Genomic DNA, 57,671 nt, shown 5'->3' with positions numbered 1-57,671 from the left:
TGCCGGCCGGACTCGCCCGGCCGCCGCGCCGGGCCGGCCGGTGCGTGCCGTTCTGGTGGCGGGGTTACGGGCTCGCCGTGACCGACACCGTCTTCGTGGCCCGGTACGGACTGCTGCGGCGCAGCATCGCGCTCGTGCCGCACGCCAAGGTGCAGAGCGTGCGCCTGGAGCAAGGGCCCTGGCAGCACCACCAGGGGCTCGCCGACGTCCACGTGGACACCGGGGCCAACAAGACCGTGACAGCCCGTCTGCGGGACGCCTCGGAGGCCGCCGAGCTGCTGTACGCGCAGGCCGACCGGTCGCTCACCGGCCGGCAGGAGGCCCTGCCGGACCGCTGGATGGCGTGAGGGCGGTGGCCGACCGCCACCGCCCTCGTCCCCGGCCCGTCCTTCGACTCTCCGGCTCTTCGACTCTCCGGCTCTTCGGTTCTCCGGCCGCGGGCTAGGAGACCACGCTGCGCAGACCCGTCAGGTCGATCTGTTCCGTCTCGTCGTGCGCGGTCAGGTCGATGACCTGACCGACCCCACGGGACTCCTCGCCCGCGGGCCTGAACCCGGACTCCGCCTCGGCCTTGTGGAGCGCGAGCGCCTCCGGGCCCACCACGTCGGCGAGGTCCTCGTTCTGCACGGCTTCCAGCGCCTCGGCGCCCTTCTCGGTACCGAAGAAGTCGAAGCCGCCCTCGCCCGCGGGACGCCGCACGGGTGCGGCCGGCGCGACCGCCACGGCCGTGGGCACGGTGAAGTGCCCGGCGGGGCGCGGGGGCCGCGCGGCGGGCGTCAGCGCCGCCGCGCCGGTCGGGGAGTGGCTCTCTTCGGCGGCGGGCCGCCGCTGTACGCGCGCCACCTCCGACGGGGTCGGCCGCGCGAGGGCCGAGCCGGGCGCCGGCGCGTGCGCGGGATCCGGCTCGGGCGCCGTACGCGTCGCGGTGGACTGCAGGGACGTCACGCCGGCACCGGCGGGCCGCGCCCGGGTGGGTGCGGTCCCGGCGGACTGCGTGCGTGCCGGTGCGGTCGCGGCGGCCGTGCGGTCGTGTCCGCCGACCGCCTCGGGCTTCCCCGGCGTCTCACCCTCCTGCCGGGTCCCGTCCTCGGCCGGAGCGGCCGTCATCGTGCCACCGGTCGCGGTCGCGCCCTTCGGCGAACCGCCGGGCCGCGGCGCCCCCTTGCCGGGGCCGCCCGGCATGGGGGCACCCTTCCGGGTGGCGCCCTTCGCGGAAGTCCGCTCGACCGGGCTCCCCTGGGGAGGCGTGGTCGGCGCGGGATCGTCCGGAGTCGGGTTGTCCGCCGGCGCGGCACCGGCCTGCGCCGGAACGCTCGTCGCAGCACCGGTCCGCGTCGGACCGGGCGCGGCGGGGGCGGAGTCGGCGGTGGGCGCCGAGCCGGCCGGCTTCACCGGAGCGGTTCCGGTGCCGGCGGCCGCCACCGCGGGAGCCTCGGTCGCGCCCTCCGCTTCGACGGCGTCGGCCTGGGCGTCAGCGCCGGCGTCGGCAGTGGTGCCGACGGTGGCGTCGTCATCGGACTCGGAGTCAGGCTCGGAGCCGGTCTCGGGGTCCGTATCGCTCCTGGGCCCGGCCTCGGCCGGGCCGTCCGCCGGAACCGCGTCGGCGTCGGCGTCCGCGATCGCCTCCGTGACCGGGCCGGTGACGGCCGCTCCCGCGAGCCGGTCCAGCGCCGAGTTGGCCTTCACGTAGAGGACCGAGGCCGCCGAGGACGCCGCGAGGGCGGCCTGGACCGTCGCCGTCGTCGCCTCGGGCACCGCCGTGCCGGCGGCCCCCTCGGGACCCGCCGTCCCGGCCGCCGCCGCTTCCGCTTCCGCCGCGGTCAGTTCCGCGACCGGGGCGGCCGTCTCTATCTCGAGGAGCCGGCGGCCCTCCAGCGCGGTGGCCCGCTCGGTCTCCGCCGTGGCGTACCGCCGCAGCAGCGCGGCGTGTTCGTTGCGCAGCCCGGCCAGTTCGGTCCGCTTGGCCCGGAGCCGTTGTTCCAGTTTGGTGCGGAGCTCCCGTGACTCCTCCAGGTCGCTCTCGAGCTCGGCGACCCGTTCCTCGTGACGCCACTCGTCGCTCGCGCGCCCGCGTGCGAGGTCGGCGACGCGCCTGCCCGCCGACTCGTCCCAGCGGCGCATGACGACCGCGCCGACGACGGCCGTCAGCGCGGCACCCGCGGCCAGCCCGCGAAGCACCCATGGTTCGGAGAACAGCCATGGCCCCACGGCGCAGACGGCGGCGACGCCCGCGATCGCCGAGGGGGGCAACAGCCGGTGCAGAGGTGGGGAATGGCGGTGACGTCCTCGTGGCATGGCCAGAAACTTACCGCGCGTAGGCGAATGATGGTGCCCCGCGAGACAAAAACGCAGCCACACCGAAACCTTCCCACCGTCCCTTCACCCGAAAATCTCCGCACGGGCCACTTCCGGCCCAGCGCCTCGGTCCGGTACCGGCACGCGCACCCGTGTCACCACCGTCGTGCCGTTTCACCGGAGCCGGGGTTTCGCATTCGGAGATCGAAAAGGGGACGCGGGCCCGAGGGGAATTCCGCGGCCCCGCCCCGTATTCGCGAACGACGTCGGCGGCGCCCTTGTCCGCCGCCGGTTCAACGATCACTCAGCCGCCCGCCGAGCCACTCCAGGGTCGCCGGGATCTCCCGCCGCCAGGTGTTGAAGTTGTGCCCGCCGCTGTCGAGGATGATCGACGAGATCCGGGTCGGCTCCTTCGCCGCGACCAGGTCGACGAACCGCAGCGTCTCCCGGTAGTTGTGCTCGCCGTGCCGGCTGCTGCTGACGAGCAGTGAGGTGTCGGGCGCGGGCCGGTGCCCGAGGTACCGGAACAGGTCGGCGTCGTCGCGCAGTTCCTCGTCCCCGTGGAAGAGATCGCCCGTCGTGGCGTCGTCCGGCGGCCGGTAGTACGGGGAGAGGCCCGCCCCGGCGGCGTACGTCCTCGGGTGGTGGATCGCGAGCTTCAGCGCGCAGTAACCCCCCGTCGAGTCGCCGACGACGCCCCAGCTCCTGGCTCCCTCGGCCACCCTGTAGTACTGCGACACGGCCTCGGGGAGGTCCTCGGCGAAGAAGGACTCGGTCCGCGGGCCGCCGGGCACGTCCACGCACTCGGTGTCGCGCGGCGGCGCCACGGTCGGCCGCATCATGACCAGGATCATCGGCCGCATCCTGCCGTCCTTGACCAGCGCGTGGGCGGTCTGCGGATAGTGCAGGCCCTTGACGAGCGCCTCCGCCGTCCCCGGATAGCCGGTGAGCACGACGGCGGCCGGGAACGTACGGGTGCGGTACCGCGGCTGGAAGTACTCCGGCGGCAGATAGACGTACGCGGGGCTCGCGATGTGCGTCCGGCGGCCCACCACCCGGACCTTCTGGAGCCGGCCGCCGATCTGCGGCCGCGCCCCGCCCGACACGTTGACCCGCCGGGTGCCGACCACCTCGAGCGACCCGGCCGCGCCCGCGGCACCGGTGTCGTGGTCGACGACGACACCCTGTCCGGACTCCTGGCCAAACAGGTCGGCCCAGCTCGCGTAGAACCCGAAGGCCTGGTTGGCGCCCAGGCCGACCGAGGCCAGGACGGCGGCCTGAGTGGCCGTCAGCAGGACGATCCGTCCCACCACGATCCACCGGCCGCGGCGCGCGAGACGCGGCCAGAACCACACCGTGCCGACGAACAGCAGCACGGCGGAGAGGACCACCAGTGCCAGCACCTTGTCACTCGTGAGACCCATGGGCTGTTCCCGCCTGCGCTTTCCGACCGGTGGCGCCGGCACCGCCGCCTTCACGGTGCCTTGCACAGGTCTTTCCTCGTCCTTTGGAGTGGCTTTCCCGAAGGGAGTGAACCTGGCCCCCCAGGACACCGTCCTAGAGGGCGCAATGTCGCCGGATGCCGGATTGGCACCGGATTCAAGGTCTCTCGCAGAACCATGGGATGCGATGTCTGTCAGGATAGATGGGGAAAAGTCCGGTGGGGTTCCGGAGCGCACGCGCCGGACGCGAGCCGTACTCCACGGTCCGCGGGCTGCATCCCACGGTCCGTCGTCCGTGCTCCACGACTCGCGCTCCGTACGGCACGGCCCGCGCTCCGTACTCCGCGGCCCGCGGCCCGTACTGCACGGCCCGCGTCCCGAGGCCGTGCCCGCCTGGGTCGCCAGGGCCTGCACGCTCGTGGGGGTCCTGGACGTCGCCGCGGGCGTCTTCCCGCGCTTCCGGCACAGCCGGATGCACACGCTCGCGGAGGTGCTGCCGGGCGCGCTCGGCCCGTTCGCCGCCGCCCTGTCGCTCAGCGCGGGTGTCCTGCTGCTGCTCCTGGCCCACGGACTGCGCCGGCGCAAGCGCCGGGCGTGGCGGGCCGCCGTGGTACTGCTCCCGGCGGGCGCGCTCGCCCAGTTCACGTACCGGCACTCGCTCGTCGGCGTCCTCGTCTCGCTCGCGCTGCTGGCCCCGCTGCTGCGCCACCGGGACGAGTTCACGGCGCTGCCCGACCCGCGCAGCCGCTGGCGTGCGCTCGCCAACTTCGTGCTGATGGGCGCCGGTTCACTCGCCCTCGGTCTGGTCGTCGTCAGCGCGCATCCGCACCGCATGGTCGGCGACCCGAGCCTCGCGGACCGCATCGAGCACGTGCTGTACGGGCTGTTCGGCCTCGAAGGCCCCCTCCACTACACCGGCACCACGTCCTGGACGGTGGCCTTCTCGCTCGGCGCGCTCGGCCTGCTGACCGCCGTGACCACGATCTACCTGGCCTTCCGCCCCGAGCACCCGGCGGCGCGCCTCACCGAGGACGACGAGACCCGGCTGCGCGCCCTCCTGGACAAGCACGGCGGCCGCGACTCGCTCGGCCACTTCGCACTCCGCCGCGACAAGGCCGTCGTCTTCTCACCGAGCGGCAAGGCGGCCGTGACCTACCGCGTCGTCTCCGGCGTGATGCTCGCCAGCGGCGACCCGATCGGCGACGTCGAGGCCTGGCCGGGCGCGATCGAGCGCTTCATGGACGAGGCCGTCGCACACTCCTGGACGCCCGCCGTCATGGGCTGCTCCGAGACGGGCGGCGAGGTGTGGACCCGCGAGACCGGCCTCGACGCCCTCGAACTCGGCGACGAGGCGGTGGTGGAGGTCGCGGATTTCTCCCTGGCCGGGCGCACGATGCGCAACGTGCGCCAGATGGTGAAGCGCATCGAGCGGGCCGGTTACGAGACCCGGGTACGGCGCATCCGTGATCTCGGCGAGGGCGAGCTCGACCGGATCCGCAGGGCGGCCGAGGACTGGCGCGGCACGGACACCGAGCGCGGCTTCTCCATGGCACTCGGCCGCATCGGCGACCCGGCGGACGGCGACTGCCTCCTCGCGACGGCCCATGGGACGGACGGCGTGCCGGGCCCGTACGGCGATCTGAAGGCCGTACTCCACTTCGTGCCCTGGGGCACGGACGGGGTCTCCCTGGACCTCATGCGCCGCGACCGCTCGGCGGACCCCGGCATGAACGAACTCCTCATCGTGGCCGCCCTCCAGGCCGCTCCCCGCCTGGGCATCACGCGTGTGTCGCTGAACTTCGCGATGTTCCGCGCGGCGCTGGCACGCGGCGAGAAGATCGGCGCGGGCCCGGTCCTGCGGGTCTGGCGCGGTCTGCTGGTGTTCCTCTCGCGCTGGTTCCAGATCGAGTCGCTCTACCGGTTCAACGCGAAGTTCCGTCCCGGCTGGGAGCCCCGTTTCGTCGTCTACCGCACCTCCCGGGACCTCCCGCGCATCGGGCTCGCCGCCCTGCAGGCCGAGGGCTTCCTGAGGCTCGCCCTGCCCCGCGTCCTCCCGCATGCCCTGCGCCGCCCGGGGCCGGCCCGCCCCTGCGCCCACGCGGTACCGGAACGCGACGTACGAGCGGCCTGAGCGGTACGGCGTACGCGCACGGGTCCGCCCGGCACCTCACCCCCTTGGGCCTAGGCTGGACGGTATGAGCAAGAAGAGCGGGCGAGGCCAAGTGTCAGGACTCCCGGCCTGGGACCGCTGCGCGGTCATGGGCGTCGTGAACGTGACCCCCGATTCCTTCTCGGACGGCGGCCACTTCTTCGACACGACCGCCGCCGTCAAGCACGGTCTCGACCTGGTCGCGCAGGGTGCGGACCTGGTCGACGTGGGAGGCGAGTCCACCCGCCCCGGCGCCGCCCGCGTCGACGAGGCGGAGGAGCTCAAGCGCGTCATACCCGTCGTCCGGGGCCTCGTCTCCGAGGGTGTCGTGGTCTCCGTGGACACGATGCGCGCATCCGTCGCCGAGCGCTCGCTCGCCGGGGGCGCCGTCCTCGTGAACGATGTCAGCGGCGGCCTCGCCGACCCGGCGATGATCCCGGCCGTCGCCGCCGCGGGCGCCCCCTTCGTGGTCATGCACTGGCGCGGCTTCCTGCAGGGCAGCACCGTGCGGGGCTCGTACGAGGACGTCGTCTCCGAAGTCGTCGACGAGCTCCACGCGCGCGTGGAGGCCGTTCTGGCGGGTGGCGTCGCCCCCGACCGGATCGTCGTCGACCCGGGCCTCGGCTTCTCCAAGGAGGCCGCGCACGACCTCGTCCTGCTCGCCCACCTCGACCGGCTGCGGGAGATCGGCCACCCGCTGCTGGTGGCCGCGTCCCGCAAGCGGTTCCTCGGCCGGGTGCTGGCCGGCCCGGAAGGCGCCCCGCCGCCCGCCCGGGAACGGGACGCCGCCACCGCCGCGGTCTCCGCGCTCGCCGCCCACCAGGGCGCGTGGGCCGTCCGCGTCCACGAGGTACGGGCCACCGCCGACGCCGTCCGGGTCGCCCGGGCCGTGGAGGGCGCCCGCGTCCCGCAGGGGCCGGGGATCTCAGAGGGAGCCCGGTGAGCGCCCCGCACACGGACGTCGAGCAGGTCGAGCTCGCCAACACCGCCTTCTACGAGGCGCTGGAGCAGGGCGGCTTCGAGGAGCTGTCCGCGCTCTGGCTGACCCCCTCCGACCTCGGCCGGGACGAGGAGTACCACGACCCGGCGCAGGCGGGCGAGATCTCCTGCGTCCACCCCGGCTGGCCGGTCCTCAACGGCCGCGGCGAGGTCCTGCGCTCGTACGCGCTGATCATGGCCAACACCGAGTACATCCAGTTCTTCCTGACCGACGTGCACGTGTCGGTCACCGGCGACACCGCCCTGGTGACCTGCACGGAGAACATCCTCAGCGGCGGCCCCCCGCCCGAGGACAGCGACGAACTCGGGCCGCTGGTGGGCCAGCTCGTCGTCGCCACGAACGTGTTCCGCCGCACCCCGGCCGGCTGGAAACTCTGGTCGCACCACGCCTCCCCCGTCCTGGCCGAGACGGACGACGACGAGCCGGACGACCCGTCCTCCTGAGGCACCGCCGCCCCCGGGAGGATGATCCCCGCCGTAGTACGTTGGTGATCGTGGCGCCGGTCACGAAGTCCGGCCCGACCGACGCCCGATGACCGACGACCGACGACCGACGACCGACAACTGCAGGAGTGATTCGCGTGGATCGTGTCGCGCTGCGCGGCCTCAAGGCCCGTGGTCATCACGGTGTCTTCCCCAAGGAACGCGAGGAGGGCCAGACCTTCATCGTGGACCTCACGCTCGGCCTGGACACGCGACCCGCGGCGGCCGACGACGACCTCACGAAGACCGTGCACTACGGCGTCCTGGCGGAGGAGGTCGTGGCCGACGTCGAGGGCGGACCGGTGAACCTCATCGAGACCCTCGCCGAGCGCATCGCCCGGACGTGCCTGAAGCACGAGGCGGTCCAGGAGGTCGAGGTGTGCGTCCACAAACCGGACGCCCCGATCACGGTCCCCTTCGACGACGTGACCGTCACCATCGTCCGGAGCCGGGCGTGAACGCGTTCGGCGGGAGCGGGAACGACCCGACCGTGCAGCCGGTCCCCACCTCCGTGGTCGAACAGGTGGACGCCGCCGACACAACCCTCCAGAACCCCGAGCGCGCCGTGCTCTCCCTGGGCTCGAACCTCGGCAACCGCCTGGAGACCCTCCAGGGTGCCGTCGACGCCCTGGAGGACACCCCCGGCGTCCGCGTCAAGGCGGTCTCCCCGGTGTACGAGACGGAGCCGTGGGGCGTCGAACCCGGCAGCCAGCCGTCCTACTTCAACGCGGTGATCGTCCTGAGGACCACCCTGCCGCCCGCCTCGCTCCTGGAGCGGGCCCACGCGGTCGAGGAGGCCTTCCACCGGGTACGGGACGAACGCTGGGGCGCCCGCACCCTCGACGTCGACATCGTGGCGTACGGGGACGTGCTCCGCAACGACCCGGAGCTGGTCCTGCCCCACCCGCGCGCCCACGAACGTGCCTTCGTCCTGGCGCCCTGGAACGACGTGGACCCCGGGGCCGAGCTGCCCGGCCACGGCCCTGTGGCACGGCTGCTCGCCGGGGTCCCCCGTGACGGTGTGGCGCCCCGGACCGACCTGGAACTCCAGCTGCCCGAGTAGTCGTTAAGGTCAGGACGCACGGAGGGCGGCCGCCCGACGGCACGCAAGCGCGAGAGGACTTGAGTGAAAGAGCTGCGCATCAGGACGCTGGTCACGGTGTTCCTCGTGGCCGGGGTGCTGTCCTGGGCAGGTGCCCGACTGTGGAACTCGCTGGGCACGCTCCCGCGGGTCCCGCTGGCGGCCCCGGTCGTCCTGGCTCTGATCGCGGCGGTCCTGCTGGCCACCGCGCTCTCCCTGCGGTCCCGGCTGAAGGCCCAGCGCGAGCGCCGCCCCGACGCCAAGGCGGTCGATCCGCTGATGGCGGCCCGCGCGGTCGTCTTCGGCCAGGCCAGCGCCCTGGTGGCCGCGCTCGTCGCCGGGATGTACGGCGGCGCGGGCGCCTTCCTCCTGGAGTTCCTCGACATCCCCGCCCGCCGCGACCAGGCCGTCTACGCGGGCTTCTCGGTCCTGGCGGGCATCGCCGTCATAGCGGCCGCCTTCTTCCTGGAACGGGTCTGCAAACTCCCGGAGGACGACGACACCCCGGGCACAGCGGCCCCGGCGGCCTAGCCGCTCCTCAGGGGCGCGGGGAACTGCGCGACAAGCCACGACGGCGCCGCACGCACCCACGAACGCACCGTCCCCGCCCCCGGCACCGCGCAGCGGACCCGCAGCGGATCCGCGGTGGACCCGTCAGCGGGCCATGATCAGACTCATGGCCTCGTTACGGGTCGCCGCGTCCCGCAACTGCCCCCGCACCGCGGACGTGATCGTCTTGGCCCCCGGCTTACGGATCCCCCGCATCGACATGCACATGTGCTCGCACTCCACCACCACGATCACCCCCCGCGGCTCCAGGATCTCCATCAGCGAGTCGGCCACCTGCGTGGTCATCCGTTCCTGCACCTGCGGCCGGCGCGCGTAGACGTCCACCAGCCGCGCCAGCTTGGACAGGCCCGTGATCTTCCCGGACGTGCTGGGGATGTAGCCGACGTGCGCAACCCCCCGGAACGGCACCAGATGGTGCTCGCACGTCGAGAACACCTCGATGTCCTTCACCAGCACCATCTCGTCGTGCCCCAGGTCGAACGTCGTCGTCAGCACGTCCTGGGCCGTCTGCCGCAGCCCCGCGAATATCTCCTGGTACGCCCGGGCCACCCGTCCCGGCGTCTCCCGCAGCCCTTCCCGGTCCGGGTCCTCACCGACCGCGATCAGCAGTTCCCGTACGGCGTTCTCGGCACGCTTCTCGTCGAACTCGCCGATCCGGCCCTCGCCGTCCAGCTTCACGGGGTCGATCATCTGGTGCCTCGTTTCTGTGCCTCGCACGCGTGTGGACCACGCGTCTCACGACCGGGCATACGAAGATGCCGCGCCCCCCAGGCTAGAACCTGGGGGGCGCGGCATCCATTCCGGGCCTGGTGAGGCCGCCGACGGCCGGGCCGTCAGCTCTCGGGACGGTCCTCGGGGGCCGTCTCGGTCACCGGCGGCGCCTCCGTGGAGGCACCGGCCTTGGCCGTGATCGCGGGGCTCGTCCCGTTCGTCCGCGACAGCTCCCTGGGGGAGAGCACCGGCGGGCGGGTGGACGGCGTGCGGCGGGAGGAGCCGGTCCACGCGGGGCGGGCCGGACGCTTGACGAGGGGAGCGAAGACCTCGGCGATCTGCTCCTTGTTCAGCGTCTCCTTCTCCAGCAGCTGCAGCACCAGCGCGTCGAGCACGTCGCGGTTCTCGACCAGGATCTCCCAGGCCTCGTTGTGCGCGTTCTCGATGAGCTTCTTGACCTCTTCGTCGACGAGCGCGGCGACCTCTTCCGAGTAGTCGCGCGGGTGCGACATCTCCCGGCCCAGGAAGGGCTCGGTGTTGTCGCCGCCGAACTTGATGGCGCCGAGACGCTCGGTCATGCCGTACTGCGTGACCATCGCGCGGGCCGTGGCGGTGGCCTTCTCGATGTCGTTCGCCGCGCCCGTGGTCGGGTCGTGGAAGACGAGCTCCTCGGCCGCGCGCCCGCCCAGCATGTACGCCAGCTGGTCGAGCATCTCATTGCGGGTCGTGGAGTACTTGTCCTCGTCCGGCAGGACCATCGTGTAGCCGAGAGCACGGCCCCTGGAGAGGATCGTGATCTTGTGGACCGGGTCGGAGTTCGGTGAGGCCGCCGCGACCAGGGCGTGTCCGCCCTCGTGGTACGCGGTGATCTTCTTCTCCTTGTCCGACATGATCCGGGTCCGCTTCTGCGGGCCCGCCACCACACGGTCGATCGCCTCGTCGAGCATGTTGTTGTCGATCAGCTTGAGGTTGCTGCGCGCGGTGAGCAGCGCGGCCTCGTTCAGCACGTTCGACAGGTCCGCGCCCGTGAAGCCGGGCGTGCGGCGGGCGACGGCCGACAGGTCGACGTCCGGCGCGACCGGCTTGCCCTTCTGGTGGACCTTGAGGATCTCCAGACGGCCCTGCATGTCCGGGCGGTCGACCGCGATCTGGCGGTCGAAGCGGCCGGGCCGCAGGAGGGCCGGGTCGAGGATGTCCGGGCGGTTCGTCGCGGCGATGAGGATCACGCCGCCCTTGACGTCGAAGCCGTCCATCTCCACGAGCAGCTGGTTCAGCGTCTGCTCGCGCTCGTCGTGACCGCCGCCGAGGCCGGCGCCGCGGTGGCGGCCGACCGCGTCGATCTCGTCGACGAAGACGATCGCCGGGGCGTTCGCCTTGGCCTGCTCGAACAGGTCACGGACCCGGGAGGCACCGACACCGACGAACATCTCGACGAAGTCGGAACCGGAGATCGAGTAGAAGGGGACGCCCGCCTCGCCCGCGACAGCTCGCGCGAGCAGCGTCTTGCCCGTACCGGGGGGCCCGTACAGGAGCACGCCCTTGGGGATCTTGGCGCCGACGGCCTGGAACTTCGCCGGCTCCTGGAGGAACTCCTTGATCTCGTGGAGCTCCTCGACCGCCTCGTCCGAGCCCGCCACGTCGGCGAACGTCGTCTTCGGGGTGTCCTTGGTGATGAGCTTCGCCTTGGACTTCCCGAACTGCATGACCCGGGAGCCGCCGCCCTGCATCTGATTCATCAGGAACAGGAAGACGACGACGATGAGGACGAAGGGGAGCAGGGACAGCAGGATGCCGACAAAGGCGTTCTGCTTGGTCGGCGAGACCGTGTACCCGTCCGGGATCTGCTTGTTCTGGAACTTGTCCTGGAGGGTGGTGGCCAGGTTCACACCCTGGTCGCCGATGTAGCTCGCCTGGATCTTCGAGCTGCCCTCGATCTTTTCGCCGTCTTTGAGCTCGGCCTTGATGATCTGCTCGTCGCCAGTGGTGATCTTGGCCTGCTGGACCTTGTTGTCACTGATCGCCTGGACGACCTGGCCTGTGTCCACCGTCTTGTAGCCGCCGGACGAGCCGACGACCTGCATCAACACGACCACGGCAAGGACGGCCAGCACGATCCACATGACCGGCCCACGGAAGTATCGCTTCACGTCCATCCATACGGAGCGGTGCCGCCCCGTCCCTCCTGCCATAGTGAGTTTGATAAGACTGTTATTCGGACGGTACCCCAGCATTGTCGCCCGAGGCTGCACGGTCCGGCTGACAGACCCCGTCCACATGTGCTCCAACGGCGCTGGAGCCGCTGGGGTTCCCGGTCGTCCCGCGGAGGTCGCACCCCCGCGGGCGGGACGTCACCCGTTCGGAGTGCCTCAGCCGCCGTAGACGTGGGGCGCGAGCGTACCGACGAACGGAAGGTTCCGGTACTTCTCGGCGTAGTCGAGGCCGTACCCGATGACGAACTCGTTCGGGATGTCGAAGCCGACCCACTCCACGTCGATCGACACCTTCGCGGCCTCGGGCTTGCGCAGCAGCGTGCACACCTTGAGGGACGCGGGCTCGCGGGAACCCAGGTTGGAGATCAGCCAGGACAGCGTCAGGCCGGAGTCGATGATGTCCTCGACGATGAGGACGTGCTTGCCCTTGATGTCGGTGTCGAGGTCCTTGAGGATCCGCACCACTCCGGAGGACTGGGTGCCCGCGCCGTACGAGGACACGGCCATCCAGTCCATGGTGACGGGGGTGGACAGGGCCCGCGCCAGGTCCGCCATGACCATCACCGCGCCCTTGAGGACACCGACGATCAGCAGGTCCTTGCCCGCGTACTCCGCGTCGATCTTCGCGGCCAGCTCGGCCAGCTTCGCGTCGATCTCTTCCTTGGTGATGAGCACCGACTTGAGGTCGGTGCCCAGGTCTTTCGCGTCCACCCGCATCACTTTCGGTCGTCCCACCGGCTGCTTCCCGGCCCTCCTCACGGAGGCGCCGCCTCCCGGAGGGGTTGCCCGCCGGGAGAGTCGCCGCCCGTGGGGCGACTCCTCTTCAGCCTTGCCGAATCACCAGTCTGCCACCCTGCCGCCGGGCGACCACTCTGCCCGGGAGGTTGATGGCCCCCTGGCCGCGCCAGCCGGTGATCAGCCGGTCGATCTCCTCGACGTGCCGGGCGAACAGCGATCCGGCGGGCGCCCCGGCCTCGATGGCGGCACGGCGCAGGACGCGGCGGCGTACGGCGGGCGGCAGGGCGTACAGCTTGGCGCACTCCAGGAGGCCCGCCGCGTCGCGTACGGAGGCCTCGGCCCGGCCGGCCCAGGCGTCGAGCGCGTCGGCGTCGTCGCGGGACAGCTGGGCCGTCCGCGCGAGGGCCTCCACGACACCCTTGCCGAGCGCCTTCTCCAGGGCGGGCAGCCCTTCGTGGCGCAGCCGGGAGCGGGTGTACGCCGGGTCGGCGTTGTGCGGGTCGTCCCAGACGGGCAGCGACTGGACCATGCAGGCCTTGCGGGCGGTCTGCCGGTCCAGGTGCAGGAACGGGCGGCGGTAGCGGCGGGCGGCGCCCGGCCCCCCGGAGACGGCGGCCATACCGGACAGCGAGCGCGTCCCTGAGCCCCGGGCGAGGCCCAGCAGGACGGTCTCGGCCTGGTCGTCGCGGGTGTGGCCGAGCAGGACCGCGGCGGCGCCGTGCCGCTCGGCGGTGGCGTCCAGCGCGGCGTACCGGGCGTCCCGGGCGGCCGCTTCGGGGCCGCCCTCCCGGCCGACGGTGACCGCGACCGCCTCGGCGGGCCCGAGGCCCAGCTCGGTGAGCCGCAGGACGACCTCGTCGGCGCGCAGGTCGGAGCCGCTCTGCAGCCCGTGGTCCACGGTGACGCCGCCGGCGCGGATGCCGAGTTTCGGCGCTTCGAAGGCGAGGGCGGAGGCGAGCGCCATGGAGTCGGCGCCGCCGGAGCACGCGACGAGGACGAGCGGCGCGCGCGAGGGCGCGTCGGAGGCGCGGTCCGGGGTGTACGCCGGGGCGTGGTCGGTCAGGACGTCGTGGAGTACGCGGCGGACCGCCAGGCGTATCGCCGCGACCGCAGGATGGGGACCCATGTCCGGTTCCCTTCATGAAATTGTCGGGGGGTGAGCCCGGGTTCGGTCACTCAGAGTGTGTCGATGGTGACAGAGCCGGGCGGTTCCCCGAGCATTGCACGCCTACCCGTGCCCCACGGTCCCTCGGACGGGTGATTGAAGAGGCGTTCACCTGCCGTCGGCCGGATTCAGCTCACGACTCCGCCCTACGGTGCACCCGCGCGACCCAGTCCGCCGGTTTGGCGATCTCCGACTTGGTGGGGAGGGTGTTCGGCGAGGTCCACACGCGGTTGAAGCCGTCCATGCCGACCTCGTCCACGACCGCGCGGACGAAGCGCTCGCCGTCCCGGTACTGGCGCAGCTTGGCGTCGAGGCCGAGCAGCTTGCGCAGGGCGAGGTCGAGGCGGGAGGCGCCGCGGGCGCGCCGCTGCTGGAACTTCTCGCGGATCTCGGCGACGGACGGGACCACCGCCGGGCCGACGCCGTCCATCACGAAGTCGGCGTGTCCCTCCAGGAGGGACATCACCGCGGTGAGCCGGGCGAGGATCTCGCGCTGGGCGGGGGTCTGCACGATCTCGACGAGGGAGCGCCCCTCGTCGCCGTCCTCGCCCTCGGGGCGGTTGCCGGCCAGGGACTGGGCGGCCTCGCGGACGCGTTCCAGGACGGTCATGGGGTCGACCTCGGTCTCCCCCAGGAACGACTGGATCTCGCCCTCCAGGTGGTCGCGCAGCCAGGGCACGGCCGTGAACTGCGTGCGGTGGGTCTCCTCGTGGAGGCAGACCCAGAGCCTGAAGTCGTGCGGCTGGACGTCGAGTTCGCGCTCCACGTGCACGATGTTCGGCGCCACCAGGAGGAGCCTGCCGCCGCCGTTCGGCGCGCCGGGCGGGCCGCCGGCCGGGAGCTCGGCGCTGGCCGGGGCGAACGTCTCGTACTGGCCGAGGACCCGGGAGGACAGGAAGGACAGCAGCATGCCCAGCTCGACGCCGGTGACCTTGCCGCCGACGGCTCCGAGGACGGCTCCGCCGGGGGAACTGCCGCGACGTTCCTGCATCTTGTCGAGCAGCGGTTTGAGCACCTCCCGGAACCCGGCGACGTTCGCCCGCACCCAGCCCGGGCGGTCCACGACGAGGACGGGGGTGTCGTGCAGGTCGCCCCCGCCCATCCGCGTGAACGCGCGGACGTGTTCCTCCGACGCCTTGGCATGCCTGCGCAGCTCGGCGACGACGGCCCGGGCCTCGTCGCGGCTCACCTCCGGGCCCGGTCGTACGAGCCGGGTCGCGGTCGCCACCGCGAGATTCCAGTCGACCATCTCCGCACCACGGATGCTCATGCCGTCAACCGTACGTGAGCGCTGCCGCTGTTGGCAGGGGTGGACCGTGGGGGTGCCCGGTTGTGGGTCGCGTGCGGGTGCGTCGTGGCCGGGCGCGCAGTTCCCCGCGCCCCCGAAAGCCCGGAGGCTGGGGTGCAGCACCGCTTCGGGGGCGCGGGGAACTGCGCGATCAGCCTCCGCCGGCCCGCAGGCGGCTTTCTCCGGCGGACGCCCTAGTCGCAGCCGCAGGTCGCCAGGGTGGAGGCCAGCTCGTCCAGCCCCTGCTGGGCGGTCGCCGGGTTCGCGGGCGGGTCGGACTCGGTCAGGAAGGCGAAGGCCAGCAGGCGGCCCTCGGTGTCCACGACCGTGCCCGCGAGGGTGTGCACGCCGGTCAGGGTGCCCGTCTTGGCGCGTACGACGCCGGTGCCGGGCCGGTCCGCGTACCGCTTGCTGAGGGTGCCGGTGAAGCCGGCGACGGGCAGGCCGGTGAGGACCGGGCGCAGTTCCGGGCGGTCCGGGTCGGCGGCCTCGGCCAGCAGGGCGGTGAGCAGGTCCGCGGTGAGCTTGTCCGCCCGGTCCAGCCCGCTGCCGTCCGCGAACCTGACGCCCTTGAGCGGCAGGTCCAGCTTCTTCAGCTGCTCGCGGACGGCGGTACCGCCGCCCTTGAAGCTCACCGGTTCGCCCGCGGCGAGGGCGGTCTGCCGGGCGAGGGCCTCGGCGATGTCGTTGTCGCTGCTGGTCAGCATGCGCTCGACCAGCGCGGACAGGGGCGGGGACTGGACGGTGGCGAGGGTCTTCGCGCGGTCGGACGCCTTCGACCTGCCCGGGACCGTGGTCTCGACGCCCCGCTCGTGCAGGAGGTCGGCGAACTTCCGGGCCGCGTCGCCCGCCGGGTCCTCACTGCGGTTCGCGGGACCGCTGGAAGAATCGTTCAGGCGGCCCTCGTCGGCCATCAGGGCGGTGACCGGGGCCAGATTGGTGTTGGGGCCGATGGGGTGCGTGGTGGAGCCCGCGTACAGCGACGTGTCGTACGAGAGGGTCACCCGGCCGCCCTTGCGGGACGCGAGGGCGCGGGCCGTGTCGTCGGCGAGGGCGCGCAGGCTCGCGTTGCCGTCGGCGTCCTTGCGGGCGGTCAGGGTGGGATCGCCGCCGCCGACGAGGACGACCTCCTCGGTGCCCGGTTCCAGGACCGCCCTGGTCGCGATGCGGTGGTCCGCGCCGGCCGCGGTGAGCGCCGCGACGGCCGTGGCGATCTTCGTGGTGGAGGCCGGGGTCAGCGCGTCGTCCGCGCCCTTGCCGTAGAGGCGCTTGCCGGTGGCCAGGTCGACGACGGCGCCGGCGCGGTCGGTGCCCAGCGCGGGGTCGTCGAGCAGCGGCCCCAGGACGTTCGCCAGGGCCTTCTCACTGGGCGACGGCACGGAGCCCACGGCCGCGCCGACACTGACGAGCACGGACGCGGCGCTGGGTGCGGGCGCCGGCTCCTTTCCGGACGTGCCGGGCACCCGGCCGTGATCTGTGCCACCTGTGCGCTCCCGCGATGCGGCCCAGTCCCGCTCCGCCGTACGCTGGCCGGTGGAGTCCCAGGGTCCGGCCACGGTCACCACGGTGGCCGCCACGACGAGTCCGAGGGTGGCGGCGCCCGTCGTGAACTGCACGGTCGACGGCCGCTTGACCAGCGGTTTCACGGCTCCTGCCGCCCGGGCCAGCGGCGGCTTCACCGCTTCCGAGGCCCGGACGAGCGGCGGCTTCACGGCCTCCGCGACCCGTACGAGTCGTGGTCCCACGGATCGCGCGACCCGCGCCACATGCGGTCTCGCGGCCCGCCAGGCCCTCAGCTCCGGCACGACCACCAGCCCCTTTCGCGATCACACACCTGCGTGAGGGACACTTAACCACCAGAACTATGTGCTGATCATGGAGGAGCCACCGGTGGAGTTCGACGTCACGATCGAGATTCCGAAGGGTTCACGGAACAAGTACGAGGTGGACCACGAGACCGGTCGGATCCGTCTGGACCGTCGCCTCTTCACCTCGACCAGTTATCCGGCCGACTACGGCTTCGTCGAGAACACCCTCGGCGAGGACGGCGACCCGCTGGACGCGCTGGTCATCCTGGACGAGCCGACCTTCCCGGGCTGCCTCATCCAGTGCCGCACGATCGGCATGTTCCGTATGACGGACGAGGCCGGCGGCGACGACAAGCTGCTGTGCGTCCCCGCGCACGACCCGCGTGTGGAGCACCTGCGGGACATCCACCACGTGTCGGAGTTCGACCGGCTGGAGATCCAGCACTTCTTCGAGGTCTACAAGGACCTGGAGCCCGGCAAGTCCGTCGAGGGTGCCAACTGGGTCGGCCGTACGGACGCCGAGGCCGAGATCGAGCGGTCGTACAAGCGTCTGAAGGAGAAGGGCGGACACTGATCCCCCCTTGTGTCCTGCGGGCCGCGTGACCTCCATGGGGTCGCGCGGCCCGTTTTGTGTGCCGGTGCGCATACTGGGGCGTACCGGAAGTGCGAGTTCGGGAGCAGTGGGTGTCGGAGCCGGAGGTCGAGGACCGCAAGCCGCAGTCGGACGAGGCGCGCAGCGCCTTCATCCCGCCGAGCGGTGTGAGGGCGCAGGCCCCGCCGGTCGAGGAGGAGGCGTCGACGACGTCGGAGTTCGCCCTCCCGAAGGGGTTCGGCGTCCTTGCGCAGACACCCGCCGCCGAGTCCGGGGGTTCGGCGTTCAGCACACCGCGGACGTACAGCGCCAAGCACGCCCCGCCCGCCTTCACGCCGCCCGGCGGTGTCCCGCGCGTCGACCTCGTCAAGGACGCCCCCTGGCAGGACCGGATGCGCACGATGCTGCGGATGCCGGTCGCCGAGCGGCCCGTGCCCGAGACCGTGCAGAAGGCGGAGGACGAGGGTCCGGCCGTGCCGCGCGTCCTCGACCTGACCCTGCGTATCGGCGAGTTGCTGCTCGCGGGCGGTGAGGGCGCCGAGGACGTGGAGGCGGCGATGTTCGCCGTCTGCCGCTCCTACGGCCTGGACCGCTGCGAGCCGAACGTCACCTTCACCCTGCTGACCGTCTCGTACCAGCCGTCGCTGGTCGAGGACCCGATCTCGGCTTCGCGGACCGTCCGGCGCCGGGGCACCGACTACACGCGCCTCGCGGCCGTGTACCAGCTCGTCGACGACATCAGCGACGACGGGACCGAGGTGTCCCTGGAGGAGTCCTACCGGCGGCTCGCCGAGATCCGCCGCAACCGGCACCCGTACAGCGGCTGGGTGCTCACCGCGGCCACCGGGCTGCTGGCGGGCGCGGCCTCCGTGCTCGTCGGCGGCGATCTGATCGTGTTCGTCGCCGCGGCCGTCGGCGCGATGCTGGGCGACCGGCTGGCGTGGCTGTGCGCCGGGCGCGGACTGCCGGAGTTCTACCAGTTCACGGTGGCGGCGATGCCGGCCGCCGCGATGGGGGCCGCGCTCACACTCGCGCACGTCGACGTGCGGGCGTCCGCGGTGATCACCGGCGGACTGTTCGCGCTGCTGCCCGGGCGGGCGCTGGTGGCGGGGGTGCAGGACGGGCTGACCGGTTACTACATCACCGCGGCCGCCCGGCTCCTGGAGGTCATGTACTTCTACGTCGGCATCGTCATCGGCGTGCTCGTGATCCTGTACTTCGGCGTGACGCTGGGCGCCGAACTCAATCCGGACGCGGCCCTGCTGTCCGCCGAGCGGCCGCTGTGGCAGATCGCCGCCTCGATGCTCCTGACGCTCACCTTCGCGGTGCTGCTCCAGCAGGAACGGTCGACCGTGCTGGTCGTGACCCTCAACGGCGGGGTCGCGTGGAGCGTGTACGGCGCGATGCACTACGCGGGCGAGATCTCAGCGGTCGCCTCGACGGCGGTGGCGGCCGGGCTCGTGGGGCTGTTCGGGCAACTCATGTCGCGCTACCGGTTCGCCTCCGCGCTGCCGTACACGACCGCCGCGATCGGGCCGCTGCTGCCCGGTTCCGCCACGTACTTCGGGCTGCTCGCCATCGCACAGAACGACGTCGACAAGGGGCTGGTGTCGCTCACCAAGGCGGCCGCGCTCGCGATGGCCATCGCGATCGGGATGAACCTGGGGTCGGAGATCTCGCGGCTGTTCATGCGGCTGCCGGGAGTCGCGGACGGTGCGCGGCGCGCCGCGAAGCGCACCCGCGGGTTCTGACACGGGCCGAGCGCGCCCACGCGGCGGAGCCGCACATCGGCACGGCCCCGCGCCCCCGAGGGGCGCGGGCCGGCGCAATCAGTTGCGGGGGCGGTCCTGGCCGTACGGGTACTGCTGCCCGCCCTGCTGGTACTGCTGCTGGTCCTCGGGGTACTGCCACTGCTGGTCGCCGTAGCCCTGGCTCTGGCTCTGGCCCTGGCCGTACGGCTGCTGCTGGTAGTAGTCCTGGTTCTGATTCTGGTTCTGGTTCTGGTTCTGGTTCTGGTCGCCGTACTGGTTCTGGTCGCCGTACTGGTCGTACTGGCTGTACTGCTGCTGGTCCTGGTTGCCGTAGCCCTGGTTGCCGTAGCCCTGATCGCCGTAGCCCTGGTCCTGGCCGTAGCCGTTCTGCTGGGCGGCCGGGGGGATGCGGCGGAGCTGGGTCGTGCGGTCGTCCATGGCGGGGCCCGCCTGCGGAGCCTGGGCCTGGGACGGCTGCGACGGCTGTGACGCGTTCTTCTTGGACTTGCCGCGGGCCCGCAGGAACTCGATGAGGATCGGGACCACCGAGATGAAGACGATCAGGAGCAGGATCGGCTCGATGTTCTTGTGGACGAACTCGATGCTGCCGAGCCAGGAGCCGAGCAGCGTGACGCCCGCGCCCCACAGGACGCCACCGATGACGTTGAAGATCAGGAACGAGCGGTACTTCATACCGCTGACGCCGGCGACGATCGGCGTGAACGTGCGCACGATGGGCACGAAACGGGCCAGCACCAGCGACTTCGGGCCGTACTTCTCGAAGAACTCGTGCGCCTTGGCGACGTTCTCCTGCTTGAAGAGGCGGGAGTCCGGCCGGGTGAACAGCGACGGGCCGACCTTCTTGCCGAACATGTAGCCCGCCTGGTCACCGAGGATCGCGGCGAGGCAGATCAGGGCGATGGCGCCCCACAACGGGAAGTCCAGGGTGTTGGCGGTGATCAGCATGCCCGCCGTGAACAGCAGCGAGTCGCCCGGCAGGAAGAAGCCGATGAGCAGGCCCGACTCGGCGAAGACGATCAGGAGCAGGCCCCAGATGCCGAACGAGTCGAGCAGGTAGTCCGGATCCAACCAGCTCGGGCCAAGGGCAAGCGTCGTCACGATTCCGGGCTCCTGAGGGGTGGTGGATACGGCGGCGGGCGCAGGTGTGGCCGACCAAAGTTATCAACGCGCCATGATGTGACCAGGTTCCACCGGCCTCTACAGGATGCACTGTGCCCCGACTGGGACAAAGCTGTGAGCCATGAGCACCGAGGAATCCATGGGACTCGAGGAGTACGGCGGCGGTCAGGGCCCCCGGCCGGACGTGCTGGTGGTGACGACGAACGACGTACCCGGCCACCGGGTCGAGCAGGTCGTCGGCGAGGTCTTCGGACTGACCGTCCGCTCCAGGCATCTGGGCAGCCAGATCGGGGCGGGTCTGAAGTCGATGATCGGCGGCGAGCTGAAGGGCCTCACCAGGACCCTGGTGGAGACCCGCAACCAGGCGATGGAGCGGCTCGTCGCACAGGCCCGGGCGCGGGGCGCCAACGGTGTGCTGATGTTCCGCTTCGACGTGACGGAGGCGGCCGACATGGGCACCGAGGTGTGCGCGTACGGCACGGCCGTGGTCCTGGTCAAGGAGTGACGGACGAGGAGCGGCGCGGCCGTCCGGTAAGGGGCGCCCGTCATTGCGGGCGCCCCTTACCGGCCCTCGACTTACCGGCCCTCGACTTACCGGCCTTCGGCTTACCGGCCCTCGACCGCTACCCCGCTACCCCTCCCGACGCGCCGCGTTCGCCGTGATCGCGTCCCTCAGGTGCTCGGCGAGACCCGGCCGCATGGAGTCGTAGAACGCCTTGAACCGCTCGTCGCTCACGTACATGTCGCCCAGGCACCGGTGCATCTCGTACGCGCACGCGTAGAACCACACGTCGATGTGCAGCCGGTGTTCCTCGGCCATGTCCATGGCGCGCTCCCCCGTGGCGGGCTCGCCGGACTCCATGAGGGCCGCGTAGCGCTCGCCCCAGGAGGCGACCTCCGCCTGCATGCGCCGCCAGTCGTCCTTGGTGTAGCGGGCGGCCCGCCGCTGCGACTCGGCGTACATCTCCGTGCCGCCCCATCGGCGCTCGGCCTCCTCGGCGTGCTCCTCGGGGTCCTTGTCGCCGAAGACCTCGAACTTCTCCTCGGGCGTGAGATCGATACCCATCGTGCGTGCCTCCATGGCGTGTTCCACGGCCGCCGCCATCTTCCGCAGTTTCTCGATCCGGTCGGACAGCAGCTCGTGCTGCCGGCGCAGGTGTGCGCGCGGGTCCGCCTCCGGGTCGTCGAGCAGGGCGGCGACCTCGTCGAGCGGGAAGCCGAGCTCCCGGTAGAACAGGATCTGCTGCAGCCGGTCGAGGTCGGCGTCGCTGTAGCGCCGGTGACCCGCGTGGCTGCGCCCGCTCGGTACGAGCAGGCCGATCTCGTCGTAGTGGTGCAGCGTGCGCACCGTCACCGCGGCGAAACCGGCGACCTGTCCCACGGAGTGACCCATGGCCTCCGCTCCCTCCTTCTTCGGTACGCCCCAGGCTGGGCCCTCACGTGACGTGAGGTGCAAGCCGGAAATCCACCCCGCGCCGTGTCGATTCTCCCGGCCGCCGACGAAGGGGGGCCACCATGGAGGTCCTGAGCCCGAGCCCCACGACCGGAGGCGTCATGGCGCTGCACAAAGGCCCCGCGAAGTCCGATGAGCGTCCCTCGAGCGTCAATCCCTTCTACGGGGAGGCGAACCCGGTCGACGGCATGACCGAGGCCCCGCCCCGGCACCGGCTGCCCGACCGGCCGCTGGCGCCCTCCACCGCCTACCAGCTGGTGCACGACGAGCTGATGCTGGACGGCAACTCCCGGCTCAACCTCGCGACCTTCGTCACCACCTGGATGGAGCCGCAGGCCGACATACTGCTCGGCGAGTGCCGGGACAAGAACATGATCGACAAGGACGAGTACCCGCGCACGGCCGAGCTGGAGCGCAGGTGCGTGGTGATGCTCGCCGACCTGTGGAACGCGCCGGATCCGGCCGCCGCGGTGGGCTGTTCGACGACCGGGTCCAGCGAGGCGTGCATGCTCGCGGGCATGGCGCTCAAACGCCGCTGGGCCCACCGGAACGCGGACCGGTACCCGGGCGCCCGCCCGAACCTCGTGATGGGCGTCAACGTGCAGGTCTGCTGGGAGAAGTTCTGCAACTTCTGGGAGGTGGAGGCCCGCCAGGTGCCCATGGAGGGCGACCGCTTCCACCTCGACCCGCAGGCGGCCGCCGACCTGTGCGACGAGAACACCATCGGGGTCGTCGGCATCCTCGGTTCCACCTTCGACGGGTCGTACGAGCCGATCGCCGCCCTCTGTGCCGCGCTGGACGCGCTGCAGGAGCGTACCGGGCTGGACGTCCCCGTCCATGTGGACGGGGCCTCCGGCGCGATGGTCGCGCCCTTCGTCGACGAGGACCTGGTCTGGGACTTCCGGCTGCCGCGCGTCTCCTCCATCAACACCTCGGGGCACAAGTACGGGCTGGTGTACCCGGGTGTCGGCTGGGCGCTGTGGCGCTCGGCCGCCGAGCTGCCGGAGGACCTCGTCTTCCACGTGAACTACCTGGGCGGCGACATGCCGACCTTCGCGCTCAACTTCTCCCGGCCCGGCGCGCAGGTCGTGGCGCAGTACTACACGTTCCTGCGGCTGGGCCGCGAGGGCTACCGGGCCGTCCAGCGGACGACCCGGGAGGTCGCCCAGGGGCTCGCGGAACGGATCGGGGCCCTCGACGACTTCCGCCTCGTCACCCGGGGCGACGAGCTGCCGGTGTTCGCCTTCACCACCGCCCCGCACGTCACGGCCTTCGACGTCTTCGACGTGTCCCGGCGCATCCGGGAACGGGGCTGGCTGCTGCCCGCGTACACCTTCCCGGCCAACCGCGAGGACCTGTCCGTGCTGCGGGTGGTGTGCCGCAACGGCTTCTCGTCCGACCTCGCCGACCTGTTCGTCGAGGACCTGACCCGCCTGCTGCCCGAACTGCGCCGGCAACCGCACCCGCTGACGAGGGACAAGGACGCGGCGACGGGCTTCCACCACTGAGCAGGACGGGCCGCGCCCCGGCAGCCGGACAGCCGGGCATCCGTCCCGCCGGTCCCGGCCCGCCGGCTACCTGTCCAGCGCCCCGAACCGCCGTACCGCCAGCGGGAAGAACACCGCCAGCAGGGCGAGCGGCCAGGCGATCGCCGCCCAGACGTGGCCCGACTCGGCGCCCGGCGCGCCGAACAGGTCGCGTACCGCCGTGGCCGTCTGTGACAGCGGGTTCCACTCGACGGCCGTGCCCAGCCAGCCGGGCATGGACTCCGGGGTCGCGAGGGCGTTGGACAGGAAGCCGACGGGCCAGATCAGAATCTGCACGGCCTGCACCATCTCCGGCCTCCCGGCCACCATCGCCAGCAGGATGCCGATCCACAGCATCGCGAACCGCAACAGCAGGAGCAGGCCCAGGGCGCCCAGGAACGCGCCGAGGGTGCCGTGCACGCGCCAGCCGAGCGTGTACGCGACCCCGATCAGCACGATCAGGCCGAGCGCCGACTGGAGCATGTCGGCGGCCGAACGGCCCACCAGGACGGCCCCGTCGGTCATCGGCATCGAGCGGAAGCGGTCGATCACGCCCTTGTTGAGGTCCTGGGTGACGGCCAGCATCGTGCCCTCCAGGCCGAAGGCCATGGTCAGCGCGAACATGCCGGGCACCAGGAAGTCGACGTAGTCGCCGTCGACGCCCCGGCCGCCCCCGATGAGGTAGCCGAACATCAGCAGCAGCATCACGGGGAAGACCAGACCGACCAGGACCTGGACCGGCTGCCGGGCCCAGTGGGCGAGTTCGCGGCGGGTCATGGTCCAGGAGTCGTTCAGCGCGTACGTGGTCATACCGCCTCCTTCGCCGGTTCGTCGTCCTCGGTGAGGCGCAGGAACACCTCGTCCAGCGTGGGCCGCCGCAGGGCCACGTCCTCGGCCTCCATCCCGGCGTCCTCCAGAGCCCGTACGACCCCGGTGAGCACCTTCATGCGGTCGGCGGCCGGGGCGCTCAGCAGGCGCCGGTCGACGTCCACCGAGATCTCCGCCGGGGCGAGCGGCAGCAGGGCGACCGCGGCTCCCAGCTGCCCGCCGTCCCGCAGCACCACGTCGATGCGGTCCCCGCCCGCGAGGGCCTTCAGTTCGCCCGCCGTCCCGTCCGCGACGAGCCGTCCGCGGTCGACCACCGCGATCCGGTCGGCGAGCTGGTCCGCCTCCTCCAGGTACTGCGTGGTGAGCAGCACCGTCGTACCGCCGCCGACCAGGGAGCGCACCGCCGCCCACACCTCGGCCCGGCCGCGCGGGTCCAGGCCGGTGGTCGGCTCGTCCAGGAAGAGCACCTCCGGTTCGGTGATGAGCGAGGCGGCCAGGTCGAGGCGGCGCCGCATGCCGCCGCTGTACCGCTTCACCGCCTTGCGGCCCGTGTCCGCGAGCCCGAAGCGCTCCAGGAGTTCGCCGGCCCGCACGCGCGCGTGGCGGGCACCCAGGTGGTACAGGCGCCCAAACATCTCCAGGTTCTGCCGTCCGCCCAGCTCCTCGTCGAGCGCCGCGTGCTGGCCGAGCAGGCCGATGCGGCGGCGCACCTCCCGTGCCCGGGCCACCGCGTCGTGCCCCGCCACCTCCACACGGCCCCCGTCGGGCCGCAGCAGGGTGGACAGGATCCGGACCAGGGTCGTCTTGCCCGCGCCGTTGGGGCCGAGCAGCGCGTGCACCGTGCCGCGCCCGACCCGCAGGTCGAGCCCGTCCAGCGCGTGGGTGCCTCCGTACCGCTTCCGTACGCCCTCGACGACGATCGCGTCGGTCATCGGGCTCCTTTCACGTCCACATCAGAGTAATCAAAATTGACTACCAGCGTGCCGCGAGGGTATGCCCGCCCGGAGGCTTAGTCAAACTTGATTACCGCGCATCCTCCGGATGCGTCTCACCCGTGGCGTACGGGTTCTCCTCGCCCTCCGCCAGCACGCCCACGAAGGGCTCGCCTTCGCCCGCGAAGGTGTATGCGCCGTCCTTGATCCGCCGGATCAGGCCACGGGTCCACTCGGCGCCGCTGTCGGCGGAGTGGACCCAGAAGTTCATGATCTCGCCGATGTGGCCGAGCCGGCCGGGACCGTCCTCCGGTACGTAGTGCTCGGTGACGGCCGAACGCCACTCCTCGATGACCCGCACCCGCTCCTCCAGGAGTCCGAGCGCCTCCTCGCGGCCGAGGTCCACCATGAAACCGAGCGCCGCGGAGAGGACGTCCGGCTTCTGGTCGTACGCGGTCAGCGACTCGCGCAGGAGCGTGCGGAACTCCCGCGTGCCCTCCTGCGTGATCTCGTACTCCGTGCGCGGCGGGCCGCCGGCCGTGGAGGGCGCGGTCTCGTGCGCGACCAGCAGTCCCTGCTTCGCCATCTGCTTGAGCGCGTGGTAGATCGAGCCGGGCTTGGCGTTGGACCACTCGTGCGCGCCCCAGTACTCCAGGTCGTTGCGCACCTGGTAGCCGTGGGCCCGGCCGTGCTGGCGCACGGCACCGAGGACGAGGAGGCGGATCGCTGACATGCGGCCAAGCGTAGGGCGGCCCTGCCGGGCCCGGGCGCCGGGCCCGGCGGGGGCTCGGCTCAGCCCCGGCCCTGCTGCTGCGCGACGAGCTCGAAGGCCGTCTTCCCGTCGAGGGACTCGCGGACGATGTCGGCGTGGCCGGCGTGCCGGGCCGTCTCCGTGATCAGGCGCAGCAGCAGCCAGCGCATGGAGACGGCCTCGCCGTCCGGGAACCACGGCTGATCGGGCAGCGGGAAGGTGTCGTTCAGGCTGGGCACGGCACGGATGAAGTCCTCCGTCCGCCGGGCGACCTCGTCCCAGCGGGCCAGCGTCGACCCGACCGTCTCGTCGCCGGTCAGCCGGAAGCCGTCACCCCGGTCCTCCTCGGAGCGCTCGGTGCCGGACGTCTCCTGCCGGGCCAGCGACAGCCAGCCCTGCTCGGTCTCCGCGACGTGCTTGAGCAGCCCGGAGAGGGAGAGTTCGCTCGCGCTCGGGCGGGTCGCGGCCTGCTCGTCGGTCAGGCCGAGCAGGGCCCGGCGGATGCCGCCGCGCTGCTCGTCCAGGAAGGCGAGCAGCGCGCCGCGCTCGTCGCCGTGGGCCTCCGCGTGCACGTGCATGACCATGGGAGCCGCCTTTTCGTGGGTGCCGTCTCTTTCCCGACACCCACGAAGCTACGGGCCCTTGCGGTCAGGTCCTGTCCGCAAGGACCCGCGAGAACGGGCCGGTCGCGGACCAGGACGAAAGGACTAGAACGGGAAGGCGCTGCGGCCGTGCTGGACCGAGATCCACTTCTGGGTGGTGAACGCCTCGACGGTCGCCTCGCCGTTCAGGCGGCCGATGCCGGAGGACTTCTCGCCGCCGAAGGCGACCAGCGGCTCGTCGTGCACGGTGCCGTCGTTCACGTGGAACATGCCCGTGTCGATCCGCTTCGCGAAGGAGACCCCGCGCTCCACGTCGGCGGTGTGCACGGCGCCGCTCAGCCCGTACGGGGTGTCGTTGACGATGCGTACGGCCTCCTCCTCGCCGTCGAACGGGACGAGGAGCGCGACGGGGCCGAAGATCTCCTGGCGGAGGATGGCGGAGTCGGCGGGCAGGCCGGTCAGGACGGTCGGCTCGACGAGGTTGTCGGTGGTGGTGCCGCGCACGAGGGCGGTCGCGCCCTCGGCGAGCGCCTGGTCCACCACGGCGCCGAGGGCGTTCGCCTGCGTGGAGTTGATGACCGGACCGATGACGGTCTCCGGGTCGCGCGGGTCGCCGGCCTTCAGGGACCTGACCTTGGCGACGAACTTCTCGGTGAACTCCGCCTCGACCGAGCGGTCCACCAGGACGCGGTTCGCGGCCATGCAGACCTGGCCCTGGTGCACGAACCGGCTGAAGACCGCGGCGTCCACGGCGTAGTCGACGTCCGCGTCGTCCAGGACCACCAGCGCGCTGTTGCCGCCCAGTTCGAGGATCGAGCGCTTGAACTGCGCGGCGCAGACGGTCGCGACGTGGCGGCCGACCTTGTCGGAGCCGGTGAAGGAGATGACCTTCGGCACCGGGTGCTCCAGGAAGGCGTCGCCGATCTCCGCGATGTCGGTGATGACGACGTTGAGCAGACCGGCCGGCAGGCCCGCGTCCTCGAAGATCTTCGCGATCAGGGAGCCGCCCACGATCGGGGTGTTCTGGTGCGGCTTGAGGACCACGCCGTTGCCGAGGGCGAGCGCGGGTGCCACGGACTTCAGCGACAGCAGGAACGGGAAGTTGAAGGGGCTGATCACACCGACGACGCCGACCGGGACGAGGTAGAGACGGTTCTCCTTGCCGTCGCCCGGCGAGGGGATGATCTTCCCCTGGGGCCGCAGCGCCAGGTTGACCGACTCGCGCAGGAACTCCTTGGCGAGGTGCAGTTCGAAGCCGGCCTTCAGACGCGTGCCGCCGAGCTCCGCGATGATCGCCTCGGTGATCTCCGGCTCGCGCTCCTCGACGATCCGCAGCGCCTTCTCGAACACGCTCCGGCGCGCGTACGGGTTCGTCGCCGCCCATGCCTCCTGGGCCCGGGCGGCCGCCCGGTAGGCCTCGTCCACCTCGTCGACCGTGGCTATCGTGATCGAGGCCAGCTTCTCGCCGTCGTACGGGTTGAAGTCGATGATGTCCCAGGAACCCGTGCCCTGGCGCCATCGGCCGTCGATGTACTGCTGAGCCAGGTCGGTGAAGTAGGACGACGACATGTGATCCCTCAATCCCCCGCTGCCGAAGGCAGCAGCCCATGCATCTTCACGGTCTGATCACATGTCATCGTACGGGTGTTTCAAACGAGTTCAGGCGTTTCAACTGAGTTGGAGCAGTCCCCTGAGCAGGTCGCGGCTCTCGTCGGGTCCCGGGCTGTCCTGCTGCAGTTCCTTCATCGCCTTCTCGTACTGGGCGACGTCCTCGCGCTTGTCCAGGTACAGCGCGCTGGTGAGCTGCTCCAGGTAGACCACGTCGGACAGGTCGGACTCGGGGAAGCTCAGCATGGTGAAGGCCCCGCTCTCCCCGGCATGGCCGCCCAGGCTGAACGGCATGACCTGGAGCCGCACGTTCGGCCGCTGGGAGATGTCGATGAGGTGCTGCAACTGGCCGCGCATCACATTCCGGTCGCCGTACGGCCGCCGCAGCGCCGCCTCGTCCAGCACCACATGGAACTCGGGCGCGGTCTCGGCCACGAGGTACTTCTGCCGCTCCAGGCGCAGGGCCACCCGACGGTCGATGTCGGCGCGGCCGGCGCCTCGCATGCCCCGGGCGACGACCGCGTGCGCGTACGCCTCGGTCTGCAGCAGGCCGTGCACGAACTGGACCTCGTAGGACCGGATCAGGGCCGCGGCGCCCTCCAGGCCGACATAGGTCGGGAACCAGCTGGGCAGGACGTCCGAGTAACTGTGCCACCAGCCCGCGACGTTCGCCTCCTTGGCGAGGGAGAGCAGCGACGTGCGCTCCGCCTCGTCGGCGATCCCGTAGAGCGTCAGCAGATCCTCTACGTCCCTCGTCTTGAAGCTCACCCGGCCCAACTCCATACGGCTGATCTTCGATTCGGAGGCGCGGATCGAGTAGCCGGCCTTCTCCCGGGTGATCCCGCGCGATTCGCGCAGCCGCCTCAGGTGCGAGCCGAGCAGCATGCGTCGTACCACTGATCCCGACTCCTGCGTGCTCACGTTCGTCAGCCTCCCCAACCCCGTCTCAAGGGCCGCAGTCTGCCACTAAAACACTTCAAGCAGTACTCGTTCGGTTACAGAAACGGCAAGCTTTCAGGGGAGAAGCACAGGAAACGACAAGGAGAAGACAAGCCACTCCGAAAAAAGTGGCGCGGAGATGGCGGAAAAAATGCCCAAGAAGCGGCACGGGAGGTTCAATTCGGGCGCGTGCACGTGCATCTGCCCTTGCATCTGCTGAACGCATTCGGAACGATGGTCTAGCGCCACCGCTGCATCGCAACGACCGCGAACCCCGGGAGTGCCTCGCATGGGGACGAATGGATCGACCATGCTCGAGCCGTTACGGCAGGGGCTTCCGCCACTGGACCCCGCGTCCGTGTCCAACGCCGCCTCCTGCGCCCTCCCGCCCCGTTTCGAAGCGGTGCGCGACGCGCGGCAGTTCACCCGCCGCACGCTGGACCAGTGGGACGTGGGCAACCGCTTCGACGACGTCTGTCTGGTGGTCTCGGAACTCGTCACCAACGCACTGCGGCACGCGCTGCCCGCGGACACCCCCCGACCGGCCGACCAGGACCCGCCCGTGCGGCTGCACCTGATGCGGTGGACCGGGAGACTCGTCTGCGCGGTGCGCGACCCCAGTCACGACAGCCCGGTCACGGGCGACTCCGACGACTCCTCGGCGGAATCGGGCCGCGGCCTGTTCCTGGTCGAGTCCTTCGCCGACAGCTGGGGCTGGCACCCGCTGGCCGGCACGCTCGACGGCAAGGTCGTCTGGGCGCTGTTCCGCCTGGGGGCCTCCGCGTGACGGACCGCGGCGCTTTTTCGCGTCGCGGTTCTACGCGCGTTACCCGTCCCCGGGGCCCGCGGTGCGGGTCCGGGCCCTGGCCCCGGCCCGGTTCCAGGCCTGGGGTCAGCCCGCTATCAGGTGGTCGAACTCGCCGTCCTTGATGCCCAGGAGCATGGCCTCGATCTCCGCGCGCGTGTAGACGAGGGCCGGTCCGTCGGGGAAACGCGAGTTGCGTACGGCCACCTCGCCGCCGGGCAGCCGCGCGAACTCCACGCAGGACCCCTGCGAGTTGCTGTGTCTGCTCTTCTGCCAGGCCGCCCCGCTCAGCTCCGTGGCAGCCATGCCGTTGTACACGTCGTGGTCCACAGGTCGCTCCCCGGTGGTGCATCAACTTCGGCCTCTGTTGCCTCTGCTGCTCTTGATGCAGTGGTCAACTGCCCCGGATCATAGCTGTCTTCACATGCAGATGCATGGGCATATGCACGTGCACGGGGGGTGGTCTCCTGATTACAGCTTTGACGGTTGCGAAGCCCGAATCGTTCCCATGCCGCGCTCCGTCTCAGGAGGAGACGCACAGCGGGCCGTTCGTGTTCCAGAACGGCCCCATCCTGTTCGACGGGTAACGGGACGGGGCGGGGCGGCCGGGGTCACAGGGGCCGCCGGGACCGGGGAGGACTCGGGGACCTCGGAAAACCCGGGGAACCAAGGGCTCCGGGAGCCAGGACGGGCTCCCGGAGCGACCCGGGCCACCGCGACGCGTACGGCGGCAGGACCGTCCCCCCAACGGTCCTGATCGCACGGGCCGGCCGCCGCCGCTGTCGTGCCGGGATCCGGGCGACCCTGCGACTGCGAATCTTTCCGCGGTCGAAGTGACACGTGGGGTGACGGACCGCGGGTCGGACCTCCGGAAGTGTCCCGTACAGGACGCTCTTCACGCGCAGGACACCCTTCGCCTCCGCTCTGAAAGGTGGAGGTGAAGGGCAGGCGTTCGGTAGCTTGCTGCCGTCGTGCCGGTGGCATCGGCGCCACCGGTGGTACTCGGCGCGTACCGGCGACCCGTCCGGCCAGACCCCTGGGGGCTCCAGTGACTTCCGCGACCTTCCCACGCAGGCAGACCCGGATCGCGGCCGCGACGGCGGCCCTGGCGGCCGCGCTCGTCCTGACGGCCGGCTGCGGCGCGGACGGCGGCGGTGACGGCGACAGCGACGCGTCCGCCGGGACGACCGCGCCCCCGACCGCCTCGGCGGACACCGGCGGCGGCTCCGGCGACAGCACGGCCGCGGCCGGCGACCTGGAAGGCAACTGGCTGGCCACCAAGGACGGCAAGGCCGTGGCCCTGGTGGTCACCGGCCAGGACGCCGGACTGTTCTCCACGAGCGGATCCGTCTGCAGCGGCTCCGCCAAGGAGACCTCGGGCATGCGGATGATCGCCCTGAAGTGCTCCGACGGGAACGAGGACCGGGCCGAGGGCATGGTGGACTCCGTCGACTCCACCACCTTGAAGATCACCTGGGAGGGCTTCGGCAAGGAGACCTACACCAGGTCCGAGGGCGAAGGCCTGCCGTCCGGGCTGCCTACGGCGAGTCTGGGTTCCTGACACCGCCGGCGCTGCCGCCCCCACTGCCACCGCTGTCGCCATCACCGCCACCGCTGTCGCCACCGCCGCCAGCGCCGTCGTTCGCGCTTCCGCGCCCGGCCGTCCCGTCGAGCGTCATGGGCGGCACGGCGGTGTCGAGGGCCTCGGACAACTCGGTGAGCGCGTCGAGCACGAGCCGCGCCGCATCCCGTACGAACGCGTCATTGCCGGAGGCGACGGCTCCGACCCCGTCGGGCTTCCCCGGATCGGCGCCCGGGGTCTTCGAGGCACTTGCCGTGTCCGGGGCGCCAGGGGCGCCCGGGTCCTCAGGCGCGCCAGCGGCGCCCGGGGCCCGTACGGCCGTCGCCGTCTCCCAGGCCTCCAGCGCGGCTCGCACGGCGTCCCAGTTCGGGACCCGGCGCTCGCGTACGGCCCTGGCGCCCTGCTGCGTGGACTCGCGCAGGGCCTCCGCGAGGGCGGCCGCCGCCGGGACCGGGGTCGCGTCGCGTTCCGGCAGGTGGGCCTCCAGGAGCATGACGACCCGGCCGAGTTGGGCGAGCGCGTCCTCGGCGTCGTCGGCGGCGGTCCGGGAGAGCCCGCGGTGGCGGACCGGTTCGGCGGTGGCGCGGGCCACGGCGGTGTGCCAGGCCGCGCGGGCGGTGCGCGCGGTCAGCAGGGCCTCGCGGACGTCCGCGACGTTCCTGGACGCCGGGTCGGCGTAGGAGCCGAGGACCACGGCGGCGTAACGGCCCTGCGTGGCCAGCCAGTCCGCGAGCCGGGTGCGCAGGCGCGGGGTCTCCCACGCCGGGTAGACGGCGTACGCGATCATCGCCAGGAGTCCGCCGAGCAGGGTGAGCAGGACGCGTTCGGGCACGGTCTGGGTCCACTGTTCGCCGCCCATGCCGAGCAGCAGGACGACGTACGCGGCGATGCAGGCCTGGGCGGCGAACTGGCCCGTGCGCATCAGCAGGTACATGAGCCCGGCGCTCACCACGGCGAGGACGCCGGAGAGATAGGTGCCCGGGTCGGCCAGCCGCACCACCGCCGTGGCCACGCCCACGCCCACGACGGTGCCGCCGAGCCGGGCCACCGCCCGGCTGTACGTCTGGGAGAAGTCCGGGCGCATGACCATGACCGAGGTCAGCGGGGCCCAGTAGCCGTGGCCGAGGGGGAGGGCGGTGCCGAGGACGTACCCGACGGCGGCGACGGCGGCGACTCGCGTGGCGTGGCGGGTTATCGGGGAGCCCTCGCGGAGTTCCTTGCGCATGGCCGTGAGCGCGGTGGGGACCAGGGCGAGGAAGGTGGGGCGGCTGCGTGCTGCCGCCGCCTGCGGTGGCGGTTCCGCACGGCCGACGCCGTGACCGGGGCCGCGGCCGGCTTCCGTGCGGCTTGCCGGGGTGCTGCCGCCCGCCGTCTCCAGCACGTCCTGGAGGAGTGTGCCGAGGCGGGTGGCCGCACGGTAGGGGCGTCCGGTGAGGATGCTGCCGGTGTCCGGGGTACGCAAGACGGCCAGGGCCGCGGCCGGGACGGCCACCGGTTCGCCCCGGCGGATCGCGTGGGCCGCCGCGTCGAGGACGGTTCCGGTGGCGGCCAGCAGTTCACGGACCCGGTCGCAGGCACGGCCTTCCGCCGGGACACCGGCCGCCGGGTCGGCGAGGGAGGCGAGGACGGGGCGGATCCGCTCGGCGATGCCGCGGGCGCCGTGGAGTTCGGCGGGCCGGCGGCGGGCCTGGCGGGGGGTGACGGCGGCCGCGTTGCGGGCCTCCATCAGCGGCAGCGGGTCGAAGGACGCGAGGGGATCGTGGCGCAGACGGCGCGCGTAGTCGGCCTCGGCGGCCAGGGCGTCGGCCAGCGCGTCGCGGTGGGCGCCCCAGCGGCGTACGGGGAACAGCACGACCAGCGCGGCCTGGACGACCCCGCCCACGATCATCATGGCGGCGTGGCCGGCGGCCTCGGCGACGGAGGTCGGCAGGGTGACCGTCACCAGCATCATCGCCACGTTCGAGGACGCGATCAGGCCGATGGTCGGGCCGGCGGCCCAGCTCAGCCCCGCCGCGAACGTCCACACCACCAGCAGCGCGAGGAAGAGCGGCTCCCAGGAGACCGTGAGGTAGCCGAGGAACGTCGACACGGCGAGACTTGCACCGGAGGCGAGGGCCAGTTCGGGGCGGGGGCGCCAGCTGCGCTGGAACGTCGCGATCGCCGCCTGGAACGCGCCGAACGCCGAACTCGCGGCGACGGCGGGACCGAAGGCCCACAGACTCACCGCGATCACGATCGCGAGTCCGGCCGCCCCGCGCACCGCGCCGAGGGGTTCGAGCCGCTTCTTCTCCACGGCGAGCCCCGAGCGCGCGGTGTCCTTCAGCGCTCGTCTCCAGCTCACCGCGCCAGCGTACGGGAGGGGGGTGGGCGGGTGGCGTACCCGGGGTCCGGGACGTGCGATGGTGCGGGGGCGCGGTGACGGGTGACGCCGTGGCGCGGCCGGCGGTGGAACACGGTCACGCGGAACCGCATGATGATCCATGAGTCAGTACGCCGGATCCAGCGTCCGGAGCCCAGAGTCCAGAGCCCAGAGGAAACCATGCGCACCCTGCCGATCGCCGTCACCGCCCTCGCGGCGACGCTCGCCCTGACCCTGTCCGCCTGCGGCGGTGACGACAGCGGTGGCGGCGGTGACAAGAAGAAGACCGACAGCAAGGCGAGCAGTTCCCCGACCGCCTGTGCGGGTGACGGACTCGGTCAGGAGGTCGTCGCCAGCGAGGCCCCGGCCGCGGGCGACACCGGGACGGTCTCCGTCACCCTGACCAACGGCACCGGCGCCGACTGCACGCTGGAGGGTTTCCCGACCGTCGGCCTGGAGGCCGGCGGGACCACCTTGCCGGTGGCTCCGGAGAAGTCCGCGCAACCGGAGAAGCTGACGGTGAAGCAGGACGAGACGGTCGGCTTCACGATCACGTACGTACGGGGGCCCGCCGATGACGCGGCGAAGGGCGCCGCCGTCGCGACCGCGACGTTCGGGCTGCCCGGCGCGGACGCCGAACTGTCCTTCCCGTGGAAGTACGGCGAGGTGGCCCTGCGGAGCGCGACCGAGCCGGACGCGTCGGTGACCGCGCTGCAGCGGGCGGGCGACTGAGGGTCGCGGCCGCTCGGCAACACGGTCGGGGAACGGCCGGGGAACGGCCGGGGAACGGCCGGGACGACCGTTCCCCGAACGGAGGCGCTGCGGTCGGTCAGCGGCCGAAGTGCCCGAATCCGCCCTCGTGGTGGTTGCCGTCCTCGTGACGGTTCCCGTCCTCGTGACGGTTGCCCTCGTCGTGACGGCCGTCGTCGTGACGGCCGTCGTCGTCGTTGTCGTCGTCGTGGTTCACGTTCTCGCTCTGCCAGCGACCCGCCGCACAGCCGTTGCCGTAGTAGGCGTTGCTGTGACCCGCGCCCGCGAACTCGCCGCAGGCCCGGAAGCCGCCCTCGTTACGGCTCTCGTCGTGGTCGTCGGCGAGGGCCGAGCCGGCGCTGCCCAGGATCGCGGTGACGGCGAAGGCGCCGGCGGCAAGGAAGGTACGCACACGCATGGTCTCTCCTGATGAGAAGTGATGGACGGACGGACGGGAGATCCGGCGCGCGAACGCGCGGCCTCACCGCCCTCACACCCAGCATCACGACGGAAGGTCCGGTCTGCGCGAATTGATCAGCCAAACGTGAACGGGCGGGGCCGGGGCCGATTCGCCGGGGCCGGTTCGCCGGGGCCGCGAGGACCACTGAGGCGGAGCCGTCGCGGGACCGAGGCGGGACCGAGGCGGGCTGTCGCGGGGCCCGGCGTCAGGGCCGCCGCAGTGGTGTCCGCGCGTTCACCTGGGCACGGTCCGCCGCCGCGGCGCCCTCCTCCCAGCCGGCCGCGTCGTGCACACCGCGCATCCGGGTCGTGACGGTGTCCGGGAACATGCGTTCCGCCTCGTCCGCGACCGCGACGTCGCGCGCCGCGAGGACCGGCAGCAACTCCCCCTCCACGGCGGTCACCTGCCCCTCGGCCGCGTCCGCCACCGCGGCCAGCCGGTCACCGATGCGATGCGCGTACGCGGCGAGGAAGGACTGCCGGAAGGACTTCGTACGCTTCCGGCCGCCCGCGCGCTGAGCCGCCTCCGCCCTCGTCATCGCGGCCGTCGCCTGCACGAGGAGGGAGGTGTGAAGGAGTTCGACCGCCGCCAGGTCGGGTTCGAAACCGACCACGGTGGAGAAGCCGAGGGCCTCGTTCCATACCGCGCGACACCGGTTCGCGCCGGCGACGGCGTCCAGGAGGACCGCCTTGGCGGCCTCGTACGGCGCGTCGACGCCGATCCGCCAGGCGCCGGGCGCGTCCTTGGCGTGCGTCCGTGCCGCGAGCAGTGCCTCGTCGATGCTGTGCCGCGCCATCAGCTCCTGCGCCTTGGCGCTCAGCGCCTCCGCCTCCTCCGGGAACCCGGTCGCCTCCGCCTTGGCGAGCAGCGCGCGGATACGGGTGAGCATGCGGGTGTCCCGGGGGACGGCGGCACCCCCGGAGGAACCGTCCGCCCCCGTCCGGGGCACGTGCGCGTCCAGCGGTTCCAGGGACGGCAGACGCAGCAGCAGGCGGTAGAGCTCCAGGACGGCGGTCGCGTACGAGAAACGGTCCGTACGGGCCGGTGTGGCCCCGGCGGGGTCCGGCCCGTCGGCGTCCGGCGCGCCCAGGGCGTCGAGCTGCGCCGTCCACCGGGCGCCCCGGGGGCGGCGGTCCCGGCCGGCCTCGGCGAGGACCAGTTCCGACACGAGCCGCTCGTGCACACCGGCCAGCTCGCGCCGCACGATCCGTACGACATCGGCGGGCTGCCAGCCGCGCCGCCAGGCCGCCGCGACGAACTCCTCGCCACGGACGGCGAGTTCGGTGTCCGAGGCGGGATCGGCGGCGAGCAGGGAGGCGCCCGTGTCGAGGGCCGCGTCGGTGTCGGCGTAGAGGGCGGCCGCGAAGGCGCGCTCGACCGTGGAGGGCGTACTACTCATCCTCCGATCGTGCCACGGAGCGCTGCGGCGACCACGCGTCAACCCGAGGTTGACACCCCTCCACTGTCAACCTACCGTTGACACATGACGACGAATCCACGCGCCACCACCTCCGTACGCCTCGACGACCTCATCGAGGCCATCAAGAAAGTCCACGAGGACGCCCTCGACCAGCTCCAGGACGCGGTGATCGCCGCGGACCACCTCGGCGACGTGGCCGACCACCTGATCGGCCACTTCGTGGACCAGGCCCGGCGTTCGGGCGCGTCCTGGACGGACATCGGCAGGAGCATGGGGGTCACCCGGCAGGCGGCCCAGAAGCGGTTCGTGCCGAAGGCGGAGTCGGACCTCGACCCGAGCCAGGGCTTCAGCCGCTACACACCACGCGCCCGGAACGTGGTGGTGGCCTCCCAGGAAGAGGCCAGGACCGCGGGCAACGACCAGATCCGCACCGATCACCTGCTCCTCGGCCTGATCGCCGAGCCGGACGGTCTGGGGGCGAAGGCGATCACCGCGCAGGGCGTCACCCTGGACGCCGTGCGCGGGGCCGCGAGCGCCGCACTGCCCGCGCGCGCGGAGACCATGCCCGCGCTCGTCCCCTTCGACGGCGGCGCCAAGAAGGTCCTCGAACTCACCTTCCGCGAGGCCCTGCGCCTGGGCCACAACTACATCGGTACGGAGCACATCCTGCTCGCCCTGCTGGAGCACGAGGCCGGGACGGGCGTACTGAGCGGACTCGGCGTCGACAAGACGACCGCCGAGGCGAACATCGCGAAGGCGCTGGAAAAGGTGACGGGCACACCCGCGGAGTGAGCCACCGCGGGACCCGAGGGGCCAGGGGCTGGGGGGCCAAGGGCCCAGGGGCTGAGGGACCGAGGGGCCAGGGACCGTGGTCCTCCAGGGACCGCGAGGGCTCCGTGGAGTCCGTCCCGGGGATTGTCAGACCCTCCTGCGAGACTCGGATCATGACCGACCGGTGGGCCCTCGCGCCGGCCGAGGACGGCGGCGCCGAGCTCGCCCCCCTCGGCCCCGACGGGCTGCCCGCAGGACCGGTCCTGCGGGAGCCGGACCTCGCCGGGTCCGTACGCTCCCGGCCGGACGTCACCCGCTGGGTGTGGCGGGCGACGGCGGAGGTCTATCCCCGCCTGCGCGCGGCGGGCGTCCGCGTGGAGCGATGTTACGACCTGGAGGCGGCCGAGTCCCTCCTGCTCGGCCACGAGGGGCGGCTCGGCGAACCGCGCTCGGCCGCCGCCGCCCTGGCGAGGCTGCACGGCGGCCCGGTACCGCCCGACCCCCCGCAGCGCTCCGCGCAGCCCGGCTCCCAGTCCTCGCTCTTCGAGCCGCGCCCCGTCCACGTACCGCTGGCACAGCTCGTCGAGGTGTACGGCCACCAGCAGCGCAGACACGACGCGACCGCGCACCCCGAGCGGATGCGGCTGCTCACGGCCTCCGAGTCGGCAGGCATGCTCGTCGCCGCGGAGATGAACGCGACCGGGCTGCCGTGGAGCGCGGACGTGCACCGCGAGGTGCTGCACGAACTGCTCGGCGAGCGGTACGCGGGCGGCGGCGAGCCGCGCAGGCTGGCCGAGCTGGCGGAGGAGGTGTCGGCCGCGTTCGGCCGCCGGGTCCGGCCCGACCTGCCCGCGGACGTCGTCAAGGCCTTCGCGCAGGCCGGGATCAAGGTGCGGTCCACCCGCCGCTGGGAGCTGGCGAGCGTCGACCACCCGGCCGTGAAACCGCTGCTCGAGTACAAGAAGCTGTACCGGATCTGGGTCGCCCACGGCTGGTCGTGGCTCCAGGACTGGGTGCGGGACGGGCGGTTCAGACCGGAGTACCTGGCGGGCGGCACCGTCACCGGCCGCTGGGTGACCAACGGCGGCGGCGCGCTGCAGATCCCGAAGGTGATCCGCCGGGCCGCGGTCGCCGACCCGGGCTGGCGACTCGTCGTGGCGGACGCCGACCAGATGGAGCCGCGCGTGCTGGCCGCGATCTCCCGCGACCCCGGACTGATGGAGGTGGCCGGCCGCGGGAGCGACCTCTACCAGTCCGTCTCCGACCGGGCCTTCTCCGGCGACCGCGCGCAGGCGAAGCTCGCCGTCCTCGGCGCGATCTACGGCCAGACCTCCGGCGACGGCCTCAAGAACCTCGCGCTGCTGCGCCGCCGCTTCCCCAGGGCGGTGGCGTACGTGGACGACGCGGCCCGGGCGGGCGAGGAGGGCCGCCTCGTACGGACCTGGCTGGGCCGCACCTGCCCACCGGCGGCGGGCTCGGACGCCTCGGACGAGGAGGCCGGGATCCCGGACAGCGAGCAGACCGACGGCCTGGGTGGCCCGGACGGCCGGGGCGGCCGGGGTGCGGGGGCCGACCCCGGGGACGGCCGGGAGTGGGCGCCGGGGTACGCGTCCACCGACTCGCGCGCCCGGGGCCGCTTCGCCCGCAACTTCGTGGTGCAGGGCAGTGCGGCCGACTGGACCCTCCTCGTGCTGGCCGGACTGCGCCGCGCCTGCCGGGACATGGCGGCCGAGCTGGTCTTCTTCCAGCACGACGAGGTGATGGTGCACTGTCCGGCCGAGGAGACCGACGCGGTGGTCGCGGCGATCCGGGAGTCGGCGGAACAGGCAGGCCGGCTGACGTTCGGGGAGACACCGGTCCGGTTCCCGTTCACGACGGCGGTGGTGAAGTGCTACGCGGACGCGAAGTAGCCGTTGCGCTCCGCACGATCCGACCGGTTCGTGATGCCGCGGGCTACTAGCCACTGACCACTGGCCACGGTGCACCGCACCGCGGTCAGATGACGGGCGGCCGTCCCAGCCGGGTGAGCCGCCACACAGTCCGCCAGCGCATCGGCCGGCGCTCCCCGGCCGGTGTCCGCAGCCCTTCCACGAAGCCGCCGAACCACGCCTTCAGCCCACCGGCGGACCGCGTCCGTACGAGGGTCAGCGCGATCCAGACCACCAGGTGGACGGGGACGAGCGGCAGCGGCAGCCGCCGCCTGACCAGCCAGACACGGTTGCGGGCGGTGACACGGTGGTAGATGGCGTGCCGGGCGGGTGACGTCTTCGGATGCTGGAGCAGCAGCTGCGGTTCGTACCGGATGGTCCAGCCGGCGTCGGCGGCCCGCCACGCCAGGTCGGTCTCCTCGTGCGCGAAGAAGAACTCGGCGGGCCAGTCCCCGGTCTGCTCGAGCATCTTCATGGAGAGGGCGTGACCGCCGCCGAGGAAGCAGGTCACCTCACCGCCCCGCATGGGGTCCTTGGCCCCGAGCCTGGGCACGTGCCGGCGCTGGGTCTCGCCGTTCTCGTCGGCGATGCGGAAGCCGACGATGCCCAGCCGCGGCTCGACGGCGTACAGGTCCCGTACCGTCCGCAGGACGTCGGGGTCGACGAGCAGCCCGTCGTCGTCCAGCTCGACGACGACGTCCACGTCCCCGAACTCCCGCAGGCGCCGCAGTGCGACGTTACGGCCGCCCGGGCAGCCGAGGTTCTCGTCGACCTCGACGGCGGTGACCTCGCCGGGCAGGCCCAGCCGCTCGGCGAACTCCGGCAGCGGGCATCCGTTGCCGACGACGACGATCCGCTCGGGTGCGACGTCCTGCTTGGCCACCGACGCGAGCAGCGCGTCGACCTCCTGGGGCCGCGTCCCCATCGTCACCACGGCCACCGCGATCCGCGGTCCCACCGACACGACGCCCACCCCAACCTCGACCTCACCGGACTGTGAGGGAGCGATGCTAGCCGTTCACGGTAAGGACTCTTCGAGTAAACGGCCCATTCAGGGTGTCGCACACCCGCTTCGCGCATTGCGTCCGGGGGCGGTGGGCCGGGTAGCGTGTCACGCGCCGAGCGCGACCGGAGGCGACCCGGGCGGACCGGACCCGACCGGAGGCGGCCGGGGAAGCCCGGCGCAGGAAACCTGGCGGAGCGAGAGCAGAGAGGCCCCGGACCATGACCGTATCCATCTCCCTCCTCCTGATGGCGGCCGTCGCCCTGACCGCCGCGGTCGTGGGTCCCCGTGTCCTGACCCGCGCCTCCTGGCCCGAGCGGGAGCCGGTGCTCGCGCTGTGGGTGTGGCAGTGCCTGGTCGCCACGGTCCTGCTCTGCTGTCTGACCTCGCTCGTGCTGAGCGCTTCGGCCGTGTTCCACACCGTGCGCGTCCACGTGTTCGCACCGGCGCCCGCCGCCGTCACCGAGGCGTACGACCTGGCCGCCGCGCCGCCCTGGACCACCGCGCTGGCGCTGCTGCTGGCCGGGGGCGCCGCCTGGACCACGGCCATGCTGGCCCGCGAACTGGTGGAGGCCCGCAGGCGCGGCAACCTGCGCCGGGCACACCTGCGCGAACGCGCCCCCGAGCTGCCCGCGGGTCTGCCCGCCGCCCGCGGCCCCCTTCTCGTACTGGAGGACGAGTACCCGGACGCGTGGTGGATGCCGGGCAGCCGCCCCCAACTCGTCGTCACGACGGGCGCCCTGCAGCGTCTCACCACCCAGCAGCTGGACGCCGTCCGGGCCCACGAACTCGGCCACGCCCGCGCCCATCACGACTGGCTGCTGCACCTCTCCCAGGCCCTGGCCGGCGGTTTCCCGGGCATCCCGGTGTTCAGCCACTTCCGCGACCAGACGCACCGCCTGGTCGAACTCTCCGCCGACGACACGGCATCCCGGCGCTGCGGCCACCTCACGACGGCCCTGGCCCTGATCGAACTGAACCAGCACCGCGGCGTCCTGTCCTGCGCGACCCCCCGCCCCCTGCTCCACCAACGAGTGGAGCGCCTCCTGGACCCCCCGCCCCGCCTCCCCAGAACCCACCGCAGGAGCACCACGACGGCAGCGGCCCTGGCCCCCCTGCTCCCCCTCCTGATCGCCTTCGCCCCGGCGCTGACGACACTGGGTTCCTAGGAGACGGCTCGGCGGCGGCATTCAGAAAAAGCAAAAGCCCCAGGTCACGGCGAGTGAGAATCCTGGGGCTTCCACAGAGCCGCCTTCGGGATTCGAACCCGAGACCTACGCATTACGAGTGCGTTGCTCTGGCCATCTGAGCTAAGGCGGCGCGCTGCCGGAACCATGGTGCGATCGGCAACGTCAGCAAGTGTACACAGTTTCCGGGGGTGCTCCGTACCGGCCCTGTGCCGGTGCCGGACGCACCCCCGGCAGGGGTTTCGGCGGGCTCCCGGAGTTCACCGGGAGCCGCCGAAGACCCGGCCGCAGGCCGGCGATCACGTCGCCGAGCAGCGCTTTCCGTTCTTCGGCGGGGTGCCTTCGAGCAGGTAGCGGTTGATCGCCGAGTCGATGCACGCGCTGCCGCGCCCGTACGCCGTGTGGCCGTCGCCGTCGTAGGTGAGGAGCGTTCCGGCGGAGAGCTGGGACGCGAGCGCCCGCGCCCAGGCGTAGGGCGTCGCCGGGTCCCGGGTCGTGCCGACCACGACGATCGGCGCCGACCCCCTCGCCGCGATGCTGCGCGGCTCACCGGTCGGCCCCACCGGCCAGTAGGCACAGCTCAGGGAGGCCCAGGCGAGGCCCTCGCCGAAGACCGGGGAGGCCTTCTCGAAGTCGGGGACGCCCTTCTCGACCTCCTCCGGGGAGGCGAAGGCGGCGGGCAGGTCCAGGCAGTTGACCGCCGCGTTGGCGGACATCAGGTTCGCGTACCGGCCGTCCGCGGCCCGCTCGTAGTAGCTGTCGGACAGGGCGAGCAGGCCCGCGCCGTCCTTCTCCCTCATGGCCGTGGTGAGCGCCTCGCGCAGGGTCGGCCAGGCCCCCTCGTCGTACATCGCGGCGATGACGCCCGTCGTGGCCAGTGCCTCGCCCAGCTTGCGGCCGTCCGCGTCACCCGTGCCGACGGGGGCGGAGTCCAGCTGCCGGAAGAACGCCTTGAGGTTCCTGCCGGCCTGCTCGGGCGACGTGCCCGCCCCGCCCAGCGGGCAGTCGGACTCCCGCACGCAGTCCTTCGCGAACGACCGGAAGGCCGTCTCGAAGCCGGCCGTCTGGTCCTGGTTCATCTTCCGCGCGGGCAGGGACGGGTCCATCGCCCCGTCGAGGACCAGCCGTCCGACGCGCTCCGGGAACAGGCCCGCGTAGGTCGCCCCGAGGAACGTGCCGTAGGACGCCCCCACGTACGTCAGCTTCTCGTCGTCCAGCGCGGCCCGTACGAGGTCCATGTCACGGGCCGCCTCGACCGTGGACACGTGGCGCAGCAGCTTCGCCGAGTGCCGCCCGCAGGCTTCCGCGAACTTCTTGTAGGCGTCGACCAGCCCGGCCTTCTCCCGCGCGTCGTCCGGGGTCGTGTCCGTCTGCGTGTACGCGTCCATCCGCCGCCCGGTGAGGCATTCGACCGGCTCGCTGCGGGCGACGCCCCGCGGGTCCACCGCGACCATGTCGTACCGGGCCCGCACCTTCGCCGGGTAGCCGATCCCGGCGTACGACTGGAGGTAGTCGACCGCCGAGCCGCCCGGCCCGCCCGGGTTGACCAGCAGCGAACCGAGCCGCTTACCCGGTCCCGTGGCCTTCTTGCGGGCGACGGCCAGCCGGATGTCGCCCGCGGCCGGCTCGGCGTAGTCGAGCGGAGCCTTCAGCGTGGCGCACTGGAAGCCGGCGACACCGCAGTCCCGCCAGTCCGGCCGCTGCCCGTAGTACGGGGTCAGCGCGGCCGGGGTGGTCTCGGGCAGCGCGCGCAGCGCCACCGACCCGGCGGGGCTCGTGGTGCTCGTCGAGTGCCCCGTGGAGCAGGCGGAGACGAGGAGTCCGGCGGCGGCGATCAGGGTGCCGTACGCGCGGAGGGATCGGTGGGCCCGCAATGACCTGGGCCGGCGCCTGGTGTCCATCGAACGAGCGTAACGCTAAGCGATGAGATGATCGCGGAGAGTCGCGATCACACTTCGTACGAGTGACACCGTCAATACCGGTCCCGCCGACGTCACCCCGCCCGCAACGCCATCGTCATCGCCTCCACCGCCAGCAGCGGCGCCACGTTCCGGTCCAGGGCCACGCGGCAGGCGGCGATCGCCTCGATCCGGCGCAGGGTGGTCTCGGGCGACGAGGCGCGCGCCAGCCGGTCCAGGGTGTCCTGCATCTCCGTGTTGGAAAGGGCCAGCGCCGTGCCGAACTGCAGCGCGAGCACGTCCCGGTAGAAGGCCGTGAGGTCGGTCAGGGCCAGGTCCAGGCTGTCGCGCTGCGTTCGCGTCTTGCGGCGCTTCTGCTTGTCCTCCAGCTCCTTCATCACCCCCGCGGTGCCGCGCGGCATCCGGCCGCCCTGCCCGGCACCGAGGGCCGTCTTCATGTCCTCGGTCTCCTTGGCGTCGGTCTCCTCGGCGACCTGCTTGGCGTCCTCGGAAGCCGCGTCGATCAGCTCCTGCGCCGCCCTGAGGCAGCCGCCCACGTCCTCGACCCGCAGCGGCAGCTTGAGGACGGCGGCGCGGCGCGCGCGGGCCCGCTCGTCCGTGGCGAGGCGGCGGGCCCGCCCGATGTGCCCCTGTGTGGCACGGGCCACGGCGGCCGCGACGTCCGGTTCGATGCCATCGCGGCGTACGAGGACGTCGGCGACCGCGGCCACCGGGGGCGTCCGGAGCGTGAGGTGGCGGCACCGGGAGCGGATCGTCGGCAGCACGTCCTCCAGGGAGGGCGCGCACAGGAGCCAGACCGTACGGGGGGCCGGTTCCTCGACGGCCTTCAGCAGTACGTTGCCCGCGCCCTCGGTGAGGCGGTCGGCGTCCTCCAGGACGATGACCTGCCAGCGGCCGACCGCCGGGGACAGCTGGGCGCGGCGGACCAGGTCGCGGGTCTCCTTCACACCGATGGAGAGCAGGTCGGTGCGGATGATCTGCACGTCCGCGTGCGTACCGATCAGGCTCGTGTGGCAGCCGTCGCAGAACCCGCAGCCGGGGACCCCGCCGAGGGCGCGGTCGGGGCTGATGCACTGGAGAGCCGCCGCGAAGGCACGGGCCGTGGTGGAACGGCCCGAACCCGGCGGCCCGGTGAAGAGCCAGGCGTGCGTCATCTTCGACGCCTCGGGCGACGGCGTCCCGGCCGCGACGGCGGTGACCAGGGTGTCGGCGTCCCGCGCGGCGGCCGCGAGCTGTTCGCTCACCTTCTCCTGGCCCACCAGGTCGTCCCATACGGTCATGGGGTGCCGCCCTTCCGTCGCGCCTGTGCCCTGCCGGCTCTGCCTGCCGCCCCCCATTGTGCGGGAGGGCACCGACAACGAGGTCCGGCGAGGTGCGCCGAGGTCCGCGGTGCACGGCGCACGGCGCACTGTCCCGGCGCTCCGGTACGTGGTCCCCGGCGCCCCGGTACGTGAGCGCCCCGCCGTCAGCGGCGCCGGCGCCCGCGTCCCTCGTCCCGCTCGTCGTCCTCGGGCGGGCCCAGCAACTCGTCGGCCAGCGTCGGCAGATCGTCCAGCGGGGTCTCCTCCGCCCAGTCCGAACGGGGGCGCCGCCGGGGCCTGCCCTCCGCGTCGACCTGGGGCAGCTCACGGGTGCCGCCGTCGGAGGCCCCGGTCCGCGGGCGCTCCCCCGTCCGGTCCCCGGGCCCGCTCCCCCGCCGGCCGCCACGGTCGTCCCGTACCGGAGGCAGGACCGCCGTCTCGTCCGCGGCGGGCTCCGGCCGGACCGGAGGCAGCACCGCGGTCTCGTCGACGGCACCCCGCGGGGGCTGCGGCGCCTGCGCGGCCTGCGGAACCTGCGGCAGCACGGCCGTCTCGTCGGCCGGACCGCCGGACGCGTTCGTGGGCACGACCACGGGCGTCTGCACCGTGCGCTCGTTGTCGGGCCCGTCCGCGGGACCGGCAGCCCCACGGCCGGCCTCCGCGCCCGCACCTGCGCCCGCGCCTGTACCTGCGCCTGTACCTGCGCCCGCGCCTGTGCCGGATGCCGCCGGCGCCGCCGGCCCCGACCTCGCCGGCCCCGACGTCGCAGCCGTCGCGGCCGCCGACGCGGCGGTGGCCGCGGCGGCGGCCGCCGCCTCGGCGGCCCTGCGCGCCTCCTCCGCCCGGACCAGCGCCTCCTCGGCCTTGCGCTGCTTCTCCAGGCGCCGTTCCTCGGCCTCGGCCCGCAGCCGCGCCTCCTCCTCGGCCTGCTTGCGCCGGCGCTCCTCCTCGGCCGCGCGGGCCTTCTCCTCCGCGAGCTGCCGCGCCCGTTCCTGCTCGGCACGCACGCGTGCGGCCTCGGCGCGCTGCCGGGCCTCCTCGGCCTGCCGCTCGGCCTCGCGCCGCTGCGCCTCCTCCAGTTCGAGCCGCTTGCGCTCTTCCTCCTCCGCGCGCAGCCGGGCGAGCTGCTCCTGGCGCTCGCGCTCCAGCCGCTCCTCCTCGGCCTTGCGGGCGGCCTCCTCCTCGGCCTTGCGGCGGGCCTCCTCCTCGGCGGCCCTGCGGGCTTCCTCCTTGGCCTTGATCTCGGCCTCGGAGAGCGGCAGCACCACGTCGAGCCGGTGGCGGATCACGGTCGTGACGGCCTCGGGCTCCTGCCCGGCGTCCACGACCAGGTACCGGCCGGGATCGGCGGCGGCCAGCGTCAGGAAACCGGACCGCACGCGCGCGTGGAACTCGGCGGGCTCCGACTCCAGCCGGTCCGGCGCCTCCGTGAACCGCTCGCGCGCGGTCTCCGGCGCCACGTCCAGCAGGACCGTCAGATGCGGTACGAGCCCGCCCGTCGCCCAGCGGTTGATACGGGAGACCTCGGTCGGGGACAGGTCGCGGCCGGCCCCCTGGTAGGCCACCGAGGAGTCGATGTAGCGGTCGGAGATCACGACGGCGCCCCGCTCCAGCGCGGGCCGCACCACGGTGTCCACGTGCTCCGCGCGGTCGGCGGCGTACAGCAGCGCCTCCGCGCGGTGCGACAGTCCGGCGGACGACACGTCGAGCAGGATCGAGCGCAGCCGCTTGCCCACGGGGGTGGCGCCGGGCTCGCGGGTCAGCACGACCTCGTGGCCCTTGGCGCGGATCCATTCCGCGAGCGCCTCGGCCTGGGTGGACTTCCCGGCCCCGTCGCCGCCCTCCAGGGCGAGGAAGAAACCGGCGTCGGTGGGCACCTGTGCCGGATCGTCGCCGCCGCGCAGCGCGTCCCGCAGGTCGTGCCGCAGGGGCACCCCGGAGCGGTCGTCGGCCTTGGCGAGGACCAGCGCGGCGACCGGCAGCAGCAGCGCGCCGACGAGCATCAGCGTGAAGGCGGCGCCCCCGTGCGCGAACACGAACTTGCCGTTCTCCAGGCGGTGCGGGCCGATCGCGGCCGCCACCAGCGGGGCCACCAGGACGCCCAGGGCCACGAAGACCCGTACGGCCGCGTGCAGGTGTTCCGTCGTCCGCGCGCGGCGGTAGTCCTCGGCCTCCTGGTCGAGGAGCGCGTGCCCGGTGTTCGCGGCGACGCCCGCGCCGGTGCCCGCGAGGCCGACGATCAGCAGCACGGTGGTGACGTCCGGGACGAGCCCGGCGGCGAGCAGCGCGATCCCGGTGAAGGCGATCGCCAGGGCCAGCAGCCGTCGGCGCGACAGGGACGGCAGCAGTTTCGGAGCCGTGCGGATGCCGATCACGACGCCCCCGGTCAGCACGAGCACCAGCAGCCCGTACGTCACCGGGCCGCCGCCCAGGTCCTTGGCGTGCAGCACGGCCACGGAGACGGCGGCCGCGACCGCCCCGGCGACCGCGGCGCAGGCGAGCACCAGGAGCGGGATCGCTCCCGTACGGCCCTTGTCGACGCCCGTGCCCGTCCTGGGGCGGCGCAGCCCTTCGAGCGGCGACCGCGCGCGCGGGGTGCGGGTACCGGGCAGTTCGAGGAAGGTGAGGACCGACAGGGACGCGGCGAACAGGCCCGCGGAGACGTACGAGGCGAGCGCGGGCCTGGTGCTGGCCGAACCACTCGACGCCGGCGCCCAGCAGGTTGTTGAGGAGCCCGGCGACGACGAGCGTCGCCGCAGCGAGGGGCACGGCGACGAATCCCGTACGCAGGGTCAGGCGCCGCAGGGCGTCCATGTGGTCCGGCAGCGGCCGTACCGTCGCGCCCTCCAGCGGGGGCGCGGGCAGCAGCGCGGGTGCCGCGCTCTCGCGGCACACCGTCCAGAAGCGCTCGGCGACCCCGGTCACGAAGGCCGTCACCAGGAGCACGGCCAGCGCGTTCTCGGGGGTCCAGTCGATCCACAGGGGCGCGACGATCAGCAGCACGGCCCGTACGCCGTCCGCGCCGACCATGGTCCAGCGGCGGTCGAGCGGACCGTCCTGGGAGGTCAGGGAGGCGAGCGGGCCGAGGAGCACCGCTCCGAAGAGCAGCGTCGCGAGGATGCGCGCCCCGAAGACCGCCGCGACGGCGAACGCCACTCCGCGGTAGCCGCCGCCGAAGGAGCCGTCGGTCACCGCCGCCTGCAGGGCGAGGAGGACCAGGACGAGCAGCGCCAGGGCGTCGCCGACGCCTCCCACGAGCTGTGCGCTCCACAGGCGCCGCAGTTGCGGTACCCGGAGCAGCGCCCGGACGGCGCGCTCCCGTGAATCCGCGACCAGGGCGTCGTCGGGGGCCGGCTGGAGGGCCGTTGGCTGCTCGGCTCGCGTCATCCGTCCAGCCTATCCGCAGAGGTCCGGTACCCGAAGAGGCCCCCGAACATGCGAACGCCCTCGACACCATGTGGTGCCAGGGCGTTCGTCCGGCGAACCGGAGGTGACCGAAGGTGAAGGATCCGGTCCGTCCGCGGACCGGATTCCCCCGACCGGGGGAAGGGGCCCGGCTCAGTCCTCGGCCGCCGCCTTGACGGCGGCCGCCTTCTTCGCGGTCGTCTTCTTGGCGGTGGTGGTCTTCTTCACGGCCGTTTTCGTGGCTGCGGTCTTCTTCGCCGCTGTTTTCTTCGCGGGCGCCTTCTTGGCCGGGGCCTTCTTGGCGGGTGCCTTCTTCGCCGTCTTCTTGGCCGGGGCCTTCGCCCGCTTCTCCGCAAGCAGTTCGAAGCCGCGCTCCGGAGTGATCTCCTCGACGCTGTCGCCGGACCGCAGGGTGGCGTTGGTCTCGCCGTCGGTGACGTACGGGCCGAAGCGGCCGTCCTTGACGACGACCGGCTGCCCGCTGACCGGGTCGGCGCCGAGCTCCTTCAGCGGCGGCTTGGCGGCGGCGCGGCCGCGCTGCTTGGGCTGCGCGTAGATCGCGAGGGCTTCGTCGAGGGTGATCGTGAAGAGCTGGTCCTCGCTCGTCAGGGAGCGCGAGTCGGTGCCCTTCTTCAGATACGGGCCGTAGCGGCCGTTCTGCGCGGTGATCTCCACGCCCTCGGCGTCCGTGCCGACGACGCGCGGCAGCGACATCAGCTTGAGCGCGTCGGCGAGCGTCACCGTCTCCAGGGACATCGTCTTGAAGAGCGAGGCCGTACGCGGCTTCACGGCGTTCTTGCCGGTCTTCGGGGTGCCCTCGGGGAGCACCTCGGTGACGTACGGGCCGTAGCGGCCGTCCCTGGCGATGATCTGGTGGCCCGACTCGGGGTCGGCGCCCAGCTCGAAGTCGCCGCTCGGCTTGGCGAGCAGTTCCTCCGCGAGCTCGACGGTCAGCTCGTCCGGGGCCAGGTCCTCGGGCACGTCGGCGCGCTGGTGGTTCTCGGAGTCCTTCTCGCCGCGCTCGACGTACGGGCCGTAGCGGCCGACACGCAGCATGATGTCGCTGCCGGCCACGGCGAACGACGAAATCTCGCGGGCGTCGATGGCACCGAGGTCGGTGACGAGCTCCTTGAGGCCGCCGAGGTGGTCCCCGTCGCCGTTGCCCGCCTCCGCGGCGCCGGTCGCGTCGCCCTCGCCGAAGTAGAAGCGCCTGAGCCACGGGACGGACCGGGCCTCGCCCCGCGCGATGCGGTCGAGGTCGTCCTCCATCCTGGCCGTGAAGTCGTAGTCGACGAGCCGCCCGAAGTGCTTCTCCAGGAGGTTGACCACGGCGAAGGACAGGAAGGAGGGCACGAGGGCCGTCCCCTTCTTGAACACGTAGCCGCGGTCGAGGATCGTGCCGATGATCGACGCGTACGTCGACGGGCGGCCGATCTCGCGCTCCTCGAGCTCCTTGACCAGGCTGGCCTCGGTGTAGCGGGCCGGCGGCTTGGTCGCGTGGCCGTCGACCGAGATCTCCTCGGCGGACAGCGGGTCGCCCTCGGTGACCTGCGGAAGGCGGCGCTCGCGGTCGTCCAGCTCGGCGTTCGGGTCGTCCGCGCCCTCGACGTACGCCTTCAGGAAGCCGTGGAAGGTGATCGTCTTGCCGGACGCGCTGAACTCGGCGTCCCGGCCGTCGGAGGACGTGCCCGCGATCTTCACGGTGACGGAGTTGCCGACCGCGTCCTTCATCTGGGAGGCGACGGTCCGCTTCCAGATCAGCTCGTACAGCCGGAACTGGTCACCGCTCAGACCCGTTTCGGCCGGAGTGCGGAAACGGTCCCCCGAGGGGCGGATCGCCTCGTGCGCCTCCTGCGCGTTCTTGACCTTCCCGGCGTACGTACGCGGCTTGTCCGGCAGGTAGCTCGCGCCGTAGAGCTGCGTGACCTGCGCCCGGGCCGCGGTGATCGCGGTGTCCGAGAGGGTCGTGGAGTCCGTACGCATGTAGGTGATGAAGCCGTTCTCGTACAGCTTCTGCGCCACCTGCATGGTGGCCTTCGCGCCGAAGCCGAGCTTGCGGCTGGCCTCCTGCTGGAGCGTCGTCGTACGGAACGGCGCGTACGGCGAGCGCCGGTACGGCTTCGACTCGACGGAGCGTACGGAGAAGTCCGTGTCGGCCAGCGCGGTGGCCAGCGCACGGGCGTTCGTCTCGTCCAGGTGGAGCGTGTTCGCGCTCTTGATCTGCCCGAGCGAGTCGAAGTCGCGGCCCTGGGCGACGCGCTTGCCGTCGACCGCGGTCAGCCGGGCGACGAGGTTCGACGGGTCGCTGCGGTCACCGGCGCGGCCGGTGCCGAAGGTGCCGGTGAGGTCCCAGTACTCGGCGGAGCGGAAGGCGATGCGCTCGCGCTCCCGCTCGACGACGAGGCGGGTCGCCACGGACTGGACGCGGCCCGCCGACAGCCGCGGCATGACCTTCTTCCACAGGACCGGCGAGACCTCGTAGCCGTAGAGGCGGTCGAGGATGCGGCGGGTCTCCTGGGCGTCGACCATGCGCTGGTTGAGCTCGCGCGGGTTGGCGACGGCGCTGCGGATCGCGTCCTTGGTGATCTCGTGGAAGACCATCCGGTGGACGGGGACCTTGGGCTTGAGGACCTCGAGGAGGTGCCACGCGATGGCCTCGCCCTCGCGGTCCTCATCGGTGGCGAGGAAGAGCTCGTCGGAGTCCTTCAGCAGGTCCTTGAGCTTCTTGACCTGCGACTTCTTGTCAGCATTGACCACGTAGATCGGCTGGAAGTCGTTCTCGACGTCCACGCCGAGCCGGCGCACCTCACCGGTGTACTGCTCGGGCACCTCCGCGGCGCCGTTGGGGAGGTCGCGGATGTGCCCGACACTCGCTTCGACGACGTATCCGGGGCCGAGATAGCCCTTGATCGTCTTCGCCTTGGCAGGCGACTCGACGATGACGAGTCGGCGGCCGCCGTGTGCGGTCTCGCTGGTCGGGGACAACTTCGCTCTTCTCTCCGGTCGACGCAGGGGGTCTCGCCCCAGGCCTTGAACCCGGGGGTCGGGTCATGCTGACGCTGCGGAGTGTGACGGTACATCCCGCCCCTCTGTCAAACGGGAAAAGCCCGCAACGGCCACTCGAACGGTAACCCGACTCCCGCCATTCCTGCCGCCCGGAGTGCCGACCTGCCGTTTCCGGGACATCCGGAGCGTGCCCTCTCAATTACCACGGAGGGCGGATCCGGTACGTCCGGACCCGGTCCGCGCCCGCCGGGGAGCGGCGGTCCGGGGACAGCGGCGGGGCCGTTTTCCGGACATCGGGGCCGGGCCCTCGCGCGGCCGGCAGGCGCCGCTCAGAGGCGGGTGAAACACCACACGGCGAGGGCCACGGCGGCCGCCCCGGCGAAGCCCGCGGCCGTTGCCGACGCGAGGGGGTTCACCCCGTGGGCGACGGGCGCGCGCTGCCTCAGCCGGACCGCGGTCCACAGCAGCAGCCCGCCCCCGAACAGGGCGAACACCGACCCCGTGAAGATCGCCGGTCCGCTCTCCATGGCTCGTCCCCTCGCCCTTGCGTGCCCAGGGTCCGGACGCTGGCACCTTCGGAAGACCGGGATCCCAACCCCGGGTGAACGGGAGGAGGCCGCCGTCGTGCCCTCCGGTGCGAGACAACTCACACCGCGCCGCACCGTCCGTCGCGGACCGGCCATCGCATTCCCACGGTGTCGGCCACGCCCACGGGTGGAGTCCGTCACACCGCGCCGGGGGCCGGTGCCTTTCCGCTCGCCTGCGTGCCGTCGGTCCGATCCGACCCGGCCCGATTCGACCCGGCCCGATCCGGCCGGGCCCGGTCGAATCGGGTCGGGCCGGGCCGGTCCGGCCGTTCACGGCGGGTTCACGTCATCTGACGGCTCTGTGGGCTCTGTGGGCTCTGTGGGCTCCCGAGGCGCGGACGCCGGCGCATAGCCCTCCGGTGCACGGGCCTCCGGTGCACGCGCTCTCAGCGCACAGGCTCTCAGCGCACGGGTTCGATGAAGCCCTGCTCGACCAGGAGCCGGATCTGGGCCGGCGTGCGGTCGCGCAGCAGCACCGGGTCCTCGCCGACCAGTTGGGCGATGGCGTCCAGGATGCGCCCGGCGCTCAGCGTGCCGTCGCAGACGCCCGCGAAGCCCGCGCCGACCGTGTCCACCTTCGTGGCCCGCCGCATCCCGCGGTTCTGGCGCAGCACGACATGCTCGGGGTCCTCGGCGCCGGGCAGCCCGACCTGCTCCTGCACGATCTCGCCGGCGAGCCTGAAGTGGCCCGCGAGCAGGGCGGCGTCGTCGTGCGTCCGCAGGTAGTCCACCCGCTCGAAGTGCGCGCGTACGGTGTCGCCGAGCGGCTGCTCCACGGAGTGCGGCCACTCCTCGAGGACGACCGAGGGCAGTTCCGTGTCCGACCTGCGCAGCGTGATCCAGCCGAAGCCGACGGCCTTCACCTTGCGCGCCTCGAACTCGTCCAGCCAGGCGTCGTACCGCGTCTGGTACTCCACGGGGTCGGCGTGGTGGTCGCCGGCGTCGCGCAGCCACAGTTCGGCGTACTGCGTGACGTCCTGGACCTCGCGCTGCACGATCCACGCGTCGCAGCCGCGCGGCACCCAGGAGCGCAGCCGCTCCTGCCAGTCCTCGCCCTCCACGTGCTGCCAGTTGGCCAGGAACTGCGCGTATCCCCCTTCGTTCAGCCGGTCGCCCGCCTGCTGAACAAGCGTGCGGCACAGATCGTCCCCGCCCATCCCGCCGTCGCGGTAGGTGAGCCGGGCGGCGGGGGAGATCACGAAGGGCGGGTTGGAGACGATGAGGTCGAACGTCCGGTCGGCCACCGGTTCGAAGAGGGAGCCCTCGCGCAGGTCGGCCGCCGGGGCCCCGGACAGGGCGAGGGTGAGCGCGGTGATGTGCAGCGCGCGGGGGTTGAGGTCGGTGGCGCTCACGCGCGTGGCGTGCTGTGCGGCGTGCAGCGCCTGGATCCCGGAGCCGGTGCCGAGATCGAGCGCGGAGGCGACGGGGGTGCGCACGGTGATGCCGGCGAGCGTGGTGGACGCGCCGCCCACGCCGAGGACGACGCCTTCGTCATGGCTGCCGATACCGCCGGCCCCGCCGACGGCGCAGCCCAGGTCCGAGACGATGAACCAGTCTTCGCCGCCCGGTCCGCCGTACGGCCGTACGTCGACCACCGCCGCGACCTCGTCCCCGCCGACGCGGGTCAGCCAGCCGCCCTCCAGGCAGTCCTCCACCGGCAGGACGTCCGCCACGCGCGCGTGCGGCACGGGCTGCTGCAGCAGGAACAGCCGTACGAGCGCCTCCAGCGGCGAGTCGCCCCGGGTGGCCCGGAGCGCGGGCACGGTCTCACTGCGGGCCAGCGCCGCGTACGCGGGGGCGCCGAGGAGGTCGAGCAGCCCGTCGGCGCTGAAGGAGGCGCTCAGGAGGGCGTCCCGCAGCCGTGCGGTGACGTCGGCGCGGTCGGACGAGGGCAGCGGTGCCAGGCTGGTGTTACTCACCCGCCCATTGTGACGCGGGCGGGCCGGGCGCACCGCAACCACCGCCACCGGGTGCGCCACGCACGGCCGCGCCCGCCGGACCGTTCCGTACGGTCCGGCGGGCGCGGGCGGCATGTCGGCGCCGGGTGGCGGCGGTTGCGGCGGCGGTGACCGCGGTGGTGGCTGCGGTGCCGGTGACCGGCGCCGGGTGGCGGCGGCTGGCGGCGCCCGGCGGCGGCTGGCGGCGGCGGAGTCAGCCCTTGGCGGCGGGCGACGACGAGGACGCGCTCTTGCAGCTCTCCTGCTTGGCCATCGCCTTGCCCACGTCGCCCTCCTCGAGCTTCGCGAGGGCGTCGTTGCCGCTCTGGCTCAGCTTGTCGAGCTGGGTGGCGATCCCCTTCAGGCCGTCGGCGAACTTCGCCTGGTTCTTCGTGTCGAGGTCGTCGACCTGCTTCTTGAGGCCGCCGTACGACGCGGAGATGGTGTCGAGTTCCTTGACGGCGTCCGTCTTCTTCTTCTCGCCGTCCTCCACGTCCGGCGCGCCGGCCTTGCTCACGGCGGCGCCGATCGCCTTGTAGGCGTCGGACATGTCCTGGAAAGCCTGCGAGTCGGTCTCCTGGACCTCCGCCGGAGTGCTGTTGTCCGAGGTCTGCTTCTGGATGGCGGTGTTGGCGGCCGCGATCTTCTTCGCCTGTGGCTGCACCGCGTCGCAGACCTGCTCGGCCCAGGAGTTCAGCTTGTCGTCGTTGTTGTCGTCACTGCTGCATCCCGACAGCGCCAGTACCAGTACCGCACCGCCGGACAGCGCGGCCGCGAGCTTCTTGTTCACCGGATTGGTCCCTTCCATGGCTCTCGGCCCCGGAACATACACGCCAAGTGGGCGGCACCACCGTGACGAACATCCGTTTGGACCGTTATTGGAGCCATTTGCACCAAGCATGATAAGGCTCACGAACCGCACGCGAACCGCTCAGGATCAGGGTGCACCGAACGGCGGGCGGGCGGACGGCGCGTCAGTGCGCGCCGTCCGCCCGCCCGTTGGCCGGAACCCGGCTCGGCGGTTTCCCGAAGGCTACGAAACCACCGCCGCATCCGCCGACTTGGCGGGCTTCTCGGAGCCGTCCTCGTCACCCTCGTCGCCCACGGCGATGCCGCGCCGCTTGGACACGTACACCGCGCCCACGATCACGGTGAGCGAGAGCACCGAGATGAGGATGCGCATCCCCACGCTCTTGTCCTCGCCGTAGCTGAACTTGACCACGGCCGGCGCGATGAGCAGCGCCACCAGGTTCATCACCTTGAGGAGGGGGTTGATCGCGGGTCCCGCGGTGTCCTTGAAGGGGTCACCGATCGTGTCGCCGATCACCGTCGCGGCGTGGGCCTCGCTGCCCTTGCCGCCGTGGTGGCCGTCCTCGACGAGTTTCTTGGCGTTGTCCCACGCCCCGCCGGAGTTGGCGAGGAAGACCGCCATCAGCGTGCCGGTGCCGATGGCGCCCGCGAGGAAGGAGCCGAGCGCGCCGACGCCGAGCGTGAACCCGATCGCGATCGGCGTCAGTACGGCGAGCAGACCCGGCGTGGTCAGCTCGCGCAGCGCGTCCTTGGTGCAGATGTCGACGACGCGCCCGTACTCGGGTTTCTCGGTGTAGTCCATGATCCCGGGGTGCTCGCGGAACTGCCGCCGCACCTCGTAGACCACGGCCCCGGCCGACCGCGACACCGCGTTGATCGCCAGCCCCGAGAAGAGGAAGACGACCGCGGCGCCCGCGATGAGCCCGACCAGGTTGTTGGGCTGCGAGATGTCCATCATCAGGTTCATCGGGGCGTCCGGGCCCGAGACCTTCTGCCCCACGTCGTTCGCGGCCGTGAGGATGGCGTCCCGGTACGAGCCGAAGAGCGCCGCCGCCGCCAGTACCGCGGTGGCGATGGCGATGCCCTTGGTGATGGCCTTGGTGGTGTTGCCCACGGCGTCCAGGTCGGTCAGCACCTGCGCGCCCGCGCCCTCGACGTCGCCGGACATCTCGGCGATGCCCTGCGCGTTGTCGGAGACCGGCCCGAAGGTGTCCATGGCGACGATGACGCCGACCGTGGTGAGCAGACCCGTTCCGGCGAGGGCCACCGCGAACAGGGCCAGCATGATCGACGTACCGCCGAGCAGGAAGGCCCCGTAGACGCCGAGACCGATCAGCAGGGCGGTGTAGACGGCCGATTCGAGACCGAGCGAGATTCCGGCGAGGACGACGGTGGCCGGGCCGGTGAGCGAGGTCTTGCCGATGTCCTTCACCGGCCGACGGGTGGTCTCGGTGAAGTAGCCGGTCAGCTGCTGGATCAGCGCGGCCAGCACGATGCCGATGGCGACCGCGAGGAGCGCGAGGATCCGCGGGTCGCCGGACTTGGCGAGGATGGCCTCGTCGGTGACACCGTCCAGTTCGGCGTAGGTGGACGGCAGGTAGACGAAGACGGCCACCGCCACCAGCACCAGCGAGATGACCGCGGAGATGAAGAAACCGCGGTTGATCGCGCTCATCCCGCTGCGGTCCGAACGGCGCGGCGCGACCGCGAAGATACCGATCATCGCGGTGAGTACGCCGATCGCGGGCACGATCAGCGGGAAGGCGAGCCCGGAGTCGCCGAACGCCGCCTTGCCGAGGATCAGCGCGGCGACGAGCGTGACGGCGTACGACTCGAACAGGTCGGCGGCCATGCCGGCGCAGTCGCCGACGTTGTCGCCCACGTTGTCGGCGATGGTCGCGGCGTTGCGCGGGTCGTCCTCCGGGATGCCCTGCTCGACCTTGCCGACCAGGTCGGCGCCGACGTCGGCGGCCTTGGTGAAGATGCCGCCGCCGACCCGCATGAACATGGCGATCAGTGCGGCGCCGAGGCCGAAGCCCTCCAGCACCTTCGGCGCGTCGGCCGCGTACACCAGCACCACACAGGAGGCGCCCAGCAGACCGAGCCCCACCGTGAACATGCCGACGACGCCGCCCGTACGGAAAGCGATCTTCATGGCTTTGTGCGAGACGGCGGTGAGATCCTTTTCGGACTCACCCTCCGCCGGGGTCGCTTCCCGTGCCGCGGCGGCCACGCGGACATTGCTGCGTACGGCGAGCCACATGCCGATATATCCGGTGGTCGCCGAGAATGCCGCGCCGATCAAGAAGAAGACCGATCGGCCGGCACGCTGATTCCAGTCGTCCGCGGGCAGCAGCATGAGCAGGAAGAACACCACGACGGCGAATACCCCGAGGGTACGCATCTGTCGCCCCAGGTAGGCATTCGCGCCCTCCTGGATCGCGACCGCGATCTCCTTCATGCTGTCGGTGCCTTCGCCCGCCGCCAGCACCTGGCGGACCAGGACACCGGCGACGGCAAGCGCCGCAAGGGCGACGACCGCGATGATCACTACGATGAGACGGTTGTCGTCCGTGAGTACCGCGGCCGCGAGGGTAGTGGGCTGATCAAACTGATGAGGGGTAGAAAGCCCCGCCATTCGTCCTCCTTGACGCTTGGACCGAGCTCAAGATGTGGACGGATTGTAGGTACCGGAACCTGATCAAAACAGTGCGCGGTAAGCGGAATTGGCCTTCATGTGCCCTTGAGCAAATGATCCGGGGTTAGACCCGTACCCCAAAAGCGGTAATGCCTCAAAACCATTGACGGCAGGTCCATCGGTGTATGACGCCGTGTAAAGATGATCGTATTGCCGATCGCCATCCGGATAGTGAATTCATTCACGAAATAGTCGTGGCTTGATCCGGGAGGGATGAGGAGCCGCCGAGGCGGCGGCTCGGGAGACGGCCCGGACCCGGCGGGCGGCTCGAGCGCGAGGGCGGCACGATCTCGATGAACGGCTCAGGCGCGAGGACGGCCCGGATCCGGCAGCCCGGGCTCGGCGGACCCGGCGGGTCGGCGGGCTCGGCGGGTCGGCGGACCCGGCGGGTTGGCGGGCTCGGGGCGACATGCCAAAGGGCCCTGGTGAGCAGGGCCCTTTCGCACAGGTTCAGGCAGTACCAAGAGGGGTGGATCAGGGAACGAGCGTGGCCGGCGGCGTGGTGGGCCAGCTCATCCTGATCAGTCCGCCGTTCTCACCGGCGGTCACTTCCACGTCGTCGACGAGGCCGCTGATGACCGCGAGGCCCATTTCGTCCTCCTCGATCTCGGCGTCCCCGCCGTCGGCCCCGCCCTGGGCGCCCGGTGACGTGTCACCGGGAACCGCGTGCGGTGCGTCATCG

46 protein-coding genes, 1 tRNA gene and 1 pseudogene (2 of these 48 only partly in view) are annotated in these 57,671 nt (G+C 72.2%); 17 read left to right on the top strand and 31 right to left on the bottom strand.

From position 1 onward, the window contains the following. Positions 1–347, top strand: partial view of a PH domain-containing protein gene (locus QFZ75_RS21560; RefSeq protein WP_307539270.1) — the 3' portion only. It extends 964 nt beyond the left edge of the window; the window shows 347 of its 1,311 coding nt (coding positions 965–1,311); its start codon lies beyond the left edge, outside the window; its stop codon occupies positions 345–347. A gap of 94 nt (positions 348–441) precedes the next feature. On the opposite strand, the gene QFZ75_RS21555 is transcribed toward QFZ75_RS21560, so the two are convergent. Together QFZ75_RS21555 and QFZ75_RS21550 are read right to left on the bottom strand one after the other, a co-directional pair. After that, a complete protein-coding gene (locus QFZ75_RS21555) occupies positions 442–2,295 on the bottom strand; it encodes a hypothetical protein (protein WP_307539268.1) in 1,854 nt (617 codons plus the stop codon). A 293-nt stretch (positions 2,296–2,588) separates the two neighbouring features. After that, a complete protein-coding gene (locus QFZ75_RS21550; RefSeq protein WP_307539266.1) occupies positions 2,589–3,719 on the bottom strand; it encodes an esterase family protein in 1,131 nt (376 codons plus the stop codon). Positions 3,720–4,098: 379 nt separating this feature from the next. Between QFZ75_RS21550 and QFZ75_RS21545 the strand changes: the two genes are divergently transcribed. The 6 genes from QFZ75_RS21545 (at position 4,099) to QFZ75_RS21520 (ending at position 8,980) form a co-directional block, all read left to right on the top strand. Further along, positions 4,099–5,868 (top strand): phosphatidylglycerol lysyltransferase domain-containing protein, encoded by a 1,770-nt coding sequence (locus QFZ75_RS21545; RefSeq protein ID WP_307544667.1) that lies wholly within the window; start codon positions 4,099–4,101, stop codon positions 5,866–5,868. A gap of 64 nt (positions 5,869–5,932) precedes the next feature. Next, entirely contained in the window at positions 5,933–6,829 is an 897-nt protein-coding gene (gene folP / locus QFZ75_RS21540; RefSeq protein WP_307539264.1) for a dihydropteroate synthase, read from the top strand. Next, on the top strand, positions 6,826–7,329 hold the full coding sequence (locus QFZ75_RS21535; protein WP_307539261.1) for a nuclear transport factor 2 family protein: 504 nt from the start codon (positions 6,826–6,828) through the stop codon (positions 7,327–7,329). The genes folP and QFZ75_RS21535 overlap by 4 nt, the downstream gene beginning before the upstream one ends. A gap of 137 nt (positions 7,330–7,466) precedes the next feature. Continuing rightward, the gene (gene folB / locus QFZ75_RS21530; protein ID WP_307539259.1) at positions 7,467–7,826 is read left to right on the top strand and encodes a dihydroneopterin aldolase; all 360 of its coding nucleotides are present in this window, start codon (positions 7,467–7,469) and stop codon (positions 7,824–7,826) included. Then, complete coding sequence (gene folK, locus QFZ75_RS21525) at positions 7,823–8,431, top strand: 2-amino-4-hydroxy-6-hydroxymethyldihydropteridine diphosphokinase (RefSeq protein WP_307539257.1); 609 nt, start codon at positions 7,823–7,825, stop codon at positions 8,429–8,431. Before folB ends, folK begins: the two co-directional genes overlap by 4 nt. Positions 8,432–8,494: 63 nt before the next feature. Next, positions 8,495–8,980, top strand: coding sequence for a DUF3180 domain-containing protein (locus QFZ75_RS21520; RefSeq protein ID WP_307539255.1), 486 nt, complete (start codon positions 8,495–8,497; stop codon positions 8,978–8,980). A gap of 123 nt (positions 8,981–9,103) precedes the next feature. On the opposite strand, the gene folE is transcribed toward QFZ75_RS21520, so the two are convergent. The 6 genes from folE to dacB all read right to left on the bottom strand — a co-directional run bounded on the left by folE (position 9,104) and on the right by dacB (position 16,942). Beyond that, positions 9,104–9,709, bottom strand: a complete 606-nt coding sequence (gene folE / locus QFZ75_RS21515) for a GTP cyclohydrolase I FolE (RefSeq protein ID WP_307539253.1) — start codon at positions 9,707–9,709, stop codon at positions 9,104–9,106. A 143-nt stretch (positions 9,710–9,852) separates the two neighbouring features. Continuing rightward, the gene (gene ftsH / locus QFZ75_RS21510) at positions 9,853–11,883 is read right to left on the bottom strand and encodes an ATP-dependent zinc metalloprotease FtsH (protein WP_307544665.1); all 2,031 of its coding nucleotides are present in this window, start codon (positions 11,881–11,883) and stop codon (positions 9,853–9,855) included. A gap of 213 nt (positions 11,884–12,096) precedes the next feature. Then, a complete protein-coding gene (hpt, locus tag QFZ75_RS21505; protein ID WP_307544663.1) occupies positions 12,097–12,657 on the bottom strand; it encodes a hypoxanthine phosphoribosyltransferase in 561 nt (186 codons plus the stop codon). A gap of 106 nt (positions 12,658–12,763) precedes the next feature. Continuing rightward, entirely contained in the window at positions 12,764–13,804 is a 1,041-nt protein-coding gene (gene tilS, locus QFZ75_RS21500; protein ID WP_307539251.1) for a tRNA lysidine(34) synthetase TilS, read from the bottom strand. A gap of 172 nt (positions 13,805–13,976) precedes the next feature. Continuing rightward, complete coding sequence (locus tag QFZ75_RS21495) at positions 13,977–15,113, bottom strand: zinc-dependent metalloprotease (protein ID WP_307539249.1); 1,137 nt, start codon at positions 15,111–15,113, stop codon at positions 13,977–13,979. 212 nt (positions 15,114–15,325) lie between these two features. Then, on the bottom strand, positions 15,326–16,942 hold the full coding sequence (gene dacB, locus QFZ75_RS21490; RefSeq protein ID WP_307539248.1) for a D-alanyl-D-alanine carboxypeptidase/D-alanyl-D-alanine-endopeptidase: 1,617 nt from the start codon (positions 16,940–16,942) through the stop codon (positions 15,326–15,328). A 79-nt stretch (positions 16,943–17,021) separates the two neighbouring features. Here dacB and QFZ75_RS21485 point away from each other — a divergent pair, with 79 nt between their 5' ends. After that, a complete protein-coding gene (locus QFZ75_RS21485) occupies positions 17,022–17,513 on the top strand; it encodes an inorganic diphosphatase (protein WP_307544661.1) in 492 nt (163 codons plus the stop codon). Between the two features lie 110 nt (positions 17,514–17,623). Next, positions 17,624–19,282, top strand: coding sequence for a threonine/serine exporter ThrE family protein (locus tag QFZ75_RS21480; RefSeq protein WP_307539246.1), 1,659 nt, complete (start codon positions 17,624–17,626; stop codon positions 19,280–19,282). Between the two features lie 78 nt (positions 19,283–19,360). Here QFZ75_RS21480 and QFZ75_RS21475 read toward each other — a convergent pair whose 3' ends face one another. After that, entirely contained in the window at positions 19,361–20,401 is a 1,041-nt protein-coding gene (locus QFZ75_RS21475; protein ID WP_307539244.1) for a DedA family protein, read from the bottom strand. A 160-nt stretch (positions 20,402–20,561) separates the two neighbouring features. Here QFZ75_RS21475 and QFZ75_RS21470 point away from each other — a divergent pair, with 160 nt between their 5' ends. After that, positions 20,562–20,927, top strand: a complete 366-nt coding sequence (locus QFZ75_RS21470) for a YbjQ family protein (RefSeq protein WP_307544659.1) — start codon at positions 20,562–20,564, stop codon at positions 20,925–20,927. Between the two features lie 126 nt (positions 20,928–21,053). On the opposite strand, the gene QFZ75_RS21465 is transcribed toward QFZ75_RS21470, so the two are convergent. Continuing rightward, the gene (locus tag QFZ75_RS21465) at positions 21,054–21,815 is read right to left on the bottom strand and encodes a MerR family transcriptional regulator (RefSeq protein WP_307539242.1); all 762 of its coding nucleotides are present in this window, start codon (positions 21,813–21,815) and stop codon (positions 21,054–21,056) included. 161 nt (positions 21,816–21,976) lie between these two features. Between QFZ75_RS21465 and QFZ75_RS21460 the strand changes: the two genes are divergently transcribed. Then, complete coding sequence (locus tag QFZ75_RS21460) at positions 21,977–23,383, top strand: glutamate decarboxylase (protein WP_307544657.1); 1,407 nt, start codon at positions 21,977–21,979, stop codon at positions 23,381–23,383. Between the two features lie 66 nt (positions 23,384–23,449). Here QFZ75_RS21460 and QFZ75_RS21455 read toward each other — a convergent pair whose 3' ends face one another. The 6 genes from QFZ75_RS21455 to QFZ75_RS21430 form a co-directional block, all read right to left on the bottom strand. Continuing rightward, positions 23,450–24,211, bottom strand: coding sequence for an ABC transporter permease (locus QFZ75_RS21455; RefSeq protein ID WP_307539240.1), 762 nt, complete (start codon positions 24,209–24,211; stop codon positions 23,450–23,452). Continuing rightward, positions 24,208–25,161: an ATP-binding cassette domain-containing protein gene (locus QFZ75_RS21450; RefSeq protein ID WP_307539238.1), complete on the bottom strand. Its 954-nt coding sequence runs from the start codon at positions 25,159–25,161 to the stop codon at positions 24,208–24,210. Before QFZ75_RS21450 ends, QFZ75_RS21455 begins: the two co-directional genes overlap by 4 nt. Before the next feature lie 91 nt (positions 25,162–25,252). Further along, positions 25,253–25,894, bottom strand: a complete 642-nt coding sequence (locus QFZ75_RS21445) for a PadR family transcriptional regulator (protein WP_307539236.1) — start codon at positions 25,892–25,894, stop codon at positions 25,253–25,255. Between the two features lie 59 nt (positions 25,895–25,953). Beyond that, positions 25,954–26,496, bottom strand: coding sequence for a DinB family protein (locus QFZ75_RS21440; protein WP_307539234.1), 543 nt, complete (start codon positions 26,494–26,496; stop codon positions 25,954–25,956). A gap of 123 nt (positions 26,497–26,619) precedes the next feature. Then, the gene (locus QFZ75_RS21435; RefSeq protein WP_307539232.1) at positions 26,620–28,083 is read right to left on the bottom strand and encodes an aldehyde dehydrogenase family protein; all 1,464 of its coding nucleotides are present in this window, start codon (positions 28,081–28,083) and stop codon (positions 26,620–26,622) included. A 99-nt stretch (positions 28,084–28,182) separates the two neighbouring features. Beyond that, a complete protein-coding gene (locus QFZ75_RS21430) occupies positions 28,183–29,007 on the bottom strand; it encodes a helix-turn-helix transcriptional regulator (RefSeq protein WP_307544655.1) in 825 nt (274 codons plus the stop codon). 364 nt (positions 29,008–29,371) lie between these two features. On the opposite strand from QFZ75_RS21430, the gene QFZ75_RS21425 reads away from it, so the two are divergent. Next, positions 29,372–29,848: an ATP-binding protein gene (locus tag QFZ75_RS21425; RefSeq protein ID WP_307539230.1), complete on the top strand. Its 477-nt coding sequence runs from the start codon at positions 29,372–29,374 to the stop codon at positions 29,846–29,848. A 105-nt stretch (positions 29,849–29,953) separates the two neighbouring features. Here the strand turns inward: QFZ75_RS21425 and QFZ75_RS21420 are convergent, their stop codons facing one another. Next, on the bottom strand, positions 29,954–30,172 hold the full coding sequence (locus QFZ75_RS21420; protein ID WP_307544653.1) for a DUF397 domain-containing protein: 219 nt from the start codon (positions 30,170–30,172) through the stop codon (positions 29,954–29,956). A 742-nt stretch (positions 30,173–30,914) separates the two neighbouring features. Between QFZ75_RS21420 and QFZ75_RS21415 the strand changes: the two genes are divergently transcribed. Continuing rightward, positions 30,915–31,427: a hypothetical protein gene (locus QFZ75_RS21415; protein WP_307539228.1), complete on the top strand. Its 513-nt coding sequence runs from the start codon at positions 30,915–30,917 to the stop codon at positions 31,425–31,427. Here the strand turns inward: QFZ75_RS21415 and QFZ75_RS21410 are convergent. After that, complete coding sequence (locus QFZ75_RS21410) at positions 31,405–33,789, bottom strand: FUSC family protein (protein WP_307539226.1); 2,385 nt, start codon at positions 33,787–33,789, stop codon at positions 31,405–31,407. The two genes, QFZ75_RS21415 and QFZ75_RS21410, sit on opposite strands and share 23 nt — an antisense overlap. Positions 33,790–33,987: 198 nt before the next feature. Between QFZ75_RS21410 and QFZ75_RS21405 the strand changes: the two genes are divergently transcribed. Next, complete coding sequence (locus QFZ75_RS21405) at positions 33,988–34,539, top strand: DUF4232 domain-containing protein (protein ID WP_307539224.1); 552 nt, start codon at positions 33,988–33,990, stop codon at positions 34,537–34,539. Positions 34,540–34,636: 97 nt separating this feature from the next. Here QFZ75_RS21405 and QFZ75_RS21400 read toward each other — a convergent pair whose 3' ends face one another. Then, complete coding sequence (locus QFZ75_RS21400) at positions 34,637–34,975, bottom strand: hypothetical protein (RefSeq protein WP_307539222.1); 339 nt, start codon at positions 34,973–34,975, stop codon at positions 34,637–34,639. 247 nt (positions 34,976–35,222) lie between these two features. Beyond that, positions 35,223–36,416, bottom strand: a complete 1,194-nt coding sequence (locus QFZ75_RS21395; protein ID WP_307539220.1) for a DUF2786 domain-containing protein — start codon at positions 36,414–36,416, stop codon at positions 35,223–35,225. A gap of 84 nt (positions 36,417–36,500) precedes the next feature. On the opposite strand from QFZ75_RS21395, the gene QFZ75_RS21390 reads away from it, so the two are divergent. Continuing rightward, on the top strand, positions 36,501–37,229 hold the full coding sequence (locus QFZ75_RS21390; RefSeq protein WP_307539218.1) for a Clp protease N-terminal domain-containing protein: 729 nt from the start codon (positions 36,501–36,503) through the stop codon (positions 37,227–37,229). 152 nt (positions 37,230–37,381) lie between these two features. After that, positions 37,382–39,118 carry a bifunctional 3'-5' exonuclease/DNA polymerase gene (locus tag QFZ75_RS21385; protein WP_307539217.1) on the top strand — a complete coding sequence of 579 codons (1,737 nt, stop codon included), beginning with the start codon at positions 37,382–37,384 and terminating at the stop codon, positions 39,116–39,118. A gap of 85 nt (positions 39,119–39,203) precedes the next feature. Here the strand turns inward: QFZ75_RS21385 and QFZ75_RS21380 are convergent, their stop codons facing one another. Beyond that, complete coding sequence (locus QFZ75_RS21380) at positions 39,204–40,094, bottom strand: glycosyltransferase family 2 protein (protein WP_307544651.1); 891 nt, start codon at positions 40,092–40,094, stop codon at positions 39,204–39,206. Between the two features lie 266 nt (positions 40,095–40,360). Here QFZ75_RS21380 and QFZ75_RS21375 point away from each other — a divergent pair, with 266 nt between their 5' ends. Then, positions 40,361–41,308 carry a M56 family metallopeptidase gene (locus QFZ75_RS21375; protein WP_307539215.1) on the top strand — a complete coding sequence of 316 codons (948 nt, stop codon included), beginning with the start codon at positions 40,361–40,363 and terminating at the stop codon, positions 41,306–41,308. Between the two features lie 77 nt (positions 41,309–41,385). On the opposite strand, the gene QFZ75_RS21370 is transcribed toward QFZ75_RS21375, so the two are convergent. The 10 genes and pseudogenes from QFZ75_RS21370 to QFZ75_RS21325 all read right to left on the bottom strand — a co-directional run. Continuing rightward, a tRNA-Thr gene (locus QFZ75_RS21370) sits at positions 41,386–41,459 on the bottom strand. A 166-nt stretch (positions 41,460–41,625) separates the two neighbouring features. Beyond that, a complete protein-coding gene (locus QFZ75_RS21365) occupies positions 41,626–43,227 on the bottom strand; it encodes an alpha/beta hydrolase (RefSeq protein ID WP_307539213.1) in 1,602 nt (533 codons plus the stop codon). A 92-nt stretch (positions 43,228–43,319) separates the two neighbouring features. Then, complete coding sequence (locus QFZ75_RS21360; RefSeq protein WP_307539211.1) at positions 43,320–44,525, bottom strand: DNA polymerase III subunit delta'; 1,206 nt, start codon at positions 44,523–44,525, stop codon at positions 43,320–43,322. A 185-nt stretch (positions 44,526–44,710) separates the two neighbouring features. Next, a pseudogene (gene tmk / locus QFZ75_RS21355) lies at positions 44,711–47,933 on the bottom strand (dTMP kinase). Positions 47,934–48,104: 171 nt separating this feature from the next. Next, a complete protein-coding gene (topA, locus tag QFZ75_RS21350; RefSeq protein ID WP_307539209.1) occupies positions 48,105–50,936 on the bottom strand; it encodes a type I DNA topoisomerase in 2,832 nt (943 codons plus the stop codon). A 350-nt stretch (positions 50,937–51,286) separates the two neighbouring features. Continuing rightward, entirely contained in the window at positions 51,287–51,484 is a 198-nt protein-coding gene (locus tag QFZ75_RS21345) for a hypothetical protein (protein ID WP_307539207.1), read from the bottom strand. A gap of 461 nt (positions 51,485–51,945) precedes the next feature. Then, the gene (locus QFZ75_RS21340) at positions 51,946–53,463 is read right to left on the bottom strand and encodes a class I SAM-dependent methyltransferase (protein ID WP_307539205.1); all 1,518 of its coding nucleotides are present in this window, start codon (positions 53,461–53,463) and stop codon (positions 51,946–51,948) included. A 232-nt stretch (positions 53,464–53,695) separates the two neighbouring features. Then, positions 53,696–54,289 (bottom strand): small secreted protein, encoded by a 594-nt coding sequence (locus tag QFZ75_RS21335; protein ID WP_307539203.1) that lies wholly within the window; start codon positions 54,287–54,289, stop codon positions 53,696–53,698. A 225-nt stretch (positions 54,290–54,514) separates the two neighbouring features. Then, entirely contained in the window at positions 54,515–56,929 is a 2,415-nt protein-coding gene (locus tag QFZ75_RS21330; protein WP_307539201.1) for a sodium-translocating pyrophosphatase, read from the bottom strand. Between the two features lie 534 nt (positions 56,930–57,463). Then, positions 57,464–57,671: the 3' end of an ATP-binding protein gene (locus QFZ75_RS21325; protein WP_307539199.1), read on the bottom strand. It continues 236 nt past the right edge of the window; the window shows 208 of its 444 coding nt (coding positions 237–444); its start codon lies beyond the right edge, outside the window; it ends in the stop codon at positions 57,464–57,466.

This window comes from Streptomyces sp. V3I8 (assembly GCF_030817535.1).
In the GTDB taxonomy this organism is placed as follows: Bacteria; Actinomycetota; Actinomycetes; order Streptomycetales; family Streptomycetaceae; genus Streptomyces.
The sequence above is the reverse complement of the archived record's forward strand: the minus strand, read 5'-3'. Positions and strand labels throughout refer to the sequence as shown.

Bases quoted from the DNA above. Each gene is read 5' to 3' on its own strand.
- tilS (WP_307539251.1), bottom strand. From the start codon at position 13,804: ATGGGTCCCCATCCTGCGGTCGCGGCGATACGCCTGGCGGTCCGCCGC.
- QFZ75_RS21465 (WP_307539242.1), bottom strand. From the start codon at position 21,815: ATGGGTCACTCCGTGGGACAGGTCGCCGGTTTCGCCGCGGTGACGGTG.
- QFZ75_RS21440 (WP_307539234.1), bottom strand. From the start codon at position 26,496: ATGGTCATGCACGTGCACGCGGAGGCCCACGGCGACGAGCGCGGCGCG.
- QFZ75_RS21495 (WP_307539249.1), bottom strand. From the start codon at position 15,113: ATGAGCATCCGTGGTGCGGAGATGGTCGACTGGAATCTCGCGGTGGCG.
- QFZ75_RS21450 (WP_307539238.1), bottom strand. From the start codon at position 25,161: ATGACCGACGCGATCGTCGTCGAGGGCGTACGGAAGCGGTACGGAGGC.
- QFZ75_RS21555 (WP_307539268.1), bottom strand. From the start codon at position 2,295: ATGCCACGAGGACGTCACCGCCATTCCCCACCTCTGCACCGGCTGTTG.
- QFZ75_RS21375 (WP_307539215.1), top strand. From the start codon at position 40,361: ATGACCGTATCCATCTCCCTCCTCCTGATGGCGGCCGTCGCCCTGACC.
- QFZ75_RS21400 (WP_307539222.1), bottom strand. From the start codon at position 34,975: ATGCGTGTGCGTACCTTCCTTGCCGCCGGCGCCTTCGCCGTCACCGCG.
- QFZ75_RS21405 (WP_307539224.1), top strand. From the start codon at position 33,988: ATGCGCACCCTGCCGATCGCCGTCACCGCCCTCGCGGCGACGCTCGCC.
- QFZ75_RS21445 (WP_307539236.1), bottom strand. From the start codon at position 25,894: ATGTCAGCGATCCGCCTCCTCGTCCTCGGTGCCGTGCGCCAGCACGGC.
- QFZ75_RS21460 (WP_307544657.1), top strand. From the start codon at position 21,977: ATGGCGCTGCACAAAGGCCCCGCGAAGTCCGATGAGCGTCCCTCGAGC.
- QFZ75_RS21435 (WP_307539232.1), bottom strand. From the start codon at position 28,083: ATGTCGTCGTCCTACTTCACCGACCTGGCTCAGCAGTACATCGACGGC.
- folP (WP_307539264.1), top strand. From the start codon at position 5,933: ATGAGCAAGAAGAGCGGGCGAGGCCAAGTGTCAGGACTCCCGGCCTGG.
- QFZ75_RS21420 (WP_307544653.1), bottom strand. From the start codon at position 30,172: ATGGCTGCCACGGAGCTGAGCGGGGCGGCCTGGCAGAAGAGCAGACAC.
- folE (WP_307539253.1), bottom strand. From the start codon at position 9,709: ATGATCGACCCCGTGAAGCTGGACGGCGAGGGCCGGATCGGCGAGTTC.
- ftsH (WP_307544665.1), bottom strand. From the start codon at position 11,883: ATGGACGTGAAGCGATACTTCCGTGGGCCGGTCATGTGGATCGTGCTG.
- QFZ75_RS21470 (WP_307544659.1), top strand. From the start codon at position 20,562: ATGGGACTCGAGGAGTACGGCGGCGGTCAGGGCCCCCGGCCGGACGTG.
- QFZ75_RS21550 (WP_307539266.1), bottom strand. From the start codon at position 3,719: ATGGGTCTCACGAGTGACAAGGTGCTGGCACTGGTGGTCCTCTCCGCC.
- QFZ75_RS21385 (WP_307539217.1), top strand. From the start codon at position 37,382: ATGACCGACCGGTGGGCCCTCGCGCCGGCCGAGGACGGCGGCGCCGAG.
- QFZ75_RS21425 (WP_307539230.1), top strand. From the start codon at position 29,372: ATGCTCGAGCCGTTACGGCAGGGGCTTCCGCCACTGGACCCCGCGTCC.
- QFZ75_RS21335 (WP_307539203.1), bottom strand. From the start codon at position 54,289: ATGGAAGGGACCAATCCGGTGAACAAGAAGCTCGCGGCCGCGCTGTCC.
- hpt (WP_307544663.1), bottom strand. From the start codon at position 12,657: ATGCGGGTGGACGCGAAAGACCTGGGCACCGACCTCAAGTCGGTGCTC.
- QFZ75_RS21455 (WP_307539240.1), bottom strand. From the start codon at position 24,211: ATGACCACGTACGCGCTGAACGACTCCTGGACCATGACCCGCCGCGAA.
- QFZ75_RS21360 (WP_307539211.1), bottom strand. From the start codon at position 44,525: ATGACCGTATGGGACGACCTGGTGGGCCAGGAGAAGGTGAGCGAACAG.
- QFZ75_RS21365 (WP_307539213.1), bottom strand. From the start codon at position 43,227: ATGGACACCAGGCGCCGGCCCAGGTCATTGCGGGCCCACCGATCCCTC.
- QFZ75_RS21395 (WP_307539220.1), bottom strand. From the start codon at position 36,416: ATGAGTAGTACGCCCTCCACGGTCGAGCGCGCCTTCGCGGCCGCCCTC.
- QFZ75_RS21430 (WP_307544655.1), bottom strand. From the start codon at position 29,007: ATGCTGCTCGGCTCGCACCTGAGGCGGCTGCGCGAATCGCGCGGGATC.
- QFZ75_RS21345 (WP_307539207.1), bottom strand. From the start codon at position 51,484: ATGGAGAGCGGACCGGCGATCTTCACGGGGTCGGTGTTCGCCCTGTTC.
- QFZ75_RS21330 (WP_307539201.1), bottom strand. From the start codon at position 56,929: ATGGCGGGGCTTTCTACCCCTCATCAGTTTGATCAGCCCACTACCCTC.
- QFZ75_RS21390 (WP_307539218.1), top strand. From the start codon at position 36,501: ATGACGACGAATCCACGCGCCACCACCTCCGTACGCCTCGACGACCTC.